At 44.2% G+C, this 57,671-nt stretch carries 47 protein-coding genes and 5 pseudogenes (1 of these 52 running past the window's edge); 33 read left to right on the plus strand and 19 right to left on the minus strand.

What is annotated here, in order from left to right; all coding sequences use genetic code 11:
- Nucleotides 1-839 precede the first annotated feature (839 nt).
- Nucleotides 840-1,106, plus strand: a complete 267-nt coding sequence (locus tag ACTRWI_RS04325) for a hypothetical protein (protein ID WP_499129619.1) — start codon at nt 840-842, stop codon at nt 1,104-1,106.
- A 47-nt stretch (nt 1,107-1,153) separates the two neighbouring features.
- Nucleotides 1,154-1,588, plus strand: coding sequence for a hypothetical protein (locus ACTRWI_RS04330; RefSeq protein WP_499129620.1), 435 nt, complete (start codon nt 1,154-1,156; stop codon nt 1,586-1,588).
- A gap of 83 nt (nt 1,589-1,671) precedes the next feature.
- On the opposite strand, the gene ACTRWI_RS04335 is transcribed toward ACTRWI_RS04330, so the two are convergent.
- Complete coding sequence (locus tag ACTRWI_RS04335) at nt 1,672-2,187, minus strand: cytochrome b (RefSeq protein WP_499129621.1); 516 nt, start codon at nt 2,185-2,187, stop codon at nt 1,672-1,674.
- Nucleotides 2,188-2,463: 276 nt separating this feature from the next.
- Here ACTRWI_RS04335 and ACTRWI_RS04340 point away from each other — a divergent pair, with 276 nt between their 5' ends.
- Together ACTRWI_RS04340 and ACTRWI_RS04345 are read left to right on the plus strand one after the other, a co-directional pair.
- Nucleotides 2,464-3,303: a tetratricopeptide repeat protein gene (locus ACTRWI_RS04340; protein WP_499129622.1), complete on the plus strand. Its 840-nt coding sequence runs from the start codon at nt 2,464-2,466 to the stop codon at nt 3,301-3,303.
- A 141-nt stretch (nt 3,304-3,444) separates the two neighbouring features.
- Nucleotides 3,445-4,695, plus strand: coding sequence for a peptidoglycan DD-metalloendopeptidase family protein (locus tag ACTRWI_RS04345; protein ID WP_499129623.1), 1,251 nt, complete (start codon nt 3,445-3,447; stop codon nt 4,693-4,695).
- A gap of 147 nt (nt 4,696-4,842) precedes the next feature.
- Here the strand turns inward: ACTRWI_RS04345 and ACTRWI_RS04350 are convergent, their stop codons facing one another.
- The gene (locus ACTRWI_RS04350) at nt 4,843-5,163 is read right to left on the minus strand and encodes a heavy metal-binding domain-containing protein (RefSeq protein WP_499129624.1); all 321 of its coding nucleotides are present in this window, start codon (nt 5,161-5,163) and stop codon (nt 4,843-4,845) included.
- A gap of 24 nt (nt 5,164-5,187) precedes the next feature.
- Entirely contained in the window at nt 5,188-6,135 is a 948-nt protein-coding gene (locus tag ACTRWI_RS04355) for a LysR substrate-binding domain-containing protein (RefSeq protein ID WP_499129625.1), read from the minus strand.
- Between the two features lie 91 nt (nt 6,136-6,226).
- On the opposite strand from ACTRWI_RS04355, the gene ACTRWI_RS04360 reads away from it, so the two are divergent.
- Nucleotides 6,227-7,237, plus strand: a complete 1,011-nt coding sequence (locus ACTRWI_RS04360; RefSeq protein WP_499129626.1) for a DMT family transporter — start codon at nt 6,227-6,229, stop codon at nt 7,235-7,237.
- A gap of 4 nt (nt 7,238-7,241) precedes the next feature.
- Here ACTRWI_RS04360 and ACTRWI_RS04365 read toward each other — a convergent pair whose 3' ends face one another.
- A complete protein-coding gene (locus tag ACTRWI_RS04365; RefSeq protein WP_499129627.1) occupies nt 7,242-10,256 on the minus strand; it encodes an HD domain-containing phosphohydrolase in 3,015 nt (1,004 codons plus the stop codon).
- A 312-nt stretch (nt 10,257-10,568) separates the two neighbouring features.
- On the opposite strand from ACTRWI_RS04365, the gene ACTRWI_RS04370 reads away from it, so the two are divergent.
- From ACTRWI_RS04370 to ACTRWI_RS04385, 4 genes are all read left to right on the plus strand, one after another.
- Nucleotides 10,569-11,315, plus strand: coding sequence for a phosphatase (locus ACTRWI_RS04370; RefSeq protein WP_499129628.1), 747 nt, complete (start codon nt 10,569-10,571; stop codon nt 11,313-11,315).
- 144 nt (nt 11,316-11,459) lie between these two features.
- The gene (locus tag ACTRWI_RS04375; protein WP_499129629.1) at nt 11,460-11,855 is read left to right on the plus strand and encodes a cytochrome b562; all 396 of its coding nucleotides are present in this window, start codon (nt 11,460-11,462) and stop codon (nt 11,853-11,855) included.
- 303 nt (nt 11,856-12,158) lie between these two features.
- Nucleotides 12,159-12,509, plus strand: a complete 351-nt coding sequence (locus tag ACTRWI_RS04380; RefSeq protein WP_499129630.1) for a hypothetical protein — start codon at nt 12,159-12,161, stop codon at nt 12,507-12,509.
- Nucleotides 12,510-12,620: 111 nt separating this feature from the next.
- Nucleotides 12,621-14,156, plus strand: a complete 1,536-nt coding sequence (locus tag ACTRWI_RS04385; protein WP_499129631.1) for a PepSY-associated TM helix domain-containing protein — start codon at nt 12,621-12,623, stop codon at nt 14,154-14,156.
- Nucleotides 14,157-14,266: 110 nt separating this feature from the next.
- Here ACTRWI_RS04385 and gloA2 read toward each other — a convergent pair whose 3' ends face one another.
- Together gloA2 and ACTRWI_RS04395 are read right to left on the minus strand one after the other, a co-directional pair.
- On the minus strand, nt 14,267-14,650 hold the full coding sequence (gene gloA2 / locus ACTRWI_RS04390; protein ID WP_499129632.1) for an SMU1112c/YaeR family gloxylase I-like metalloprotein: 384 nt from the start codon (nt 14,648-14,650) through the stop codon (nt 14,267-14,269).
- Nucleotides 14,650-15,582, minus strand: coding sequence for a LysR family transcriptional regulator (locus ACTRWI_RS04395; RefSeq protein ID WP_499129633.1), 933 nt, complete (start codon nt 15,580-15,582; stop codon nt 14,650-14,652). Before ACTRWI_RS04395 ends, gloA2 begins: the two co-directional genes overlap by 1 nt.
- A gap of 356 nt (nt 15,583-15,938) precedes the next feature.
- On the opposite strand from ACTRWI_RS04395, the gene ACTRWI_RS04400 reads away from it, so the two are divergent.
- The 8 genes from ACTRWI_RS04400 (at nt 15,939) to ACTRWI_RS04435 (ending at nt 22,890) form a co-directional block, all read left to right on the plus strand.
- On the plus strand, nt 15,939-17,075 hold the full coding sequence (locus tag ACTRWI_RS04400; RefSeq protein WP_499129634.1) for an efflux RND transporter periplasmic adaptor subunit: 1,137 nt from the start codon (nt 15,939-15,941) through the stop codon (nt 17,073-17,075).
- Nucleotides 17,068-18,339 (plus strand): TolC family protein, encoded by a 1,272-nt coding sequence (locus tag ACTRWI_RS04405; protein ID WP_499129635.1) that lies wholly within the window; start codon nt 17,068-17,070, stop codon nt 18,337-18,339. Before ACTRWI_RS04400 ends, ACTRWI_RS04405 begins: the two co-directional genes overlap by 8 nt.
- A gap of 129 nt (nt 18,340-18,468) precedes the next feature.
- The gene (locus tag ACTRWI_RS04410; RefSeq protein ID WP_499129687.1) at nt 18,469-19,581 is read left to right on the plus strand and encodes an ABC transporter permease; all 1,113 of its coding nucleotides are present in this window, start codon (nt 18,469-18,471) and stop codon (nt 19,579-19,581) included.
- 14 nt (nt 19,582-19,595) lie between these two features.
- Nucleotides 19,596-20,867 carry an ABC transporter permease gene (locus tag ACTRWI_RS04415; RefSeq protein WP_499129636.1) on the plus strand — a complete coding sequence of 424 codons (1,272 nt, stop codon included), beginning with the start codon at nt 19,596-19,598 and terminating at the stop codon, nt 20,865-20,867.
- Between the two features lie 19 nt (nt 20,868-20,886).
- On the plus strand, nt 20,887-21,591 hold the full coding sequence (locus ACTRWI_RS04420; RefSeq protein ID WP_499129637.1) for an ABC transporter ATP-binding protein: 705 nt from the start codon (nt 20,887-20,889) through the stop codon (nt 21,589-21,591).
- Nucleotides 21,592-21,812: 221 nt separating this feature from the next.
- The gene (locus ACTRWI_RS04425; RefSeq protein WP_499129638.1) at nt 21,813-22,289 is read left to right on the plus strand and encodes a hypothetical protein; all 477 of its coding nucleotides are present in this window, start codon (nt 21,813-21,815) and stop codon (nt 22,287-22,289) included.
- Between the two features lie 108 nt (nt 22,290-22,397).
- Nucleotides 22,398-22,706 (plus strand): hypothetical protein, encoded by a 309-nt coding sequence (locus ACTRWI_RS04430; RefSeq protein WP_499129639.1) that lies wholly within the window; start codon nt 22,398-22,400, stop codon nt 22,704-22,706.
- A complete protein-coding gene (locus ACTRWI_RS04435) occupies nt 22,693-22,890 on the plus strand; it encodes a hypothetical protein (RefSeq protein WP_499129640.1) in 198 nt (65 codons plus the stop codon). The genes ACTRWI_RS04430 and ACTRWI_RS04435 overlap by 14 nt, the downstream gene beginning before the upstream one ends.
- Before the next feature lie 206 nt (nt 22,891-23,096).
- Here the strand turns inward: ACTRWI_RS04435 and ACTRWI_RS04440 are convergent, their stop codons facing one another.
- Nucleotides 23,097-23,951 carry a hypothetical protein gene (locus ACTRWI_RS04440; RefSeq protein ID WP_499129641.1) on the minus strand — a complete coding sequence of 285 codons (855 nt, stop codon included), beginning with the start codon at nt 23,949-23,951 and terminating at the stop codon, nt 23,097-23,099.
- Between the two features lie 416 nt (nt 23,952-24,367).
- On the opposite strand from ACTRWI_RS04440, the gene ACTRWI_RS04445 reads away from it, so the two are divergent.
- Entirely contained in the window at nt 24,368-25,450 is a 1,083-nt protein-coding gene (locus tag ACTRWI_RS04445) for a hypothetical protein (protein WP_499129642.1), read from the plus strand.
- Between the two features lie 363 nt (nt 25,451-25,813).
- Nucleotides 25,814-25,978, plus strand: a pseudogene (locus ACTRWI_RS04450) (IMP dehydrogenase); the annotation flags it as partial.
- Between the two features lie 89 nt (nt 25,979-26,067).
- On the opposite strand, the gene ACTRWI_RS04455 reads toward ACTRWI_RS04450, so the two are convergent.
- Entirely contained in the window at nt 26,068-26,523 is a 456-nt protein-coding gene (locus tag ACTRWI_RS04455; protein WP_499129643.1) for a methylglyoxal synthase, read from the minus strand.
- 61 nt (nt 26,524-26,584) lie between these two features.
- A complete protein-coding gene (gene torT, locus ACTRWI_RS04460) occupies nt 26,585-27,613 on the minus strand; it encodes a TMAO reductase system periplasmic protein TorT (RefSeq protein WP_499129644.1) in 1,029 nt (342 codons plus the stop codon).
- Nucleotides 27,614-27,705: 92 nt separating this feature from the next.
- On the opposite strand from torT, the gene torS reads away from it, so the two are divergent.
- Nucleotides 27,706-30,720: a TMAO reductase system sensor histidine kinase/response regulator TorS gene (gene torS, locus ACTRWI_RS04465; RefSeq protein WP_499129645.1), complete on the plus strand. Its 3,015-nt coding sequence runs from the start codon at nt 27,706-27,708 to the stop codon at nt 30,718-30,720.
- 126 nt (nt 30,721-30,846) lie between these two features.
- On the opposite strand, the gene ACTRWI_RS04470 is transcribed toward torS, so the two are convergent.
- The 3 genes from ACTRWI_RS04470 to ACTRWI_RS04480 all read right to left on the minus strand — a co-directional run bounded on the left by ACTRWI_RS04470 (nt 30,847) and on the right by ACTRWI_RS04480 (nt 36,302).
- Nucleotides 30,847-33,195 carry a fatty acid cis/trans isomerase gene (locus tag ACTRWI_RS04470; RefSeq protein ID WP_499129646.1) on the minus strand — a complete coding sequence of 783 codons (2,349 nt, stop codon included), beginning with the start codon at nt 33,193-33,195 and terminating at the stop codon, nt 30,847-30,849.
- Nucleotides 33,196-33,345: 150 nt separating this feature from the next.
- On the minus strand, nt 33,346-34,989 hold the full coding sequence (locus ACTRWI_RS04475; RefSeq protein WP_499129647.1) for a VRR-NUC domain-containing protein: 1,644 nt from the start codon (nt 34,987-34,989) through the stop codon (nt 33,346-33,348).
- A 77-nt stretch (nt 34,990-35,066) separates the two neighbouring features.
- Entirely contained in the window at nt 35,067-36,302 is a 1,236-nt protein-coding gene (locus tag ACTRWI_RS04480) for an L-lactate MFS transporter (RefSeq protein WP_063522948.1), read from the minus strand.
- A 596-nt stretch (nt 36,303-36,898) separates the two neighbouring features.
- On the opposite strand from ACTRWI_RS04480, the gene ACTRWI_RS04485 reads away from it, so the two are divergent.
- A complete protein-coding gene (locus tag ACTRWI_RS04485; protein ID WP_499129648.1) occupies nt 36,899-37,279 on the plus strand; it encodes a hypothetical protein in 381 nt (126 codons plus the stop codon).
- A gap of 137 nt (nt 37,280-37,416) precedes the next feature.
- Here ACTRWI_RS04485 and ACTRWI_RS04490 read toward each other — a convergent pair whose 3' ends face one another.
- Nucleotides 37,417-37,761 (minus strand): YajD family HNH nuclease, encoded by a 345-nt coding sequence (locus tag ACTRWI_RS04490; RefSeq protein ID WP_004740276.1) that lies wholly within the window; start codon nt 37,759-37,761, stop codon nt 37,417-37,419.
- A gap of 273 nt (nt 37,762-38,034) precedes the next feature.
- Here ACTRWI_RS04490 and yghU point away from each other — a divergent pair, with 273 nt between their 5' ends.
- From yghU to ACTRWI_RS04540, 10 genes and pseudogenes are all read left to right on the plus strand, one after another.
- Nucleotides 38,035-38,892, plus strand: coding sequence for a glutathione-dependent disulfide-bond oxidoreductase (gene yghU, locus ACTRWI_RS04495; RefSeq protein ID WP_499129649.1), 858 nt, complete (start codon nt 38,035-38,037; stop codon nt 38,890-38,892).
- A gap of 203 nt (nt 38,893-39,095) precedes the next feature.
- Complete coding sequence (locus ACTRWI_RS04500) at nt 39,096-39,386, plus strand: FAD-dependent oxidoreductase (protein WP_499129650.1); 291 nt, start codon at nt 39,096-39,098, stop codon at nt 39,384-39,386.
- 37 nt (nt 39,387-39,423) lie between these two features.
- Nucleotides 39,424-39,966, plus strand: coding sequence for an FAD-dependent oxidoreductase (locus ACTRWI_RS04505; RefSeq protein ID WP_499129688.1), 543 nt, complete (start codon nt 39,424-39,426; stop codon nt 39,964-39,966).
- Nucleotides 39,890-40,213: a DOPA 4,5-dioxygenase family protein gene (locus ACTRWI_RS04510; RefSeq protein ID WP_499129651.1), complete on the plus strand. Its 324-nt coding sequence runs from the start codon at nt 39,890-39,892 to the stop codon at nt 40,211-40,213. The genes ACTRWI_RS04505 and ACTRWI_RS04510 overlap by 77 nt, the downstream gene beginning before the upstream one ends.
- A 277-nt stretch (nt 40,214-40,490) precedes the next feature.
- Nucleotides 40,491-41,378 carry an ABC transporter six-transmembrane domain-containing protein gene (locus tag ACTRWI_RS04515; protein WP_499129652.1) on the plus strand — a complete coding sequence of 296 codons (888 nt, stop codon included), beginning with the start codon at nt 40,491-40,493 and terminating at the stop codon, nt 41,376-41,378.
- Nucleotides 41,368-42,534, plus strand: a complete 1,167-nt coding sequence (locus ACTRWI_RS04520; RefSeq protein WP_499129653.1) for an efflux RND transporter periplasmic adaptor subunit — start codon at nt 41,368-41,370, stop codon at nt 42,532-42,534. Before ACTRWI_RS04515 ends, ACTRWI_RS04520 begins: the two co-directional genes overlap by 11 nt.
- Before the next feature lie 5 nt (nt 42,535-42,539).
- A complete protein-coding gene (locus ACTRWI_RS04525; RefSeq protein WP_499129654.1) occupies nt 42,540-45,689 on the plus strand; it encodes an efflux RND transporter permease subunit in 3,150 nt (1,049 codons plus the stop codon).
- Nucleotides 45,686-46,720, plus strand: coding sequence for a helix-turn-helix transcriptional regulator (locus ACTRWI_RS04530; RefSeq protein WP_499129655.1), 1,035 nt, complete (start codon nt 45,686-45,688; stop codon nt 46,718-46,720). Before ACTRWI_RS04525 ends, ACTRWI_RS04530 begins: the two co-directional genes overlap by 4 nt.
- Nucleotides 46,721-46,740: 20 nt before the next feature.
- Nucleotides 46,741-47,331: pseudogene (locus ACTRWI_RS04535) on the plus strand (IS6 family transposase); the annotation flags it as partial.
- Between the two features lie 609 nt (nt 47,332-47,940).
- Nucleotides 47,941-50,346: a leukocidin family pore-forming toxin gene (locus ACTRWI_RS04540; RefSeq protein ID WP_499129656.1), complete on the plus strand. Its 2,406-nt coding sequence runs from the start codon at nt 47,941-47,943 to the stop codon at nt 50,344-50,346.
- 160 nt (nt 50,347-50,506) lie between these two features.
- Here the strand turns inward: ACTRWI_RS04540 and ACTRWI_RS04545 are convergent.
- A pseudogene (locus ACTRWI_RS04545) lies at nt 50,507-51,224 on the minus strand (IS256 family transposase); the annotation flags it as partial.
- Between ACTRWI_RS04545 and ACTRWI_RS04550 the strand changes: the two are divergent.
- Nucleotides 51,185-51,775, plus strand: a pseudogene (locus ACTRWI_RS04550) (IS3 family transposase); the annotation flags it as partial. The pseudogenes ACTRWI_RS04545 and ACTRWI_RS04550 overlap by 40 nt on opposite strands.
- A gap of 9 nt (nt 51,776-51,784) precedes the next feature.
- Here ACTRWI_RS04550 and ACTRWI_RS04555 read toward each other — a convergent pair.
- The 4 genes and pseudogenes from ACTRWI_RS04555 to fruB form a co-directional block, all read right to left on the minus strand.
- Nucleotides 51,785-52,013, minus strand: a pseudogene (locus ACTRWI_RS04555) (IS4/Tn5 family transposase DNA-binding protein); the annotation flags it as partial.
- Between the two features lie 179 nt (nt 52,014-52,192).
- Nucleotides 52,193-53,956, minus strand: a complete 1,764-nt coding sequence (fruA, locus tag ACTRWI_RS04560) for a PTS fructose transporter subunit IIBC (protein ID WP_499129657.1) — start codon at nt 53,954-53,956, stop codon at nt 52,193-52,195.
- Nucleotides 53,957-53,971: 15 nt separating this feature from the next.
- A complete protein-coding gene (gene pfkB, locus ACTRWI_RS04565) occupies nt 53,972-54,949 on the minus strand; it encodes a 1-phosphofructokinase (RefSeq protein ID WP_499129658.1) in 978 nt (325 codons plus the stop codon).
- 9 nt (nt 54,950-54,958) lie between these two features.
- On the minus strand, nt 54,959-56,092 hold the full coding sequence (fruB, locus tag ACTRWI_RS04570) for a fused PTS fructose transporter subunit IIA/HPr protein (RefSeq protein WP_499129659.1): 1,134 nt from the start codon (nt 56,090-56,092) through the stop codon (nt 54,959-54,961).
- 305 nt (nt 56,093-56,397) lie between these two features.
- Here fruB and cra point away from each other — a divergent pair, with 305 nt between their 5' ends.
- Nucleotides 56,398-57,471, plus strand: coding sequence for a catabolite repressor/activator (gene cra, locus ACTRWI_RS04575; RefSeq protein ID WP_499129660.1), 1,074 nt, complete (start codon nt 56,398-56,400; stop codon nt 57,469-57,471).
- 57 nt (nt 57,472-57,528) lie between these two features.
- Here cra and ACTRWI_RS04580 read toward each other — a convergent pair whose 3' ends face one another.
- Nucleotides 57,529-57,671, minus strand: the final stretch of a protein-coding gene (locus tag ACTRWI_RS04580; protein ID WP_499129661.1) for a bifunctional protein-serine/threonine kinase/phosphatase. It continues 1,699 nt past the right edge of the window; the window shows 143 of its 1,842 coding nt (coding positions 1,700-1,842); its start codon lies beyond the right edge, outside the window; its stop codon occupies nt 57,529-57,531.

Here is a 57,671-nt window from a genome sequence, read left to right on the forward strand (position 1 = left end):
AAGCTATTGCTCACCGCCTGAGCACGGTACGTCACTCAGACACCATACTAGTGCTAGAAAAAGGTGAGATAGTTGAAAAGGGTAATCACCAGCAGTTAGTGGCGCACAACGGAATTTACGCCGGCTTATTGAAAGAGTCGATAGTGGAAACCAATGAGCCAAAGGCAACTGAAGCCTAGGCTCTACTAAAATCGATTTATTTGTTGTCAGAGGCCCAATAAACCCCAGTCATCGCACTGGGGTTTATTGTTTTTAGTCGGGCATAACTTTTGTTTATAAGCGATATAACTCACCTCACCCCAAAGATTGATGTGAGTGATATAGATTCTGTATAGGTAACGAACGATAATATTAGGATACGCTTTCATTCTCAGTAAAGGACTATCGAGATGTGAGTAATAACATAACTCTATAGTTTTAGTAGAGCATGAAAAATACCGAGTTTAGCTTGAGCCCCTATATTGTTGTGATGACAGAAGGGCTTTCTATCTCCTACACCGCCAAGCTCAAGATGCCCATTGCAAGCACGGATTTGGTAAAAGTAGTCAGGGTTCACTCCTCTGATCGTTCTAGATTGCGTTGCAGAAGAAAGTATCAAAACCGTATTAACCTGGAGGACTACAGGGTATGAATTCTAGTTAACTATCTGAGAAACGTGAGGAGTGTAGGGGCGTTACTTGTGATTTTCGGTAAATGAGTCGCTGAAAATATACATAATTTACGATCATTAATATGTTATTATCTCCCTACTACTTAAGGGGTGTCTTAGGGCATCGGGATGTATGCGAGCAAAATTATGTGCTTGTGTCAGTCACTTTCTGGCGAATATGGAATTGAAAATGTTGTTGGAAGAAGTTGTAGAAATCATTGAATTAACCGACTCAGACCATTTATCTCACGCAATGGACTTGTTTAACGAGCATGGCTTTGTTTCCGCAGAGCATTTACCTTTCATGCCGGTGGTTTTTGAAACCGCACCTGAGCACCTTGCGAAGAAACTATCGCAAATTGGCTTCAAAGGTTTAGTGCAAGTAGAGAAAAGTGAGGGCGCAGCTGGCTTTATCATCGTTGACGCTCAACGAGCTCAGCTTAGCAAAAGCGCGTGATCAGAAACGCTCAATAATATCCGTCATGACAATTTGAGGTTAACACAGTGACAACAGCTACCGTTTCAGCAACAGAGCAACAGATCTCCAATGAACATGCACTTTTGGGTGCGTCGTTAATAGCGTCCCAAAAAGTAGAGTTGGCGCTGTTTAATGTGATCTCTCAATTAGCAAAAACCTTGTCAAAAGATGCTCAGAAAGAGCTAGGTTTAGACTTAGAGACCTTTTTGAGAGAGAAGGCGTGTCACCAAGAAGCAACACTCAGCTTGTATGAACAGACGTTCGGTGAACAACTACCGCTGAAAAAAAACGAACTTAACGATTTTATTTATCATAGAAACGTAGTGACTCGCAGCTTTTGGCGAGTGACTGGTGCTGATGTTAAGGGTGGTGAGAAGCTAGCTAACCCAGAACTTTACCTAAAAGAGTTTCTTGCTAAATGTGAATACTGGCAAGTGATGCTTGATAACCAATCTAAGTAATCACGCCGAAAATGAAAGCCATAGCAGAAGTGCTATGGCTTTTTTGTTGGCCGCGATTTAAGTCCAAAGTCTCACAGTATTATTTAAATCATCATTTTTAATACATAGTTCTTGGAGACGAAGTGGTGTTTAAGTGCTGCACTAATATGTAAAACAATCAAACAAGCTAGGGCAATGCAACTGATACGATGTAAATAAAAGAAGAAGCTGTTGATTGCTGGGTTGGTAATTAGATTTTCGACTGTGGTTAACCAGAATAGAGAGTAAGGTTGTTCCAGCATTAAATAGCCTGTACTGAACACCATAAACATGGCGAGGTACATTAAAGAGTGAGCAAGCTTAGCCACACACTTTTGCCCCTCTGGTATTGATGTTGGCATGCTTGGGGAAGAGCGAAAGTGACTCCAGATATAACGAACCACGAGCAATGGTGTCGCAGTGGTCGCCAATGACATGTTAAGCACTGATAAGAATGAAAACAGTTCTGGATGACTGGTAACATAGTGCATCACATAACCTGCGATTGTGGCATAAATGATTACTGAAGCCATTACCCAGTGCAGCACACGGCTTACTAAATCGTATCTTGGATTATTCAAATTAACCTCGCTCTGATCGTTATTAATATAAGTTTCACCTCGATGCAATAAATCAAATGACTCTATATTCGCATCGCAAATTAATTATATAGAACAGTATTGCTTGGTATTTTTATAATTTAGAAATTAATGATGTTGCTTCAGGTGTTTTACAATTATCAATGATGTTTTAGAGTGTTAATTCCAATATGGATAAGGCAAACTTGCCCACTTCCTAGCTTGTATGCCTATAACGAGATACAGTTAGGTTAAAGATAAATATATAAGGAATGTATAATGCTTCGAATCTTATTGATTGCAGTTATCTCAGTGTTCAGCACAATGAGTTTTGCAAGCGATGAAGTTAAGTACTCTGAGAAAGAGTATTTGGATAGACCATTGATGGAACGCTACGTTTTAGATGAGTTGAAGAAGTTGCGAATGGATCAGCAAGATCTTGAAAGGCGCTTAACAATTCAGATGACGGATCGTGAGCTGGCTGTGGCTGATAAGTCCCTCAATTATGCCAATGTCACCGTTACCTATTTCTTCTACATTATTGCAGGTGTAGCGTCTTTAATCGCCTTAGTCGGTTGGCAATCGCTCAAAGAGCTAAAACACACCACCAAAGAGATGGCAGATCAACGACTCAACACTATCGCTCAAGAGTATGAGAAAAAGTTCAACGTGCTTGAGAGAGACTTGAAGCGTAAGACAAGAATCATTTCAGAAAACAACCGAGAAATCGAAATCATCAATGAGATCCACAATCTATGGTTGAGGGCGCAGAATGCTCAAACCGCGGAACAGAAAATTGAAATCTATGATGAGATTTTGAAGGTTCGTCCTGGGGACTTGGAAGCATTGACATACAAAGCAGACGCAGCGATGGAGATTCAGGAATACCATTGGGCGATGAGCTTATGTAATCGCGTGTTAGAGGTGGATGATCAGAACGCTCATGCTTTATATCAGCGGGCGTGTGCTTACGCTAGGTTGGGAGCGGAAGGGCAAGCGATTGATGACCTAGAACGCTCTGTTGAAGCCAGTGGCTCAATGCGAGAGTTGTTGGCTGAAGAACCGGACTTCGAAATGCTTCGAGGCTTAGAGCGTTTTGAGGCGCTTCGTGAAGAATAAAGCTTTGATGCTATAGTGGGTTTCTTAAGCCCACCATTTTTTGTACTTTCAAAAGAACGGTTTTTTACATTTCGTTTGTTTTTTTGATTTGATTGTTATGTTATAACAATTTTAAGTTCCTTGTTATAACTGCTAATTTTCATGAAGTACCTCCGCATTATCCTGATTGTTGTTGCGATCAGTGCATTTTCACTTGCCGCTTTGCTCTCTTTTCATCCTGAACAGGAAAAAGAAATATCAATAAAAATAACGCCTTATCAAGAACTACACAAGGACGGTGAGGAACAGGCACAAACTCAGACTAGTTCATTAGTTAAAATTCACTACCTTGTGAAAGTAGGGGATACCCTTAGCAACATCTTTTCCTCTTGGAATCTGCCTTATGAAACCGTTCATAAGATCATGGAAGCGGATCTTGAGTCTTTGAAACTCGATACAATCAAGCCCGGTGATCATTTAGAATTACTCTTGGATGGCTACTCTAAACAGCTTGTGGGGCTGATTTATCACGAGAGTCTGGTTGAGCAAGCGAGCTTTACTCGAAACGATGATGGTAGCTTCACCTATCGATTCAACGAGATCCCAGGTGAATGGAAAGAAAAACTCTATGCGGGCAGTGTTCACGGTAGTTTTTCAACGTCTGCATATAAAGCAGGGTTAACTACCGCTCAGATAGCTAATATTACTCGCACGTTGAAAGATAAAGTTAACTTCGCTCGTGAGCTAAGAGCAGGTGACAGCTTTAATGTATTGGTCAAAGAGCAATACACGGACAATCACCTAACGGGCAAAACAGAAATTCAAGGTATCTCCATTCAATTAAGAAATCGAAAAGTGGCGGCGTTTTTGGCGCCTGATGGTCTCTTCTACGATAGAGAGGGCAATAGCCTAGAGCAAGCCTTCGATAGATACCCTGTCGACAGAAAGTTCCGAAGAATCACCTCATCGTTCAACCCGAAAAGAAGGCACCCAGTGACAGGCCGAATCTCGCCGCACAATGGTACTGACTTTGCGACGCCAGTGGGCGCTCCGGTATATTCAACGGGTGACGGCCGGGTTGTAGCGCTCCGTGACCACCCGTATGCCGGCAAATACTTGGTGATTGAACATAACAGCGTATACACGACGCGTTATCTTCACTTGAGCCGATTCTTAGTTAAGAAAGGGCAACAAATTAAGCGAGGCCAAAAAATTGCGCTATCGGGTGCCACTGGCCGTATTACTGGCCCACACTTGCACTTTGAGGTGTTGGTTCGTGGTCGAGCTGTTGATGCGATGAAGGCTAACTTACCGATGGCGAGCTCGATTATGCCTAAAGATAGAAAAGAGTTTTTGGCTCGAATTGCTTCTTTTGATGCCATGCTCTCTGAGCCCGCAGAGCGCGCAAGTTAAAGATATTCAAACCTAACTTGGCGATGCATACAAAAATGCCCCTTAGTTAGCGATTTGGCTAAGGGGCTTTTTATAGAGAATCACATTATTGCTTTCCAGGCTACAAGGCTTGCTGGTTAGCTGAGCTCAGAATCAACCAGTAATCAATTAAGCAACAACCACCGCAGTACCACTGGCAGATACCATTAGCATGCCGTTACCTGTGCCAAGTACTTCATAATCGATGTCGACACCCACGACGGCGTTTGCTCCGGCTTCAATGGCTTTCTGCTCTAACTCTTTGAATGCATAGTTGCGTGCTTTCTCGAGTTCCTTTTCGTAGGTGCCAGAACGTCCACCAACGAAATCACGAATACCAGAAAACATATCCTTGAATACGTTCACCCCTAAGATAGCTTCTCCGGCAATAACCCCTTTGTAGTCGACAATGCATTTACCTTCGACAGATTGTGTGGTGGTAATGATCATAATGGCCTCTTGTAAGTAACGGTTCTATTGAATGTTATCGTTATTCTCTACTTGTGTTCTATCGTTAAGCGTCATGTCTGAATTGGCAAATTCATGTCTTAACCATGTTCTCAGTTGTAGCACACTTTCTTGTTTTAACTTGTTTTTTGGGCAAACAAAATAGAAATCTTGGTGTGGGTTAGCGACTGGCTCGCCAAGCTCAACCAGCATACCGTGACTAATATCATCTTTTACGAACAAGCGGTGAGTGACCAATACGCCAAGTGAACGAATGGCGGCTTGGACTGCTTGAATCGATACATCAAACGTTAGATTACTGTGGAAACCGGGCATTGGGACTTCATAATGGTCGCACCATACTTGCCAGTCGTGTTTGCGCCTAGGGTTAAAAACACCAATTGTATTGTTCTGTTCGACAAGCTCTATGACGCTTAACTCTTTATTGTTCGCAAGTAGCGTAGGGCTACACACCAGCACCATATCATCATCGCCTAGTTTTTCGCTGTGGTACCGTTCCCACTCATTGGGTTTGCCATGCACAAGAGCAATATCAACACCTTCTTGTTCAATATCGAAAGGGCCCGTTAGTGTTGAAATACGAATATCAAGTGACGGAGCGAAAGCTTGAAAGTCTGGGACGCGGGGGATCCACCAGTGCATTGCAAGCGAATTCACCATATTGAGGGTAATGCGATGGTCATTGGGCGTCCTTGCAAGTTCTTCAGTCGCCTCTATCACCTGCTCCAATGCAGGAGCGACTTTGCGGTAATACCGTTGACCTGCGGCATTAAGGACAACACGGCGACCTACTCGCTGAAACAGAGGTCTATTGACCTGTTGTTCTAAAGACTTAATGGCTTGGCTTACTGCAGAATGGCTGACATACAGCACACGAGCGGCATCGGTCATGCTACCAGTTTCTGCAACAGCAATGAAAGCGTAAACGGATTTAAGCGGGACGAGTTTTTTCATTAGTAAGTTTTCCTTACAGTTATTGTTAATATTACTCGCTATTTTTAATGACGTCACGCTTCTAAAATAGACTGCATAGGAGGTGATAATTATGTCTGATATTACCAAGGCGACGACTTTCATGTTGTTGTCTACGTTCAGTTTGTCTTTAAGCGGTTTAGTGGCGAAGTATTTATCGGAAGTGATGCCTATTTCAATACTGAGCTTTGTGCGTTTCTTCTTACCTAGCTTGCTCATATTCTTGTTTCTTATCTTTTCTAAAATCAGCAGGCCTATAGGAAGTATGTGGAAGCCACTGGTCATGCGGGCGATATTCATGGTGGCATGTCAGTGGTGTTTTCTTGCGTCGTTACAAACTTTAACGCTGGTGGAAGGTGTGGTGTTATTTAGTACTGGGCCGCTATTTATTCCTTTGTTAGAAAAGTTAATGTTTGGAACCAAAATTCATACAACAACCATATTTTGTTTAGCGATAACCTTTTTCGGTGTTGTGATGATGGCTGGGGATTGGTCGCAGTTGAAATTTTGCTCTGAGTTCTTGAGGCCTGAATTACTGCTTGGTTTGCTGGCTGGAGTATTCAACTCAGCGTCACAGGTGAGTTTGTATCGTGCTTCTAAAACCAGTCTCACGCCTGCAGAACTTAACGCTTGGACGTTTTTAGTTGCAGCAATATTGGTTATCCCGATGTTGGTATTCACCTCAGTACAAGGCGTTTCTGGAGTGCAAGCAGACTCAAGTATTCTTAATGCTTTAAAGATGGTTGACCAAATAGGCTGGATTGGAATAGGTGCATTTGGACTGGCGCTATGTACTGTTAATACACAGATCTTCCGCTCAAAAGCTTACAAGCTTGCGGAAAGTGGTTCTCAACTGGCTCCGTTAATTTTTACCAACATGTTGTTTAGTGTACTGTGGCAAGGTGTGTTCTTTGATGATGTATTTTCTACTCAGCAGTTGGTTGGTATTAATCTGATTGTCGCTGCGAGTATCACAAACACCTTGTTAGCGAAAAAGCACATTAAAGCTAGGCAAGCATCTAAGCCGACGAGCAGTTCTAAAGAAAGCTCGATGTTGGGGTTACAGCCAATAGCTAAGCGCTAACCGTTTAAAAGAGTGAGCGTATATACTCTTTTACTTTATCGATATGTTTCATTTCATCAACCTCGCATCGTTGGTTTGGTTCAAGGAATTGCTCGGCGTATTTGTCGTAGATCTTGTTTTCTAGAAATAGTAAATAGAGCTTAGGGTCGATATGACCGCTGGTGGCCATGTCGGTCATGATATTGAGCGATTCACTGAGTAGCTTTCCTTTTTTATACGGACGATCGCTCGAAGTCAGGGTTTCAAACACATCAGCAATTGCCATGGCTCTCGACGGTAGAGGTAACTGGTCTTCGCTTACCCCTCGAGGGTAGCCTTTACCATCGATGCGTTCATGATGCCCACTGGCGATTTCAGGAATATTTTGTAGGTAAGGTGGGTAAGGGAGCTTGTTTAACATGGTGAAGGTCTGAATGATATGGTCATTAATCATGAAGCGTTCCTCTTCGTTGAGAGTGCCACGATTGACCTTTAAATTATGCAGTTCGCCTTGGTTGTATTTGACTTCTCCCGGCTTAAGAACGAACTCTTCTTGCCACAATTCTGCTGGGTTAAAGCCGTTATCCCATGGGATTTTGTGCTCTGGTTTATCTGCAAGCAGTGGTTCCATTACTGGTAATGTCTGTTCACTGTTATCTGGTGCAGCATCAGCAGATTGCGATAATTTCTGCCACGACTCGTATCTCTCTTTTTCAGCCCAAGATATTCCAAGCTGATCGTCTAATGTTCGTTTCCATTGACGTTTGGCTATTTGGTCCAATCGCTCGAGTTGCGCTTCTGTCATTGATTCTCCGCCTAAATTGCACTGCGCAACGAAGGCAAACTCTTCATCGAGTGCTGATAGAGTTTGCTCGAGGATCTGTAGCTTCTCTTCCTGATGTTCACCGTTCGCCATCGCTTTCCAATAGTCGGTTTCAGCTTGCTGTTTGAGTAACTCAAACCGCATGCGAACTTCGTGGATTCGGTCGTATATGGTCTCGAGTTTGGTTGCTTTTTCTACCAAATACTCTGGTGTGGTGACTTTCCCGCAGTCATGCAACCACGCGGCTAACATCAACTCTTCCCACTGTTTGCTGTCCAGAGAGAACTGAGGGTAATAACGGTCGTCATCGATAGTCGCCTGGGTTAACCATTTGGTCAGCTCTGGGACTCGCTGGCAGTGACCGCCAGTGTATGGGGATTTGGTATCTATCGCAGAGGCTATCAGCTCAATGAAGGCGTTGAGCATGTCTTTCTGTTGCTGCATTTGGTCAATGTTGTCTTTGGCTATTTCCGCAAAGCTCAATAGCTCTCTTAAAAAGGCATGTTTATCCGCTTGAGCTTTGGTTATGGGTCTTTCATAGCCAATCGCCACAATACCGACTAACAGTTTTTCACGGCTCAACAACGGGAACAGGTATAGGTCTGAGTTGAAGATTGAATCTTGATAGTAGTTGAGTACATTGTCTTCTCGATTTAAGTGGATGGTCTCTCCCGACTTGAGTTTGCACAGTAACCAAGGTGTGTGTTTGATGAAGTCATTGATGTCGGCCTTAAAAGGAATAATCGCTAGGTTAGCGGCGGTATCAAACACATCTTTCTCTTCTGATTGAGTAAACAGCACAATGGTTTCGGCTTTGGTAATCAGATAGCTTTGATGAGCAATGTTCTTGGCAAGTATCGAAAATTCCTGATTTCCCGCCGTGTCTCGCAGAAAGTTGATCAGGTCATGAAGTGTGTGTTCCATCAATTCAATGGAGTGGGCGAGGTTCGCGACCTCTTTGATCATGCTCTTTGGGTCATGAGTACTACGGAAATCGAATCGTGCGATGTTGTCGGTAAGCTGCATCAAGGTATTGAGTGGCTGGGACAGGCGATTAGCCATAAGCCATACGATACCAAAGCAGATAAACAGCATCCCAATCGCGACGGCGACCTGTTTGTCACGCATCGAAATAAGATCGGAAAGGAGCTCATTGTGTGGTGTTGCTTCTGCCAAATAGAGAATCACGTTTTGGGTGAGCTCAACCGGAGTTAAGGTCAATGCCCATGTGTTTAGGTTGTACTCCACGTTTTTTAGATCGAGATTAAATTTCTGTTCATCTGAGATCAGTGGACCCAAAACAGATGCTTTTAACGCCTCCATTTGGTCTCGTTTAGGAATGTTGAAGAAGCTTTGCTCTTGCTCACTACCAGAGAGCTTACCTGTGGTTTGCCCATTACCAGTGTTGGCATTTCTCGCCTCGAGTGTGAGGTTCGAGGTCTTTAGATTAAGTTGATGTTGACCAAGAAGGTTAAAGTGTTTGTCGAATAGAGCGAGTTTAGTTTTCGGAGAGTAAGCCAGCTCACTGATCTGAGAAGAGAGTGAACTTAGCGTGAAGTCAGCGCCCACCATATGTTTGCCATCGGCTGAACGCCTAGAAAGCGTAATGCCATTGGTTTTTAGGAAATAAAAAAGATAGGGCTCGGATAGGTGTATTGATCCATCTGGCTTTGCATTGCGATACCAAGTACGAGTCGTTGGGTTGAATTTACTCTCGCTTTGAACTGTGCTGATGACCTGGTGTGCGCCATCGAGGTAGGTAATAAAGTTATCACCATCCAAATTAGTGCTACTGACCATCATGGTCGCCTTGGCAGGGGCGTTATTTTCGGCTCTTTGTTTATTGGTGCTCAAGGGGCGGTAAATTCTGAAGTCACCGTCCTCTGAGCCATAGAAGAGCGCGACCAAATTAGTATTCTGTTTGAAGATGATATCAACCGACGCTATCCAAGACTCCTTTTCGATAGAAGCACTTTGCTGATTAACAAACGGGCTCACTGCCATCACATTCAATGTGGTAATAACCGGTGCTATCGCTTGTTTGAACACAGACTCTAGCTTGTCGCGGTGCTCATTACTAACCTCGCGAACAGTTCCTAATAGCAACTCTTGAGAATGCCTATAGCTTATTGAGATCAAAACAGCACCGACAAATGTTGTCAAAATTAGGAAAAGGCTAGTGATGTGTATACTCAGCGGATAACGTCTTCGTCTCATCTAACACTCCAGCGTGTGAACTGGTTTAAGTATTGACGAACTTGGGTAGGTTGCAAAAAATTGGCTCAATTATCAGGCTAGCCTGTCGCAATGATAATGAAGCAAACCGATAGAATATTGGGTGAAGGTTGCGGTGACAGTCTGCCTTGTAGCAACTAGGCAATTAGTTATGAGAAAGCGTTAGGTTAAGGTGCTAATTGTCACTTTGTGCTGATAAACTGGCTCTATTGAAATCATAAGGCACTCAATTCCAAGCAGAGGCTTTAGGTTTATTTTCTGAAAAGTTTAGATATCAAGAGAGGGCATTGATTTATGGAATTAAAGATAGACACTCACACCCATACATATGCCAGTGGTCATGCTTATAGTACATTGATTGAAAATGCTAAATCGGCAAAACAAAACGGCCTTGCTATGTTCTGTACCACTGATCATTCAGAGTCAATGCCGGGCGCGCCACACTACTGGTTCTTTAGCAATCAGCGTGTACTTCCTCGTTTTATCGAAGGCGTTGCGATTATTCGCGGCGTTGAATCAAATATTATGAACACTCAGGGGGAGATCGATATACATCCAAGTGTTGATAAGAACTTAGATTGGGTGATTGCGAGCTTTCATGAGCCTGTATTTCGCCCGTCAGACTCCGCAGCTCATACTGAGGCTCTCTTAAATGTCATCAAAGGTGGTCGAGTCGATGCACTCGGTCATTTGGGTAATCCTAATTTTGATTTCGACTTTGAAGCCGTCATTCAATGTGCGGTAGAGCACAATGTCGCCATCGAGATAAATAACACGACACTGAAAGGCAATAGCCGCGTTGGTAGTGTCGACCGCTGCTACGAGATCGCGAGAATAGCAAAAGCAAAAGGGGCATTTATCACATCGGGTAGTGATGCTCATTTTTGCAATGATGTTGGTGGTTTGGTTCTTGTATCTGCGCTGCTTGATAAGGTTGGCATTGACTCGAACAAGGTTATTACTCATTCACCGCAGCAATTCTTATCGTTTCTTGCGTTACGTGGTCGCAACGAGATCCCTGAATATTCGGCGCTTGTTTAAGAGAATGTCGGCGGGTTTGCATTTCGACACAATCAATTTTTGTGCCTGACGGATTTTTGTATACACTAGCCGAAAATAATAAAGTCGAAGCGCTGCAATAATGAAGGCGCTATCTTCAAAGTCACAGTTTCACTTGGAGAAACAATGAAAACTCGCTCAATCCTTTTATCTGGCCTAATCACTGCAGCAGTAATGTCTGGCAATGCATTTGCTAACGTTGACCTTAAGAAAAACATGCAAGAAATGAAGCTTGCATTCAAACAAGCGGCAGAAGCTCAAAGCATTGAAGAGATGCAAAAACCTATCGTTCGTTTAGATACGCTAGTGGCAGAGCTAAAAACGGGTGTGTACCCAGTAGAGAAAGAAGAAAACTTCATGGAAGGCTTCAAGAAGATCAGTCTATCGATCGATAGCATTGAACAGAAGCTAGACCAAGGCGATTTCGAGGCAGCAAAACAAGAGCTGCGTACGATTGATGGCCTTCGTGAAGAGTACCACGACAAGCGTAACCCAAGTATCTGGAGCAAGATCTTCGGTTAATGGATTAATCTGGAGCGTTTGCTTGTTAGACAGTAAACAAAGCCCAAACCTCAAGATTCGATTTCTAAAATGCCGCCTATATTTTCCTTTATTGGAAAATGTAGGCGGCGTTTTTTATTGGTGGCTTTCTAACCGATAGCTTTGCACGTATATGAATAATATGGGCTATGTTCTATTCGCGTAACCAGTTTTTAACTAAAAAGAGTGTGCGTTGGCTTCAACTTTTTAACCTGGTGTTAATCTTTACGTTTACCTATATAACAAGTGCCTCATAATAAGGGAAATTTATAAAGATTTGGAATAATGCGCCGAACCTCGTTCAACCTCTCTATGTTACTTGCCACTGCGTTAAGCTGGGCTTTAGTGACTTTAATGCCTGTTATCAATGCTCATGGTAATAGTGCGGGAGTGTGGGCGTCGCTGTGTACGGTCAATGGCTTTGAATTGGTTCAAATCGAAGAAGGCGAGCCGAATACTCATAAAGGTAAGCCGTGTCCATTTAGCCATTTTTCCACATTTCACCAAGATGAACTTCCAACTACACTACTCACAACTCGACTGAGTTTTATTGTCTCAGACAGCTACGTTTTTTGGGCTCTAAGCGAACGCTATTCGAGACAAGCCCCACGTGGCCCTCCCTTTGTTACTGCTTAAACCTCACTTATTAAAATAATTAAAAAATATCGTATTAAGTAAAGTAAAACATGCCTTAGTGACTTTCCGATTTTTCAGAAGGTTCGTTTGCGCATGTCAAAGGAAATAATAATGTTGAGAAATGAATCTCAAACTAATGTGAAGGCACAAGCGACTTCGCAGTCTACAAGCAGTGCAACAAGCAGTTCGAAAACCGATATTCAAAGCAAAGAGCGCATTAAAACCCTCTATTTTCTCACGTGGCGCTGGCATTTCTATGCTGGGCTGTTCGTTATCCCGTTCATGCTGATGCTAAGTATTACTGGCTTAGTCATGTTGTTTGATGATGAGATCGAACTGGCTTTTCATCAAGAGGCGATTGAAATTGCAGTATCTGGTGAGCCGATCAAAGTTTCGCAGCAGTTAGCGGCAGTGCAGAATCAATATCCACAAGGCTCAGTGACACAGTTTGTACCAAGTAAAGCGCCTGATTTGGCGAACCGATTTTCAGTTTCTCTGGAAGATGGCGCATCGGTTTTCGCAACTGTGAATCAATATACAGGTGAAGTCATCGGTGAAGTACCACGCAGCGACAGCCTGTACCAGTTGGCAAACGACATCCACGGCACGTTATTGATTGGCGATTGGGGTGATTATCTGATTGAAGTTGCGATCAGCTTGTCGATTCTGTTGCTCGTCAGTGGCATTTACCTATGGTTGCCAAGAGACAATGCGAGCCGCGTAGGCTTTCTTAAGTTGAGATTGTCATCCGGGACAAGGGTACTGATGCGTGATTTGCATGCGAACATAGGTGGCACGTTATCTCTTATTCTGTTGTTGTTTATCCTTTCTGGTTTGGCGTGGACAGGCTTCTGGGGCGGTAAGTTAGTGCAAGCGTGGAGCACTTTCCCTGCTCAAATGTGGGATGATATTCCGCTGTCTGATAAGACACACGCATCCCTTAACCATGGCTCGGAAGAAGAGCTTCCTTGGAACTTGGTACAGACACCATTGCCGTTGTCTCAAGATAAACCTGCCGAACATGTCCATCATGTGGAAGAGGAGTCTGAACCTCATGATCACTCTAAGATGGGCGATGACCACTCTATGCACGTCATGTCTGCGCGTAGCTTTGCCATTGATGATGTCATTGCAAAAGCACGAGCTCTTGGCTTCACTCAGTACAAGGTGAACTTCCCACGTTCAGAAACCGGTGTGTACACGGTGACAGCGAACACGATGGGCGGTGATATCATCGATCCAACGCAAGATCGTACCACGCACCTAGACCAATATTCTGGTCGTATCCTTGGTGAAGTGACTTGGCAAGATTACAACTTTACCGCTAAGACATTAGCGGTCGGTATTTCTCTCCATCAAGGTGATATTAGTATTATCAACAAGCTTTTAAACGCCTTGTTCTGCTTGGCATTCATTGTGGTATCAGTAACTGGCGGTGTGATGTGGTGGATGCGAAGACCATCAGGTCAACGTAAGCTTGGCGCGCCACCTAAGTTTGGCGATGCTGGTCTATGGAAAACTGGCTTGGTGAGTGTTGTGGTTATTTCAGTGCTATTTCCTCTCGCGGGAGCAACGATTGTAACAGCTATGATTTTGGATTGGCTATTGTTCTCACGGGTTGAGAAGTTCAAAACGGCGTTGAGCTAATTGAACCAAACACGGACCTTTTCAGCTTGAGAAGGTCCGTTTTTTATTCTATCGGGAAGTTGATTGATCAAGAAACTTTAGATTTGATAAAACCTATTTTTGATAAAGCTCTATATTTCATAAAGCTCAAGCGGCAGGCCGTCTGGGTCTGCGAAAAACGTGAATGACTTCCCCGTAAATTCATCTACTCGAACCGGTTCGACGTCGATTCCATGCCCCTCTAAATAACTTTTTACTTGTTGAACGTCCTCAACACAAAAGGCTAAATGCCTCAGTCCTTGAGCTTCTGGAAAGCTCGGCCTTTCAGGTGCATCAGGGAAGCTAAACAACTCTATTTGAGCACCATTGGGTAATGCCAGATCAAGTTTGTAAGACTGGCGCGCATCTCGGTAATTCTCTGCAATCACTTCCAGTTGTAAAATTTCAGTATAAAAGCACTTAGATACCGCGTAATTGGAACATATGATTGCCGTGTGGTGGATTCCTTTTAGCATCAGTTTATTCCTCCTGCTAACTTGTCACCCAAGTGTTCCATCGCGTAGTCAATGAACACGCGAAGGCGGGCGGGCATGTATTTGGTTTGTGCGAACTGCATTGCTATAGCGCCGTGATAGTTACTCTTGATGGTCCAGTTATTCAATACTTGAACAACGCTGCCTTCTGCTAACGCATCTTGAATCACGAAGTCATGGAAGATGCCAATCCCCAGACCTTCTTTCACGCCTTTAAGTCGCATTTGAGAGTGGTTCACTGCGTATCGACCACTAACGGAGACGGTGTGAAACTCATCGTCTTTGAGAAAGTCCCAAATATGGTCTTTGTCTGTTTCTGCTAGGTACAGACAATCGTGCTGACTCAGATCGGTTGGGTGGGAAGGTGTCCCTTTGTGACCCAAATAATCAGGGCTCGCGCACAGCACTAAGTTGGTTTTACCTAGTTCTTTTAACACCAAGCTCTCATCGGGCTTATCAGTGAGTCGAAACGCAATATCGATGCCTTGGCGTAGTATGTCGATATCACCATCAGCAGCGCGTAACTTAAGTTGGATCTCTGGATACTGATTAAGAAATGGCACCACAAAAGGCTGAAGTACAGAGTTCAAAAACGCTTCTGGCGCAGCCACAGTGAGTGAGCCAGAAGGCTCGGTATGATCCGAGGTAGATAATTCAACCGCTTGCTGTGCTGCGTTAATCATGACAACGCTCTGATCGTAAACTAATTGACCGGCCTGAGTGATAATAAGCGTACGAGTGGTTCGCTCAAAAAGCTTTACTGACAGTGCCTTCTCTAAACGCGTAATGAGCTTGCTGAGTGCAGAAGGCGTTACCCCTAATTGCTTGGCTGCCGCAGTAAAACTGCCTTCGTTTACCACTAGGATAAATGAGGCGAGATCGGGAAGTAAGGCGATGAGTTTGGGATTGACCATAAGTATCCATGAGAGTCAGCGATGAGCGTGATAGTAATTGTGAGTGATCTAACTTGATTTGTGAATCAGTTTCATTAATTGGCAAAAGTAAAATGAGTCGTGATGATGTTTATATAACGATTGTATAATTAGCGATTTGCCTCTTTTTCAGCTCATGGCATTTGAGTCAATCACCCAACGGCGTCAATATTTAGGCTCATGTCACTAAGTGGATTATCCATCTAACTTACTGTCAATAGCTATCTGACATAGCCATACCAAATATTACAAACTCACGATATTAAAGCCGATATTATTCAAGAACTTTATGTTCATAAGATTGTCACAATACGACACAAAAATAATCGGTATCAATAATGGCAAAAATTTGGCTTGTCTCTTCTATAAGTGTTGCATTGCTTGGCGGCGGTGCATATTTTTATCTGCAACCTTCCACTCAACCAGAGACGTTTCAAACGCTGGTGGTGGAAAAGGGAACCATTGAAAAACAAGCGGTAGCGGTCGGTAATATTGTTCCTGCGCACTCAGTGTCTATCAAGTCGCAAATCGATGGCATTGTGGGTGAAATGTACGTGCAGGTCGGTGAGAAGGTCAAGCAAGGCCAAGCATTGATTAAGGTTCGCCCGAACCCGACGCCACAAGCACTGACCGATGCATCGACAGATCTCATGCGCAGCGAAGCGGACTTAGAATCTGCTAAACAAAAGCTGACTAACCTTGAAAGCTTGGTGAAACAAGACATCATCCCTGAAAACTACGACGAATACGTCAGCGCGCGCTCAGCAGTGAAATCGGCGCAAGCGAACGTACTGCAAAAGCGCCAGAACCTAGAACTGATCCGCAGTGGTGAAGCTTCTATTGGTGATGCCCGTTTAACTTCAACCATTCATGCACCAATTGATGGCACTGTATTGAACCGCAAAGTGGAAGTGGGTGAACCAATTATCTCAACCGAGTCCAGCCAAGCGGCGACAGAAATGATGTCTCTGGCTGATATGAACAGCCTGATCTTCAAAGGAAGTGTGAGCGAGCACGATGCCGCGCAGCTTACTCCGGGTATGCCTGTGCTGCTTACCGTTGCACCTTATCCTGATATGGAAATTTCGGGTGTGTTAACCAAAGTTGCAATCCAATCAGAAAACCTTAACTCGCCAGCAGGTAACGCGACGGCAAAAAGCTTTGATAACGGATTTGAAGTCGAAGTTGGTGAACTGAAGATCCCAAAAGAGATCTTACTGCGTTCGGGTTTCTCATCCACAGCACAAATCACACTGAAGAAATCTGAGAACGTCTTAACCTTGCCAGAGCGAGCACTCAAATTTGATGGCGATACACCAAACGTATTGATTCCAGATAGCTCAGAGCAAGGTTTCCACAAACAAAAAGTGAAGCTTGGTTTGTCGGATGGCATCAACGTAGAAGTATTGGATGGCGTTAAGCTAGACGAAGAAATCATCGATAACAGCATGATGATGGGAGCCGCACATGGCTAAGCGAAACCTATCTAAAATCGGATGCGCGATTCTGGTGGCCACAATCAGCTTACCAAGCTATGGCATCTCGATTGAACAAGCGTGGCAACAGGCGAAACAAAGTGACCCAAATTACGAGAAAGCCAAAATTGGTGTTCAACTTGGCGAAGTGGGTGTTGATGCGAGCCGCAGTTCACTCTTACCCGGCTTAAGTGCCACGGCATCGGCGAATTGGAATGAATCCACTGACAGCACCAACAGTTATGGCGCATCGCTTTCTCAAACTATTTGGGACAGCAGCTTGTGGTCAGATTTGGATCAAGCAAATGCCAACTACATCAAAGCTCAGCTAGAGCTGACTCAATCACACAATGAACTAGCTAAAAGATTGCTTTCATCGTATTTGGATGTGGCAAGCGCGCAGGGGGATCTTCAACTTGCGCAGTCCAAGTTTGCAGAAGGCAACAAATTGCTGAAGATCATCGAGAAGCGTTACCGAGCAGGTAAAGTGAAATCGGTGGATGTAGAAGAGATCCGTGCGACACAAGTTGCTGATAAAGCAGGCATTTTGAATGCGCGCTCAGATTTAGAAGTTAAACGAGCGGACCTGGCGGCTTTGATCAACCAAGTTCCCCAAGACGTTGACCAAATTCGCACTGACTCCCTTGTTCAACCGCCAATGATGGTGGAATCGCAAGAGCAATGGCTAAAGCTTGCTAAAGACAGTAGTCCAGAATTGCTGGTAGCAGCACAGAACGTGAAAGCCAGCGAGTTTGCCAAAGATGCAGCCCAAGGCGTTTACTACCCAACGGTGAAAGCTAATGTTGGGTATAACGATGATGACCGACATCAAGACGGTGAATTCAGCGCGGGCATTACACTCAGTGTGCCTATTGACTTGAATGGCGCAACGCGTGCCAGAGTGGACGAAGCGTCACTCAATACCTTCAGCGCAAAACAAGACTTACGTAAAGTCGAAATCGACATCCAAAAGCGCGTGATTCAGCAGTTTACTCAAGTCGACATTAACTGGAACCAAGTTTTGATGGCTGATGAATTGGTTACTTCTCGCGAGAAAGTGTTGCGCAGTAAAGAGAAACTTTACGATGCCGGTATGTTAGAAGTCTCGGAAGTGATTAGTGCGCACAACAGCTTGTTTGAGGCGAAAAATAGCCTGCAAAATAATCTGTACAACTACTGGCGTCAGCGTATCGGCTTGTTGCAAACCGCAGGTAAGTTAGATGACGACACCATGGTACTGATCTCCCGAGTATTTAACTCATGACCCGTCTATTGCAGCAAACTTTATTACAGCAGACTGTATTGCAGCAAACATGGCAAACATTGATGGCGCACCGCGTGAAGAGCATGTTGGCCATCGTGGCTATTGCTTGGGGGGGTAATTTCAGTTGTGGTGTTGATTGCATTGGGTGAAGGTTTTTATCGCCATCAAACTCAGCAATTATCATTTATGGTCAACAATGTGCAAGTCGCCTTTCCGTCGAGTACTAGCAAACCTTGGCATGGCTTACCTATGAGACGCGAGATCCAGATCCCGCAGGACAAGGTCGATATGATTGAACAATCGGGTTTTGTGAAACAAGCATCCAGTGTTTATGCCAAGTGGGATGCGAACGTCACCAATGAAAAAGGGCAGAACCTGACAAGCTTCGTCAGTGGCATTGATTCCCATTACTTCTCGTTGATTCAACGTAAGTTGGAGCAAGGTTCGCGTAACCTTTCACCCAGTGATATTGCCAACCACACTCGCGTTGCGATTCTGGGGGATCAAGTTGCCAAGATGGGGGGATTTCACGTCGGGCAAACAGCCAAAGTCAATGGCATTCCATTTTTGGTGATCGGCATTATGAAAGACGAAGATGCGGGCATTTCATTTGGTGATAGCCGTAAAGTCTTCATCCCTCATACCACATATCTTGATTTGTGGGATGCTAAACCTTGGATGCTGCTACTCAAGCCTGTCGACGATATGGATAGCAATGCATTCCGACAAGCCATCGTTAACTTTTATGCCAAACAATTGCACTTTGACCCGACTGACAAAGAAGCGATTAACTTGCCAGACTTTAGCGAGGCAGCGGCGGTAATTACGGGCATTTTCCGTGGCATTCAAATCTTTCTGGGGGCGAGCGGTGCGATGACCATGGCTGTTGGCGCTCTTGGTGTCGCAAATATTATGTTCCTCTCTGTGACAGAGCGAACGCGAGAAATCGGTGTACGCTTGGCGATTGGCGCAACGCAAAAATCCATACTCAGCCAGTTCATCCTTGAAGGATTGTTATTGGTGGCTTTTGGCACCGCACTTGGTTTAATGATGGCATACTTGGTGGTGGCACTGCTCGGGTCTATGCATTTACCAGATTGGTTAGGTTTTCCTGTGATTACGGGAGATTCCATTCTTTTGTCATTGTTGGTGACTCTCGTTCTAGCTTTGTTGGCGTCTTACTTTCCGGCAAGGCGAGCATCGCGTCTCACCCCCGTAATAGCATTAAGTGCGAGGGCATAAATATGTTGCTACCGATGAGACAAATCTTTCAGGAAATGGCAGCAGAAAAGCTGCGTTTGGGATTAACCATTCTTGCCGTTGCATGGGCAACCCTTTGTATCGCAGCCATGCTGGCGGTGGGCGAGGGCATTCGCCAAGGTGTATTAAGAACAGCGCAAGATGGTAACGGGAACCTGATTTACTTAACCGGAGGCATGGCGACCGTCGATTATGGCGTCTTCCACCAAGGTAAGTTTTTAACCTTAAAAGCCGACGATAACGATGTAATTAAAGCCCTGCCAGAGGTGAAAAGCGTTGCGCCAACCGCAGTTTGGGATGAGCGCATTACAGTCGGTGACCGAGGAATATGGCAAAAACCACTAGCCGTTACGACAGACTTCGCATCTATGACCAACTTAATCCCGATGGATGGCGGACGTTGGCTCAATCCACTTGATCAAAAAGAGATGCGTAAAGTCGTTGTGTTGGGCCATTCACTTGCTGCGGACTTGTTTAACCCTATTGAAGATTTCAGCTGGTTTACCCCTGTGATACTGCAAACCAATCCTGTCGGTGAAAAGGTAAAAATTGGTAGTGAAGAGTTCACCGTAATTGGTGTGTTGAAGAAGAACAGTGCTGAAATCGAACAGGGCGACCAAATCAACTACGCCAGCTTCGTGCCGTTAGCAACGTGGCAACGCTTTCATACAAACGGCGATATCGGAGGCATCAACGTCGAGCCGCAAGTTCATGCTGATCGTGAAAAACTGGCAAAAACCATTCGTCAGGTGATCGCTCGTAAACACGGCGCCAGTGTGAGTGATGAGCAGGTCGTCCAAGTGGAAGATATGTTCCTCAAACAGAAAAGCATGCAGCAGTTCTTGATTGGCTTACAAAGCTTTCTTGGGATCATCGGTTTTGTCACGCTGGCCGTGGCGGGCGTAGGAATTGCGAATGTCATGTACGCGACCGTAAAACGTTCCACCCGAGACATCGGTGTGCGCATGGCAGTCGGCGCCACGCCTACAGCCATTCGTCTTCACTATCTAGTGCAATCACTGATGACCATGATGCTCGGCGGTGTGCTTGGGCTAGGTTTGACTTACACGCTTGTGTCGGCCATCAGCGCCATAAACCTAGAAGGCAACACCTTCTATGAACACCTTGGGAAACCGGTCCCTGAGCTTTCTTGGATCGTTGTTGCGATTGTGATTTCCACCTTGGTGTTTATTGGTGTCGCCTCTGCATGGCTGCCTGCAAACCGCGCTGCTAAAGTTAGCCCATTGGAAGCGCTGCAAAGTGAATAACAAAAACTCTGGAGATAAGATGTCGAACACGACACTGGTTGAGTTGACCAACATTTGTAAATACTACTCAAGCGGAGAGGCGGAAGTACGTGCGCTAGACGGGGTCGATTTGACCATCAACCAAGGTGAATTTCTTTCCATTCTTGGTCCGTCTGGCTCAGGTAAATCGACCCTGATGAACATGCTGGGCTGCTTAGATAAACCGACCTATGGCCAATACCATTTGGGTGGTCAAAACGTCGCAAGTCTAAGTCCGAACGAGCTAGCCGGTATTCGTAACCAAAAGATAGGCTTTGTTTTCCAAAGCTTTAACTTGCTGGAATACGCGACAGCGTTGGATAATGTGGCATTGCCATTGGTTTACTCTGGGATCAAAGCCAAAGAACGTCGCCAGCGTGCCGCGAAGCTACTTGATCAAGTTGGGTTAGGGGATCGCCTCGACCACAAGCCAAATCAGCTTTCTGGTGGTCAAAAGCAGAGAGTGGCGATTGCGAGAGCCCTAGTTAACGATCCGCAAATCATCTTAGCTGATGAACCTACAGGGGCATTGGATTCAAAATCCGGCGCAGAGATAGAGTCTTTGTTTAATTGTCTTCATGCGGAGGGGCGAACATTGATTATCGTGACACATGATAATTCGCTTGCGGAACGAACTAAGCGAATCGTGACGATCAAAGACGGTAAGGTATTGTCTGACCGCAAAGGGCAACATTACTCAGCCTAGTGCGTTGAGCTTTGACTAGAGGCTGCTTTTTTGCTTTCATTCTCGACCGCTCTTCGTTGATGGTATTTTGGCTGTGAGCATCTGCTAATGTGAAATAGGTATGGAGGTGCCACAATTTACACAGCTTTATAAAATGCTCTGTATCTATTCTACTCATCTTTAGGCTGTTTCCTGAACTCACTGGGCGATGGCACTTACCACGTTGGGGAAAAGTCGTTGCAATGCCAGAGCTGCCACACGAGGGGGGCTTATCCGATCGTTTTTATCCTCACTACGCGGTGGATGTGCAGCTGCTCGATGAAAAAGGCATGGAGTATGAAGATAAATCACCACTGCAGGCGGTGCCGCTTCCGGTTCCTGGTCTCGGTGACCATGCGGGACGTCTAGAGCCGCCGGCTATCGGCAGCATCGTAGAGCTCGGGTTTATGTTTGGCCAACCCGACAAGCCTTTTATTCGTTGCGTGCTGCCCCTTGGGGTCAAACTGCCAGGCATTAAGGAAGGCGAAAGCCGATACCAACAGCGCAAAGACGTGTATCAATTAGTCGACCAGGAAGGCAACTTTGAACGTAAGAGCGACCAAGCCGACAAGCTTGAATGCCTTACTCAACAAATCAAAGTGCTTGAAGATAGAATCGCTGAAATTGATGGGAACCACACCGAAACCGTTAGAGTCGCCGGCTATCGGCAGTATTGTTGAACTCGGGTTTATGTTCGCCCAACCCGACAAGCCTTTTATTCGTTGCGTGCTGCCACTAGGTTTTAAACTGCCCGGCATTAAGGAAGGAGAAACCAACAGCGAAAAGGCGTGTATCAATTAGTCGACCAGGAAGGTAACTTTGAACGTAAGACAGACCAAGCCGACAAGCTTGAATGTCTCACTCAACAAATCAAAGTGCTTGAAGATAGAATCGCTGAAATTGATGGGAACCACACCGAAACCGTCAAAGGCAATAGAACCATCAAAGCTAAGAACATCACCGAAGACGCCGACACCATCAAATTCAATGGCGGAAAAGGCGTGTGTACCGGCGCGAGTATTTGCCCTTCATGTGGAAACCGCATGTCGACGTATCAACCACCGTTTATGCAGGGAAGTAGCAATGGCGATAAGTAAAACATCACTGAAACAAAAATTAGAAACCGAGCTTAAAGCCCAGGGCTTTGTGCTTGATGGTGAATTTGCTACGGCAGGAAAGATGGCAGAAGCCATTGCCAATGCAGTAGTCGATGAGATCACACAGAACACCCGTGTGGAAGTCACAGGCGGCAGCTCAGCCGTGAACTATCAAGTGCAATAAGGTATGAGTTAAACCACATGTTGATGTGTTTAGGCTTTAAACAGCCAGCCATCATATTTTTAGAGATGAGCATGGCTGCTTAAATGGGGAGTTGTCGCACTTAGGACTTGAACTCAGTACTTTACTAATTCAGTATTTATGTGCAAATGATCGTAGATGCATCAATATTAAAGGCTTTGGTTTAAAAAGTTCTAAATTGAGCTAATTTAATAAGCAGTTAATTCAATTGCTACTCCGCCTTTACGATGAATATCTTGAACATTAGGTGGGTTGAATAGTAATTTTACTTTAAATTGCTCTTCAGTTACGTAACTGTACATTGAAGCGAAAAAATCGCCATCGTTAACTTCATCGCTACAACCAGTATAAGCGATACTATCAATATAGTAAGAACGTATGCCACCATCCTGAACCGATTGTAAACTACCTTCAATCTCACAACCTAATTCTGCCTGATAGCCTTGAATTGATGCTGTGCCATCTTCATTGTCATCGACTAATAAATCATATTTCAAATCATCAGAATGGAACTTTAATTTGCCAAGTTTTGATAACCCTATGCTTTTACTGATTTTTTTGAAGTGTAAGGTTTGGCTCTCTTCAAAGCCAAAATCTTTAAATTCCTCATCAACCTGGTTAAATGTAATTTTTATCTGATTAGTTTCTGACAACGGCTCAATATTTATACTTGCATGGTATGTAAGTCCAGGTAAGTATGGATCTTGTTGTTGATATTCACCTAAGTTAATATCTTGATTTATCGCGAAATTAGGGAAGATTGCATAAAGTCTCCTTTCTTGACCGTTATTGTCTTTGACAATAAAAACCGCTTCTTCAATGGTATGATTTTTATTATTACTAACAATAGAGAGTTCAACATTACGACTGAAATTCTCCGATAGGATATAACCCCCTGGTTCTATCATCTTAGTTGGTGTTGGTGTTGGTGTTGGTGTTGGTGTTGGTGTTGGATCAGGTTCTTTTGCACTTTCACTACCACCGCCACAGCCGGTTAGAAATACAACGAGAGCAAGAGATATAAATTGAGCAATATGTTTCATATAAATAACCTTGTAAGTAAGGGGGGGAATATAAACCAATATCAGGTGAATGCAATCACGTCACTCGGCTCCCGTCCTTAATTGACAAACATTTTACAAACCCACAATTTCAGATAATGTGTGCGACACTTCATTAGTAGACTGAGGAAAATAGCATATGGGAATAAGAAACTAATATGCACTTAGCTGCAAATATGCATTCTGTTTTGAGTGGGGATAGATTTACGACAGTACAGGCAACTCGTGCTAGCACATTATAAGAAAGTATCTATTTAGTACGCTAACAATTGCCTGAGTATTTTATTTTAAAGTAAACAGGTGTATGTTTTGTGTCCTATTGACTATAGTGTCAATAGTTCAAATTTTAATAAGACTGGGAGTGCATCTAATTGCAAATCCTGTGGGGGGGGGTAATTATGAAACAATACATAAAGTTATTATTAGCCATGCCGTTTATCCTATTGGCTGGGTGTAACTCAAGTTCAAGTTCAAACGAAAATGAAGCCTCTAGACCTGTTGCTGATTATACGTTTTCATCAGAGAAATTGGCAGATTTAATAGATGATAGGGTGTTGTTTCTAGATGGGGTTAAGCTCACCTTTGATGGGAATGTCTATGATAAAACTGAGTTTGCAATTAGTGATGGTAGTGAAGGATTATTATTAGTAAAGCTTGTCGACCTTAACGAAAACAAAGTCGACGTGTGGATGGATTTCGAATCCGGAGAATGTGCAATTTTACCGGAAAATGGTGCGTTTGATGGTTTTGATTGCGCCAGTGATAAGCATGAAGTATCTGGTGACTTTACATTGATTCAATCAATTACAATAGATGGTAACCAATCGCTAGACTTGGAGTATTACACTGATGGCCTTGAGTATATTGCAAGTATTGGAAGCACGATCTTAACTGCGGTAGAACAAGGTACGAGAATTGATATTACGACAACTTTTGCCTTTGATGATTTCTTCCGAGCTATTGATGAGGATGATATTGGCAGCACTCTAGGCCTTACAACCAATACACAACTCAATGATATTGTAGAAGAGTTTCTTGGTAACAACAAAGAGAAATGGCTGCTATTTGATAATCAAATTGATGGCAGCATGGATGATGACATCAATATGTATACAGGCCTGATGATCCACGATCACGAAATAAACACAGTGGTGACACCTAACGGATCCGTTTTCTCTGGCGGTACTGATCTCTTCGCTGCAGGTAAAACGCGTACTCTCCAGCGCGCGAGAGAGGTTGATGACATTGCAAGCCTCGAGCAAATCGGTGTTCATAGTTGGGGAGAGGGAGACAAAACTGCAAAAGATTTCCCATACACAGATGAAAGCCACCGCAAACAGGCGACTTATTTCAATGAAGTAATGGGTGACAAAGGCATCGATTTCTATCTGTTTACCTTAGATTCTGCCCCATTCGATGGAAAGTACTGGATGACTAAAGCGGATTCAGATAAATATGACCTTATAACTCATATTGAGTAGAGGATCCGAGCTGTTTATTCGCAATTTGAATATCAGCATATGATTCCTATTTCGCCCACCTCACACGATCTGGAGTGGGCTTTTTACATCTTAAGATTAATATTTATTCATTGATCAATAATATTGCAGGCTTACTGACACGGAGCCATCCAGATCAGTTTCTAATAAGCTTCTCGTAGCTGATTTGTTAGTGATAGGATTATTATAACTTGCGCTGTTCATGAGTTGCAGGTCTAGGAGTAAGCGATGTTACAAAGTGATCCTTAATCTTCACGGTCTTACTATCCTATTTACGTGGCGGAAAAATGGCGGCATTCATTGTAAAACAGCGTTATTTATGGGAATAAATCTCTAGGAAATGCTGTACTTCCGTTCCACGGCAACGTTCATGACTCGATTTCAGATATCCTTGGTGTTGTACGTTCAAGTTGTACATACGTAGGCGCAGCAAAGCTTAAAGAGCTAACGAAGCGTACGACTTTCATCCGTGTACAAGAGCAAGAGAACAATGTATTCGGTAAAGAGTAATCTGAACGAATTCGAATAGTTTGAAATTAAGAGCCGCTTCATTAAGCTGGCTTTTTAGTCTTTGACGTATTGGTCTGTCTTAACGAGAGTTAGGTACGCTCAGCAAGATACGCTTCGTAATCTGGAATCTCGATAATCACTTCTTCTTCTAGCATTGAAGAGTTGAAAAGGAAGTTCGCAGTCGCGCGGTTGGTTGCAACTGGAATGTTCCAAACACTCGCAATACGCAGTAGTGCTTTTACATCAGGGTCGTGCGGTACGGAATTAAGTGGATCCCAGAAGAAAATCAGCATGTCGATTTTACCTTCTGAAATCAGAGCGCCCAGTTGTTGGTCACCACCCATTGGGCCACTGATCATGCTCTTGATTGCTAAACCTGTCTCTTTGCTTAGCAGAGAACCCGTTGTACCAGTCGCATAAAGGAAATGGCTTTGTAGCTTCTCTTTGTTCTCTTTTACCCATCTTAGTAGCTCAGGTTTGAAGTGGTCATGAGCGACTAGAGCGATATGCTTATGCGTTGGCATAGTACGCGTTGTTTTTTGCATGAATTTTCCCTAAATTATCGTTCGTATTTTTATTTTTATGAGTGCTTAACTCAATATAACACTATGGATTCACACTGAATACCGGCCGAAACTCAGAAGGTGACAATGAATCGGCAATAACTTGATCTTTGAGTGTTGCTGGGGTCAGAGCTTCAATTTTTGGTGCGCTGTGCATCTCGTAAGGCTGCCCTCGTAAATAACTCACCGCTTGTTTCACCGACAAGCGACCCTGTTCCACCATTTTGTCTGTTGGTGAAAAAAGTACCTTGTTTCGCAGTAAGCCACGGTAAGTACCATGACTCAAATAGCTGGAAATAAGACCAATTTCATCGATTTTACCCGCCGCTCTTAGTTCACTGATAGCAGCCTCGATGGCAACGGCACTACCAACGATGTATTGAACCTTTGCTTGTTCTATCACTTGTTGTACAAGATTGCGTTGCAGCTCTTTGTCGTTGTCAGCCCAATAGCTCACATCGATTTTTACATCACTATCTTTAATCGCGTCATAGAACCCTAACGCAACAGGCTTGGTGCCACCACTTGCTTGAGGGCCAAGCAATAATGCAATAGGGGTTTCGCCTGAGCCTGTTGGATGGAGCTTCGCTAAATACTTACCTACTTGAAAGCCCATCTGATACCAATCAACACCAACTGTACCTTTCAATACTTTTTGCTGCTCTTTGCTTAACGTCAATTCGTTCACTGTTACAAACACAGGTGTCGAGCCAACCCAGTCAGTAAGGTTATCGTGATAGGCGTCTGGTGATACTGTGCCTAAAATAATGGCTTCGGCACCCCATTTAGTACACAGGACGAGTTGTGAGGCTTGTTTGCCGATGTTTGGATAGCCACCAGCTTCGAGTACTCGTAGTTCTACCTGCAATTTTTCAGCTTCGGAAATCATGCCGTAATTTACAGATAACCAATAGGAATCCTTTAGGTGTGGGTAGATGGCGCAAATCTTCTCTTTTTGTGAAGTCGCAGTCGCCGGTTTGATAGGGCTTAATAGCTCATCAGCACTAGCTGAAGAGGCAAATAACGCAAGTAAAGATAAAAGAAGTTTTGACGCGAAGGATTTAGTGCGCATGAATTGCCGTTTTATTGGTTTTAGATAAGAAACACTGCAAAATATAGCGTATTCTGCAGGGGTAAAGAAGAACGTTTTAAGGTTTAGGTTTTATGTTGTTAGCTTCAGCAAGTATTGGACGCAAGCTGCTGGCCTCATTTTTAGTGATGGCGATGCTCGTTCTTTTGTCTGCATTGATCGGGGTATCTGGATTTAGCTTTGTTGCAAAAACAGAGAGAAACGTTGTTGATTCAGCGCTACCAGCGATGATTGAAGCTCGTCAGGTTTCTGAGTTGAGTAATCGCATTATTTCGTCTGTGCAAACCCTCTCTAATGCGAGAAATGAAGTTGAGCGTAAAGAGGCTGGGACACTGCTGTTCGACCAACTAGAAGCCCTGTTACAACACATCAAAGATTTGGGGGTGGATAGCTTTGATTCAGAGCTGCTGCATAAACTTGAAAATAACGTGCAGAGCGTAATCAATACGCTGGCGGAGCTGGGCGTTTCAGTAGAACGTAAACTCTGGCTAACCAAAGAGCTGACGTCTCGCGTTGAAGAGATGCGCTTATTGGCTGAAGAGCTAGAACAGCTGACTCGAACTCAAGTGCTGAATACCGCAACCATAGCCGTTGCCAACGTTACCCATATTTATGATCTGCTAGAAACCAAAGAAACCGATAAAGCCTACCAAGCCTTAGATGCGCTGGTGGAAGTCGACCTTGACCTCTCAGAGCGTCTACATGAATTGCACCTGCTGGCGTTCAAAATGCTCAACCAAATTGAGGAAACTCAAACGGTAACCAATGTTGAGCGTATCCATCAAATCCAAACTGAGTTTGAGTCCAACCTTAGGATCATGGTTCGCCGCGTCAAAGTGGTAGAAGATCCAACACGTTCAGAGCAGATGTCCCAGCTTCTCCATGAATTACAAAAGCGCCAAGTGGTGTTTGATATCTCTTTGGAGCAGTATGAGAACACAAAAAAATCTGAGCTGCTGATGCAGAATACGTTGAAGTTGTTCTCACAGCTGAACACGACGGTCAACCAACTGATCGATGACTCCAACCTGAGTACAAAAAAAGCAGTAGATGAGCTGACTTCTACGTTAAGCCTCGCGCAATGGTCGCTTTCTGTTATCTCAATTATTGGCTTGGTGATAGTGGCGTTTATTGTATGGCGCGTGGTGTATGTGTCGGTCGTAAAGCGCCTTGCTGAATATTCGGCAGCTCTGATGTCGATTGCACAAGGGCGCCTTAATATTGATATCTCAGTAAAAGGTAATGATGAGCTTGCACATATGGGTGAAGCAATCATCACAGCAAGAAACACGGCGCAGGCGCTACAAGTGGTGGCTGTGGGGGAGGCTAAAGCGAAACGAGAGCTAGAAGAACATAAAGAGCACCTTGAAGAGCTGATCACTGAGCGAACCTACCAACTACAAAAGACTAACGAGAAGTTGAATGTAGAGGTAACCAACCACGCGAAGGCGCGCAGTGCTGCTGAACAGGCGAGCCGTGCTAAATCTGCCTTCTTGGCGACCATGAGTCACGAAATCAGAACGCCTATGAATGGGGTATTGGGTACAGCTCGTTTGCTAAAAGATACCGGATTGAACCCTCTACAATCTGGCTATGCTGACATCATCAATCGCAGTGGTAAGAACTTATTAGCCATCCTCAACGATGTATTGGACTACTCTAAAATTGAAGCTGGGCATCTTGAGATAAGGATTGCGTCTTTCGACTTACATCAAATGGTTCAAGACACCTATCAATTGATGGAAGGGCGCGCAGCCGAGAAGAAGCTTGGTTTTAGCTACCATATTGAAAGCGATGTACAGCGCTACTGGCGCGGTGACGTCACTCGTATTAGCCAAATATTGAATAACCTGGTTGGTAATGCGATTAAGTTCACTGAAAAGGGCGATATCGATATCTTCATCAGCTTAGATCTTGAAGATGAAAACCGCGTTATGTTTGAAGTATCCGATACGGGTGTTGGGATACATGAAAGCGAACAAAAATGTTTGTTTGATGCGTTTAGCCAAACCAACAGTGGTCGAAACACAACGGGTGGCACAGGGTTAGGTCTGGCGATCAGTAAGCGCATTATGTTAGCAATGGACGGTGATATTGGCGTTCATTCAGAAGAAGGGGAAGGCAGTCAGTTTTGGTTCTCTTTACCGCTTCAGGCTGGGGAAAAAATTGAAACTAAAGTCGCAGTGGTTGAAACTTGCATTCGAGCTAAAGTACTGTTGATTGAAGACAACCCAGTTAACAGTATTGTTGCTGAAGGCTTCTTAAACAACCTGGGGCATGAGGTCGTGATTGCCACAACCGGACAAGAAGCTCGTGAGATATACAGTGAACAAGTCTTTGATATTGCATTGGTTGATATCAACCTTCCAGACTGCGATGGTGTTGATCTCATTCAACAACTTAAGGAGATTGAGGTTCAAGCGTCCGCTTTATACTGTATACCAGATAGCTCTGTGCAGTATTCGCCTCTTATGGTGGCGGTGTCGGCTCATGTGTTTAATGAAGAAGTAGAAAGTTATTTGGCGAATGGGTTTGATGGCTTCTTGCCAAAACCTTTGGAGAAAGAGGCGCTTGCAAGGCTGATAGTGACTCAGCTAGATGGGAAGACTTTATTATTGCCACAACCAGATCCTAACGACTCGACCTGTAAGAGGAACGAGCATGGGTTCTGTGAAAAACGTATTGAGAGCGACCTTATAGTCGCAAGCGAAGTTGAACAGCCAGACCTAGAGGAAAGTCCTGTGACCATTTCTGACAGCAAATTGATAATTGATAGCAAAGTAATCGAAGGCGACTTGTCTATTCTTGGTTTGGACAAGATGAAGCAGATTGTCGGGCTATTTGAACAAAGCAGCCATGAAACGTTAAAAGAAATGGCTGACGCTAGTGAATCGGAGAATGCCCGTGAGGTGAAATCACTCGCTCATAAGCTCAAAGGGTCAGCGGGCAGCTTAGGACTATTAGCCCTTTTTGATGTATGTAAGAACATTGAGATTAGCAGTGAGCCTTTAACGCAATATAGAGAGAGCTCTGAAGAGTTAACGGTGCTCGTTAAAGACTCTCTAGCGGCACTGCAACAACATGTCTGATATTCAATGTTCTCTGCCATATAATGAGCTTCTCAGGCTAAGCTGATCTCTGACTAACTGAGCATCTAGAAACAAAAAAATCCTCTGCCAAGACAGAGGATTTTTGTTTTAAAGCAATGCTTCGGCCTAACGGTTTTCGAAGCGGTTGTAGTCCAACAGGCCAAACTCTATCGGTTGTTCTTGTTGGTACCAACGATGCACTCGGTCACTGAATGGCCAAAACTCACTAGAGCTGCGTCGGATAGCAAACTTATCGAGTAGCGCTACGTAATCTTCTTCAGTCTGTAAGTTTTGTAGAGACTGCACTAGAGTTGGAACTTCCTTCTCTGTCAGTGATAGGTAAGCGGCTGGATAGCTACCTACAATGCCTCGGACGAGCGTTAAGTCGTCATTAGCGTAATCTCTGTTACCTTCTTCGTTAAACAGGCTAGAAATGTTGCTGTGAGCGTTGTTGTGAATCATGGTGAACAGTTGATCTTCACCGTTTTCGCCTTCGATCATGATCATCACGAGTTGAGGCACATGGCGTAGGCCTTCACCTTTCACCAAGCTTACCTGTTTAAGCAGTGCTTCATTTTTACGGCTAAAGCCAGTATCAACAATCTCATAACGGTCATTGAGTATCGGGCTTAGCTTATCTTTCAGCTTATCGAGTAGCTCGCGTTTTGGATCGTCCGTTTTGTACACCACGCTAGTTGGCTGATCAAAAGGTGCGATATTACGTTGCAAGAAGTCGCTCAACTGAACGCTTTGGTTTTGGTACCAGCTTGAGTGCTCGAGGTGTCGTACATCTTTTGGTAACAGAGTTAAGAAGTTACTTTCACCTTCAAGACGTAAGAAGTCCATAAACATACGAGTGATGAGCTGGTGGCCGAAGTTTCCGTAAACATCGAAGCCAGCTACAAGTAAGTAATGAATTCTCTCTAAAAGTGCATAATCCAGAATCCAAGCCGTTTTAGGTTGAGGACCCACTAAGCCTTGCACGACCGATGCACTGTCAAAGTGACGGAAAACAGTAAGGGCAGCGTTCGGGTTAGTACCATTGCCATCCCAGATAACGTCTGTCGTTAAGTTCTCACCGTCCTTAAACCACTTGTTAGTAAAGTCTGATTTACCTTCTAGGTAGCGTGCTTGCTGTTTTGAATATCTAACCCAGTTAGTTGCAGGAACCGTGTTACTTTCAAGTTCACTTGGAAGCTTAAGGTTGTCACGTTGACTTGCATAGAAGGCGTTGATCTCTGGAAGGTTGGCCTTGTCTGGGTCTATAAAGAATACCCAGAACCGGTCGTTAATCACGTTCAATGCCAACTGACCACGACATACCGGGCCTTTGATGTAAGCCATGATGGTGTTCTGAGCGTTGTCGAGCATAAACTTAAAGCGAGAGTTTACAGGCAAGGCTTCAAATGAGGTCATTGGGTTCGCGGCAACATCAATATCGTAACTTGGCAGCTTATCTACGGTGTAATCTGCATCAACAAACCAAGTGTTCCAGTTTTGCAGGCGCTCTTCATTGAATGCGAAAGGCATGTGTGTCTTGTCGACAATTGTGCCTTGCTCAGGGATAAGGCGGTAGTAAACGCGTGGGACTTTTGGATCGTCATAAGGACGACGAGTGGTGATGCGCTTGACCGGTTCGCCAGGAGGCGTAGCAGAACGAACGATCGAGAAGAAGCGTGTCGGTTGTCCTAACTCAGAAAAATAAACGTGTGATAAAAACAGGTGCTCATAGATGTAACGTGCTGAAAGTTGGCTCTTTCGTGAGCTCTTGTTGAGGAATTTTTCGTAAGTATTAACCAGCTCTTGCTCAGCTTCACTTAGTGGAATGTGTTCGTTCATCAAAGCGCCATTTTCTAGCCAGCTCATCAGAGTCGCGTATTCTGTCTTGTCTAAGTTAGGCATACCATAAGGCATCCCCCACGTAGGGTAATCTCTCTCATATTGAGCGTACTCTTCGATAGTCGGACACTGCTGGTCACGATCAATTGAAAAGTCGAAGCCTTCTAACTGTGTTTGCTCTGGAAGTGGGTGATTTTCTTTCTGTATCAACATACGAGAGACAAGCCCGGCATCTAAGTTAGCCGTCGAGTTCTGCATACGTTCGTTGAGTACAGGGTGGAAGTCAGCATCGCGCCACTCTTGTGTAGTTAACGCATCTTCAAACAAGCGCGTGGGAGCCGATGCTGTTAAACGCGTACCTTGATAAACCAGTGCTTTACTTGCACCTCGGTCGATACCTTCCACAGAAGACATTTTAAGTTGGCAAGGGGCATCGTAGCAGGCGTGACAAACCACACATCGGTTATCAATGATCGGTTTAACTTCGTTGAGAAAGTGTTGCGATTGAGCTGAAAGGATAGGAGTCTGGCGATCACGAACTTGTGGTTCGCCAAACAGTTCATCGAAGTTTAGACCCGCGTACACGGCACAACCTGAGAACACGCTGACAAGAGACAAAATGAAGAGTTTTTTCAAATTCATACGTACTTAGATATTTGGCATTTTTTCTAATTATATCGAAAATGATTGAAAATGCTCATGTTCTGACAATTTTGTAGACAAGATCTCTACAGGGTTGAGTGATTCGCTAGGCTTGGCTGCGGGCTTAGAGCTCAGTATTTAGATCTACTGGTTAACGTAACAAACAGAAAAGGGGACTGAGAGTCGCTCAAATTCTTTTATCCAACGCCATTGATTATCTTGTAATTTGTCTCCAGGGCCTTTGACTTCTATCCAGTGAAATTGGTCACCTTTAAAGGCAATCAGGTCTGGCATTCCGGTTCTAAACAGTTTTAGATCACTTAATATGACTTTGAAGAGATCGATCAGCAAGGCTCGTGGTACTGAGTGGATACTACATTCGACGAGTGCTTTAGGGAAGTGATTCCAATGCACAAATGGATTAGCAATGCCAAACTTTTCATCGTAGACATCGAGCAAGTGATCAATGCCTTGGTTCGAGATGGTTTGGAATATGGCATTGATTTGCAATTCACGCTTTTGTTGAAAGTCTGAATGATAGAGATCCAATGGTCGATGTTGGTAGCGGTTGATAAACGCCCCCTCCACATCTGAGAAAATCACATCCCAAAACACCAAGCCGAATAACCCACACAGAAAGCTGTTCTCGGAATAGTAGACTTCCCAACCTTGAGCTTCAAAATGTTGCTTAACGGCAAGTTCAACTCTGGTTTGGCTTAGATCTAATTCTAATCTAATTTGTTCGCAAATTGGCTTTGAAGCGCGTGGAACCTTTTGTCCCTGCTTGCGTAGCAACCTCTGCTCAAGTTTAACGGCGACTTCCAGTTCTGATACGTCAGATGGATTTGTTTGCATTTTAGTGACGGTGTCACTCATAAGGTCTAGTTCATCTTGCTTGTCGTAGATGCGAGCAAGCCGCTCTCTGCTCGGTGGAATTGATGATTGTTTAAACCAATGAACCGCTTTTTCGTTCTGATTGAGTCTCTCTAGATCTCGAGCAATGTCATTGATCAGGCGTGAGCGCTTTCTCGCGATGGATCGATGTTCTGATTCGCACGGCAAGGATTGCAAAAGGTGCTCAAGAACGTCGCAGTCCTTACGGTCGCCTTCATAATATTGGCGCTGAACGTCGCGTATTGAGAGCAGTTGATTGAGCTGCTCTCTGGAGTTGAAGAAGTGACGCTGCTTACTCAATGGGTAGTTTTCAAAAGTGTTGAGGCCAAGATCGCTTAACACGAACTGACTGAGGTCTTGGTATGTATTCGCGAAGAAGAGTAGCAGCAATACATCGATAACTTCGGCTTCAACAACATGGATACAGTTAAATGTTAACGCTTCATAGTTATCAAAAGGTTGTTGAGTCAGCAGTCCTAATAGCACGTCTTTTTTTGCCGACTTACTGCTTTTGAGGGAGGGGAATACGTTGACTAGCTCAGGCTTGGTGAGCAAGTGTAAGCCTAGCTCATGTTCTGTGATAATAAGGTTGTGCGAAGCTTTAGGATCACTCAGCGCAATAAAACATGATGCACTTAGCTCTTGTAGCGCGCCGGGGAGGTTGGGTATTTCATCATAGTCGAGTTTATCACTGCGAAACCAGCACCCCTTACGAGACAGCAAACGAACCATTAAACACTGGCTAGGTGTAGAAAGGCGTTTGTAATTTTGCAGCCAACGAGTTTCATCGGTGCTTAGAAGGTCCGGGTAGTACGTTTGAGCGTGTTCAATCAGTCGATTGAAGTTGTCGAGATAGTAAGTTGGGTGTAGCTGAAGAGTGGATGCTAATGTCACTTGATACGTCGCTTGATACAAAAAGAGCCTAACCCTAAGGTTAAGCTCTTTCTATTCAAATTCAATCTTTTATCAGATTAAGCTTGAGATGCTTTTAGCTCAGCAACTTTCGCTTCAGACATTGGTTTAGTGATGATTGCTAGAACAATACATACTGCCATCATTGCTGCAGAGATAGTGTAAGCAAGACCGTAGCTGTCGCCGTTAGTCATCGAGTAACCAACAACCGCTGTACCGATTGCACCACCGATACCCCATGCCGTGTAAAGCACGCCGTAGTTAGTACCGTAGTTTTTAAGGCCGTAGAACTCAGCTGTAAGCGTTGGGAATACTGCTAGTAGAGTACCGTAACCAACCGCTGCAACCGCTGTACCGATGATTAGCGTGAACTCAGTGTTAAACGTAGCGAATAGAGCCATATTTGCGCCTTGCAGGATGAATGCAAGTAGAAGAGTACGAACGCCACCGATCTTGTCAGCAAGCATACCAGCAGCAACACGACCGCCTGAGTTAAATACAGCAAGGATAGAAGCAAGGTAAACCGCGTTTGGTAGGTTTGCTTGAGCGCTTGCGATACTTGTGATGTTACCGATGATCATGAGGCCAACAGAAGCTGCGAGTGCGTACATGATCCATAGAGAGTAGAACTGAGGAGTCTTCAGCATTACTTTCCAAGATAGGTCTTCGCTCTTCTTAACAGCTTTTGGACCTTGGCCAGCTTTTACTTTTGGTTCAGCTGGAGCGTAACCCGCTGGTGGGTTGTTGATTGTTGCTGCTAGAGGTACAGCGACGGCTAGTACACCAACACCAAGAATCTTAAAGCTTGTTTGAATGCCCATGCTCTCAATAAGAGCAGCAGTTACTGGAGCAAGGTAAATTGCCGCTAGACCGAAGCCTGCTGCGATAAGACCGTTAACCATACCTTTCTTAGAAGGGTGGAACCACTTCATTGCAGAAGGGGAAAGACATGCGTAACCGAAGCCGATACCAGCACCTGCCATCACACCGAATGTGATGTTTAGCATTAGCGGAGAAGTCGCAAAACCTGATGCGATCATGCCAAGGCCAGTAAGAGCTGTACCAAGAATTAGGATCTTACGTGGCCCCATGCGGTCCTGTAGGATACCAGCAACAAGAAGACAGATAGAGAATGTGATTGTTGCAGTCGCGTATGGTGCTGATGCTTCAGCTGCAGACCAGCCTTCACCTTGTAGGGCTTTGTTAAATACACTCCAAGCATACAGGATGCCAAGACAAAGGTTGATACAGAAGCCTGCTAGCAGGATACGTGTAGCTTTATCAATCTTGCTCATTTTTATTCTCAGTTTTGTCTTTGGTCTAGTGAGATCCACAGGACTAAAGACGGGTTATTGTGATTATTTCTTCAAAATTAGTTTGCGTTTATCAACAGATAGCGCAAAAGAGCGCGGATTATAACCAATAAAAATGTGATTGGAATCTCTTTTTCCATTTTTATCAAAATTAAACTTGAGTTGTTAAAGAACTGTTTTTTATGCGTGTTGCAGTTGTTGTTAACACCTTTCTTTTTTGTACACTCTGCTGGTTTAGGCTCCAGTATTCATGCTTTTACCCAATCTTTTCCTGCTAGTACCCCTACAAACAGTGCTGTCATCACATCATTGCAATTAATTTTAAGTTATTTCTTTGGTTAATTTTGTGTAACAAAATAAATCAAATTAGACATTTATCGCCACAACCCTAGAGGGGGCTTAGTTTGTTGAATTTATGAATGTTAACCGATTGTTAATGTGGGGCTTTGTGTTTCTTGTTGGTTACAATTTGTGCGCTTTTTGGGCTTGTTTTGTCTGTAAAAAGTGGGAAAATAGTACGCAAACTGAGATTTCAAATTTGAAAGGATGCGTTTCTAGTCTACTAAGAGGCAAGTGTTATGAAACTATTTTTAATTCTACTGATGTCGATTACTGGTGGTGTAGCAGCCGCTGATCATATTCACTCTTTCTTATTCGGTTTCTACATTGCAACGCTTGCAGTGGGAAGTTGCTACTGGCTTGCATTCCGCAGCACACGTTTCCCTCAGTTGGCTTTGGTACTTCTACTATGCGGCTTCTTTGCTAAAATCGCGGTAACAGTGGTAGGCGTGTCTTGGGGTATCTCTAACGATATTATCCAGTCACCTTTCATCTTCTCATTGTCTTATTTATTCTTCTTAGTAGTTGTGTCTTATGTGTGGTTCTCTTACCGAGAGAAGCTGACACTAAAGAAGCGTGAGAAACAGATTGAAGAATCTCGTAAGCAAGCTGCAGCATAATTAAAAACAGATTTTCAAAAGCCTTCTTCAGAAGGCTTTTTTGATCCTGCGAGATTTTATTTGGCCGCAGATAGAAGAAACCCCAGTATGGCGACATGCTGGGGTTTCTTGTTATCGAGCCTGAAATGAAGAGCGTTTTACTTTTTCATCATCTTCGCTAGGTCAGCAAACGGGTTATGTGTTGCCGTTTGGTGGTCATCTAAACGTGCTGTGGCATCGACGCCATAGCGTTCGTGGTCTGTGTATTTAGAATGTTCATGATCGTGACAGTAAAGGCACAATAGTTCCCAGTTACTGCCGTCTTCAGGGTTATTTGTGTGGTCATGGTCGACGTGGTGAACCGTCAGCTCTCTTAGGTTTGAGTAAACAAATTCACGAGCGCACTTACCACAAACCCAAGGGTAAAGTTTGAGTGCTTTCTCACGGTAACCTTGCTCTTGGCGAGCGTATGCCGCGCTTGAGCCATTGTAATCTGAAGACATTGCCAAATTCCTATTTGTTGTAATGAGTCGAAATTATCACAGCTTTATTGAAGCTCTAGTGGTGTTGCCACTAAATGATACTTTGCTTTAACCAACATCAATTTGCGCTTGACTGGTTTGTGAACGCTTATACAAAGGGGGTTGTATGTGGGAGATGTCGTTCTGGAATAAGGCATGCTTAACAGTTTGAAAAGAAAATGCATCGAGGGGTTTTAACCAAGAAGTTGTGACCTAATATCTGTTGGTAAGACCCTATTCTAATAAGGAAATATCATGTCAGAACAATACACGCCGCCAAAAGTGTGGGTTAACGATACTGCAGGTGGTAACAAGTGGGCAAATATTAATAGCCCTGAATCTGGCGCTCGATTCGACAAAGATCTGGCTGTTGGTGAACATGCTTTGCAACTCTACTCTCTTGGCACACCTAATGGCCAAAAAGTGACGATCATGCTTGAAGAGTTACTATCCGCAGGCGTGAAAGAAGCTGAATATGATGCGTACTTGATCAACATTGGAGAATCGGATCAATTCTCTTCTGGTTTTGTTGGTGTAAATCCTAACTCGAAAATTCCTGCTTTGGTCGATAAATCTGGCAATGAAGACGTGAACGTTTTTGAATCGGCTTCCATTCTGGTTCATTTAGCTGAAAAGTTTGGCCACTTCTTACCGAAAGAGGGTGCCGCTCGCACTCAAACGTTTAACTGGCTATTCTGGGCACAAGGCTCAGCCCCACTCCTAGGTGGCGGCTTTGGTCACTTCTACGCTTACGCAGATGAAAAGCAAGAGTACCCAATTAACCGCTTCGCGATGGAAGCTAAGCGTCAACTAGACGTATTGGATAGGCAGCTAGCAAACAGTACCTTTGTCGCTGGAGAAGAGCTGACTATCGCCGATATGGCGATTTGGCCTTGGTATGGCAACCTGGTACTAGGTAACCTTTATGATGCTGCTGAGTTTTTACAAGTGGAGTCTTACACCAATGTCGTTCGCTGGGCGAAGTTACTAGAAGCGCGTGAAGGCTTCCAACGCGGTCGTATCATTAACCGCTCATGGGGTGATGAGTGGGAACAAGTACCAGAGCGCCACTCTTCTGAAGACATTGATAACGTGTTGAAACTAAGGCCTTAGTTTTTATCTTAGGTAGACAAAAGCGCCACATATTCTTATGGAATGTGGCGCTTTTTTGAGCCTGCTATGAATCAATCTGAACTCTATTATTACAAATTAGTAAAGGCGGTTTAATTTGGGTTGGTATTATTGTTGACTTTGTTATAAATATAATTAGTTCCATCAGAAAGATTTTGCCTTTAGGCATGGTGGGTAAGCGATTGTTGAAACAGAAAGAAAAGATTGTTGTGGTTGGTGGCGGCGCTGCTGGCCTCGAATTGGTTACGCGTTTAGGTCGTGATAAACGTTATGATGTGACACTTGTTGAGCCATCGCCACACCACTACTGGAAACCGCGCTTACACGAAATCGCAGCGAGAACATTCGACGAAGAACTCGGCGCTATCAGCAATGATTTTAAAACAGAAGGCGTGAGTGAACACTGTCTATTCCTTGATTCAGCAGGGCAAGCCCAAAAAGCTTGGCAGAAATCAACCCTCAAGCAGTCAGCGTAAAATTTCAATTGTTGGCGCAGGTTCAACGGGTGTTTAACTGGCGGCAGAGCTTGCAAAAGTGAGTGCCAAGTTACAGCGCTATCGTCAGGAAGGCAGCCTTGAAATCACTTTGATTGAAGCGGCTGATCGCGTGTTGCCTACTGGGCCTGAATGCATGTCGAAACGAGTTCATGAAGCTTTGGTAAAGCAAGGCATTAACGTTAGAACTGGGACTCGAATTCAAAAAGCTGAAGAGGCGAAATTAGTCACTTCAGAAGACGAAGTTATTTCAGCAGATCTGCAAGTATGGGCTGCTGGTATTAAATGTGCGGATTGGCTAAGTCAATTAGATGGTCTAGAGACAAATCGAATCAATCAACTAGTTGTAGATCAGACACTAAGAACAACCAATGGCAACGATATTTTTGTGATTGACGACAGTGCTGACTTATCATATTTAGCTTTAGCTATTGAATGCGGTTTAGGTATAAACTTGCGACATCATAATTTTAAAGGATGGTGCCATGTACCACGGTCATGTTTATTTCCCTCTGCGATTTGCAGAGCAAGCAGAAACACTGCGTCAAAAGATTCTATCTGAGCGCAAAGATGTAATAGAGGTTTTTCCTTTGGTACAACGTTTAGTTGGCCCACATAAAATGCCGATGTTTGAGATTCATTTTGCCAACAAAGAGTCGGGCATTGTGGAATGGCTTGAACAAGAGCGTGGTGATATGTCGGTGCTGATTCACCCTGTAACCGGTGGTGAAGAAACATTAGACCATACAGTGCGAGCGATCTGGCTGGGTCGTAAGCTAGGTGTATTTGAAGACACACTAAGCAGCTAATTTAATCTACGCCCGGCAGTACGTACCTAATAAACAATACGTTTGTACTAAACATAAGCGAATCAATGTTTTCTGCTGTCGGGTGAGTTATCCCAGTTCTCACTTCGATAAACTCCACCTTTCTGTCCTAACCTCCCTCTAATTCATGAATTAAGCTCGTTGCCTATAGAGTTTGCTCCCCTTGAATTGCATGTGATTTCCCAATACAGCAATCTGGGACACTTTTTCCCATGCCGAATTGGTAATACTGACGTCATATTCATTTATGGGCTCAATAATGCTATTCAAACATCCTATCTCTCTGCTAACGATTATTCGGCTAAACCCATTAAAGGTCGCTGCGACTTGGTTAATGGTTTTGGCTGAAAACGTGATGCTTATTCTGCTCCCGCTGTTTATTGGTTACGCCATCGACGGTGTGTTAAACCAAAGTTTCCAGCCTTTGATGATACTGGCACTGATCCTTATTGTACTGGTGATCATCAGTGTCGTTCGTCGTTTTTACGATACCCGTGTATATGGCGCGATTCGTGTAAAACTGGCGAATATCGTGGAGCGCAATTTGCGCGGTTTATCTGTTTCAACCAAAGATGCTCGACTCACCATGTCGCGTGAGTTAGTTGATTTTTTAGAAGACGATTTACCCGCTTTGATGACGGCAGTGGTACAGCTTGTTGCGACTGTGGTGATTCTCTCTACATTCCACTTCTCATTGGCGCTTTGCATGTTGTTTGCTGGGTTGTCGATGCTTGCGATTTATGGCGTGTTCCACCGAACCTTTACCCAACTTAATGGCCAATTCAACGATCAAGTCGAACAGCAGGTTCAACTGTTGAACGGTGTTCGTTTGTCTGCTCTTCGTTGGCACTTTGAGCGACTAAAACAGTGTGAAATCAAGCTTTCAGACACTGAGGCGATTGTCTACGGGTTGATCTTTACTGTGCTGTTTGGCGCTGTCGTAGGCAATTTGTGGATGGTAAGCCAGCTTATACAGCCGACCGCAGGGCAAGTGTTCTCTATCGTTACCTACTCATTGGAGTTTGTTGAAACTGCAGTGATGTTGCCAATTACGCTACAAACCCTCTCTCGTCTTACTGAAATTAGTCAGCGACTCAATCCTACCTTTGTCCAACAGGCTACCAAGGAGATGCCTTATGAAGTTTAAAAAGCCACTGTCTGTATTAGTCGGTTGTGCGGCTATCTTTGTTGCCTTGATTGTTGTCGATGAATTGGAACCCGAAGCAACGGAACCTGTGAAGAAGCAAGCAGTATTAGCTCCGGTTTCTATATTGGAGGTGAGACCTACACAGCACGAATCGACGTTAACGATACTTGGCTTAACCACTGCTCGCTGGTCAATTCAACTTAAAGCGTCGAGTAGTGCGCAACTAAAATGGCTTAATGGAACTATCGAGCCGGGACAGTTAGTTAACAAGGGCGATGTGTTGGCGAAGCTAGATACCAGCGCCGTTGATGCGAACTTGGCGCAAGCGTTGAGTGCGTTAAAGCAAGCGGAGCTGGAATTTAAACAGGCTAAGCATGAACAAACCGTCGCGCTCAAGATGCTCAACCCAAAAACAAGTTCGTCCTTTGCGCGCAGAGAACCCCAAGTATATGCTGCAAAGGCCAACTTGCAACAAGCCAAACAAGCTTACGTAAGTGCGAAGAAGCTAGTGGAAGAGTCAGTGATCACGGCGCCTTTTGATGCGGTCGTCATGAAACGCCACATTAGCCCAAGAGAGTGGGTAGAGGCGGGGCAAGTGACCTTTGAGTTAGCCGCCAGTGATTCGATTGATATTGAGCTTCCAATCTCTGAAATGCATTGGCAACAAGTACAAGCTGCCTTGGTTAAGCCGAGCATTCGTGTCGTGAGTCGTTCTGGGAACCAATGGCCGGCTGAGGTGCGCTATGTGTCGCCAGAAGTCGATTCGTTGACTCGCCAAAGACAAGTAGTGTTGTCGGTTGTAAATCCTTACCAAAACAAGCCTAGGCTTTTCCCTAATCAGCAGGTTCAAGCTGTGGTTAACCTTGGTCTTCAAGATGACGTAGTCAGCGTACCTCTGAGCGCGATGACACGAGACGGGTATGTGTGGACGTTAGACACAGAAGATCGTTTACGAAAAGAGTCGGTAACGCTTATTGGTCAAGGCAACCAAGAGCTTGATATTCGCTTCAATGATCGAAGTGATAAGCCTCGCCGAGTGGTGCAGTATCCACTTTCTTCCATGCTTATCGGTAAACAAGTCGCGCCTAGGTTCAATGGTAGCCATTCTGAAGCCATGCTCGCGGGTAAATCTGATGTCAAACAGATTAAGGAATAAAACCAATGAGTTGGATGACAAAATGGTTCATTAATAACCCAGTCGCTGCCAATTTGTTGATGATGGCGATTGTTATCAGTGGCGTACTGGCGTTTGGTCAGTTGCGTGTCGAGTCGTTCCCGCAAATTGCACCATCATCAATCAGCATTACTGTGGCTTATCCTGGCGGTACTGCACAACAGATTGATCAGAGCGTGACGCAACGAATCGAAGAGTCGATCACTGGCATTGCAGGCATCAAGCAGATTACCAGCCAATCGAGTGCTGGAATGTCACGAGTCGTGGTACGTAAAACAAGCAGCACAGACTTAGACAAGCTGCTGGATGACATTCGTAATCAAGTAAGCGCCATCAACGGATTTCCCGTGCAAGCAGAAAGACCGCAAGTGGTGCGTAACGAGTTTACCAACTTAGCTGCGTTTGTTGTGGTGTCAGGTCCAAGAACTGATGATGAGCTGCAACCTATCGCTATGCAGCTTGAACAAGCGCTGAAGAAGAGCCCTCAAATTTCAAAGGTCTCAAACTGGGGAACTCGAACACCTCAGTTGGTTATCGAGCCAGATCCTGATCAACTCAAGGCGCTAGGGCTGAGCTTGGAAGATCTTGCAGGTTTAGTTGAGCAGCGCTCGCTAGAGTCTCGCAGTGGTGAACTAATTAGTGACAAAGGCCGAATGGTTATTCGTGGTGACGGTTACGCCGATGATTTACGGAAGCTCAATCAGCTAGTCGTGATTTCGGGAAGTAACGGAAAAATACACTTGGGAGACATTGCCAAGCTAAGCCGTGGTTACCAATACAGCGGCTCTATCGTGCGTAACAACGGTTCCAATGCGATCGCTTTGTTGGTCAGTACTAGCCAAACCGATAATCTGCTTAAAGTCAGCGAAGCGATCAGTGAAACTCTGGATGCGCAACGTGCGATTCTGCCTTCGGATATTGAGCTGAATACCATGGCTGATATGGCGCCTTACATTGAAGGGCAGCTGTTTCGTTTGAGCGAAAACGCATGGCAAGGCTTACTAATTGTATTGATTTTACTTGGGATATTTCTTGAAATCAGGCTCGCGTTTTGTGTCGCAATGGGAATCCCGGTTGCGCTTACAGGAACACTAGCTGCAATGCAGCTTTTTAACTTCAGCATCAACGACATCACCTTGTTTGGCTTTATCCTAGTACTCGGTGTGCTGGTGGATGACGCTGTGGTTGTGGGTGAAGCGATACATGAAAAACGGACGCGTAACGCCGGCTATTCTTCTAATATAAACGGCAAAACAGCCGCTTGGCAGGGGGTGCATTCCGTATCCGTGGCAACCGTGTTTGGTGTGCTAACGACAATTGCTGCATTCTCTCCAATGCTCTGGATTAACAATGAGTTAGCCAAGGTGCTAGCTGGGTTTTCGGCCGTGGTGATCTTCGCTTTGATCTTTTCACTGATTGAAAGCAAATTTATTTTACCGTCACACTTGGCTCAGCTTTCAGTGAAAAAGCCATCTACCAGTATCTTTGCCAAGGTTCAGAATACGGCTCAAGGCGGCTTGCAGTGGTTCAATCTTAACGTCTACAAACCAGTATTGGAGTTCACACTTGGCTACAAGGTGGCGTCTTTGCTTGGGTTTGTGGCGGTTATCTCACTGGCATATGGTATGTGGTCGAATGGGGCGATTCGAAGTGCACTGTTCCCTGAAATTCCAGGGCGATACATTACAGCGGTGATTGAGTTAGAAGACGGTGCACCATTACCACTGCAGCGCCAAACTTTGCTGCAAGTAGAACAAGCGATGACACAGGTAGAAAAAGGCTTAATGGAAGATTACCCATTACAAGAGAAGCCCGTGGTGAACCTACTTACTTGGTCTGATGGCTATGGCGAAATTGAAGTCACTGCCGAGCTCACCAGTGAATCTTTAAGCTCATTACCGGGTAACTTACTGATGAAGCGATGGCGAGAAAGTACTGGGCAAATCGAAGGGGCTTACTCGGTGAAATTTAGCGCGGCAGAGGAGCCTGCTGGCGGCACGTTCTTAACGATCTCTTCCAATGATCGTGAGTTGGCGTCTCGTGTCAGTGAGCAGCTAGCAGATACTCTAGCGTCATTAAAAGGTGTTTCTGATGTCTACGATGATGGTCAGGATGGTTTACCACAAGTTCGTTTGGTGCTGAATCAATATGGTCAGCAGCTTGGATTAACTCAAGCCACATTAGCTAAACTTGCAGGCGAAGCATTTGGTGAAAGGGAGGTTCATCGTCTTTTAGAAAACGGACAAGAAACCAAGGTGCTGCTGCAATATCCCAGAGATGGGCGAAGAACCTTAGCTCAGCTAAAACAAGCCATCATTATGTTGCCGAACGGTGGTAGCGTGATGATTGGCGATATTGCTGAGTTCCGTCACGAGCAAGAGCCGCAGGTGGTTTACCGTCGCGATCTAGAGCAAGTGATCAACCTTTATTGGAAGCAAAACCGCGACCTGCAATCACCAGAGAAAACAGGTGAGCAACTTGAAGATATGATTGAGTCTCTGCATCTTCAATATCCAAGCGTTACCATTAAAGCGGGTGGTGAATTTGAAGAGATAGGGGAAGTATCTGATGGTTTTAAATCGGCGATGATCCTGACGCTTCTGATGATCTACATCTTGTTGGCGGTGCCTTTGAAGTCATACTGGCAACCGATGATCATCATGGCAGTAATACCGTTTGGTTTTGCAGGTGCGATTTTTGGTCATTACTTGATGGATCTGCCGATCAGCATTCTCTCAATGTTCGGCATGATGGCCATGACGGGGATCGTGATTAATGACTCGTTGGTGCTGATCACGCGTTTTAATGCTGAATATCGCCAAGGGGTCCCATTACAGCAAGCGTTAGTAATTGCTGGCACCAGCCGTTTGAGAGCGATCTTCTTAACTACGATAACTACTGTGTGTGGCTTGTTGCCATTGCTAAGTGAAACTGCGGAACAAGCACAGTACTTAAAGCCTGCGGCGGTGTCCTTGGTGTTTGGTGAACTGTTCGCCACTTTAGTAACGTTGATTTTGATACCCGTGTTGCTTGGTTTGTTTTACCGAAAAGCGCCTCAATTTGAAGATCTAATTGAAAAAGAACCGGCCGGACAAGAACCGCATGTACAGACAAAGCTCACTTTGGAACGCTCATGATTGATTTTATAAAAGACAAAGACGATAGTGAAGCCAAACGATCGATTTCGATCAAGCCGACAGAGACAAGATCTTCTATGCCTGACAACAAAGACCGTAAGACGCAACAGAGTAAAGCTGACTATCAATCAGTGCCTGGTTTTAAGCTAGTGCCTGAGATTGCTTTGGTTGAATCTTTACCTGAGCACCTTCAAAAACGCTTTAGTAATGCACTTAATTTAATGCATGAAGAGTGGGGGGAGCGTCCTACTTGGGGAGAGATAGCAACCGAGAGCGCGATCTCGCCATACCATTTTCATCGCAAGTTTACTGAGCTGTTTAATGAAACGCCAGGTCAGTACCTGAGCCGAGTACGCCTACAGATTGCGGTTAGTTTGTTGATCAAAGACGAGCCATGGAGTCTTATTGAGATTGCTCAGTATTGTGGGTTCTCGTCGTCACAATCGTTAGGCAAGGCGCTCAAGCGTGAGCTGGGCGTGACTGCGAAGCACATTAGGGAAATGGGTTACAACGCGACACCAAAAGAGACGGCCGACTTTATCCAGAGGTTGGCACATCCCGGTGTGCAGTTTTCCATCGAAAAAGAGTTGGTTAAGTCGATGCCGACAGAGGTGGTTTGGTATCCAGAACGCGGTATGCAGAAGCTTAAACTAGACGATCCAGACTGGGATACTGCGTTTGAAATGTATGGTCTGAAATCAACACAGCTCATGGGTACAACACCAATTAAGCAGATGAGAAACAAGTGGGACGACATAGACGCTAAAATCGGTAACTGGCAAGTGGCTAAAGAGCGTTACGATGTGACCATTCCAGAAGGATACTACTTGTGCAGCGATGTTTATCTGGTTTCTCATGTTGCCTATAGCACGGCTTTAGAAGCGCTGTTTAACGCGGCTAAGCAACAAGGCTTACAGTTAGACGTGAACGGCTATTTGGTGGAAATGATTCGCCATATAGATAATGACGATGTGGAAGGGGTGACTTTCTCTTTCCAGCTGCCGGTTTTAACCACACAAGATAGCGAATAATAAAAAGGCTCCTCATATGAGGCTGCCACTTTCCCTCCGAGGCTATTCTCGAAACCATACGTTATTATCTTGCCTATAAACTCAGTTATCGTGAAATTGAAGAGATTCAGAATGAGCGCGGTGTCGTTGTAGATCACGCTACTATTAATCGTTGGGTTATCAAATTGGCACCTATTCTAGAGCACCACCTCCGCCGCAAAAAGAAGGCAGTATCTGGGTCGTGGCGTATGGATGAAACCTACATTAAAGTCAAAGGGAAGTGGCTCTACTACTATCGTGCTGTCGATAAATTTGGCTATGTCGTGAACTATTACCTCAGTCCAAACCGTGATGAAGCAGCGGAAAAGGCCTTTCTGAATAAGGCATTGGCTCAAAATGGCTTGCAAGAGAAAGTGGTCATTGACGGAAGTAAAAGTAACTACGCAGCAGTGGATGCCCTAAATGTATAACTTTGGTTGTCGGGTTACTTCATGCTGTCGTTTGTTGAAACTCTAGACATAAAATATCTGAACAACACCGTAGAGCAGAGACACCGCTGGGTGAAACAAAAAATGCGGCAAGTTTTGGGATGGAATTCAGTTGAAGGAGCAACGGCAAGTCTTCATGGATGAGAAATGTGGACGATGCTCAAACGTGATCAGATAGATGTTGCTGGAGAGACTGCCTGTGAGCGCTTTTATGCGCTCGTAGAATAATTCTATCTGAAGGATTGGTCTGTCACACCTCTAGCTAAATTTGCGACAGAACCAGTTGATGCTGTTCGAAAAGAGTCATAATCAGTACAAGTGAAAGAAGGGTTAATTTGTACTGATCATTGATTCTTAGTTCAGTTCTCTGAACTAAACCGACTGCTTGAAATGCGACCAACTTCTGTAGATACCTATGCTGATTGCACCTTTATGGAACGAGAGAATTACCATTAATCAACAGGTTGGAGTAATGACAGATTACCAAATACATCAAATATGCATCATTAACAATATAATCTGTTTTATAGATCAAAAAGGGAGAGAAACTGAGGTTTAATAATTTTAGTTTATCCATGATTCTTAATCTTTTAATAGTGCTGTTCTTGTTGTGTCTAAGTCTGGTATCAATCTAAGAATGACGCTTAAAAGTCAAATAATCTAATTTCGATTTTCGAGCTGTACTTGTTGGTAATTTGCTATTTGTACAACTTGCTAAGTCATACAATTGCCCTGTCAGATAAGGATATTTATATGTTGAAAAAATCATTGCTAGCAATATCAATCTCGATATCACTATTTTCTAGCACAATACAAGCCAAACCAATGACCGCTATAGGTGAGTTGTCAGATAACGCAGTTAATATTTTAAGCTCACTGCAAAGCGACGAAAATATTTCATATGTTAATGTTAATTCTTTAATAGAAAATGATGAGAAGTTAAGTTATTACTTTATAAAACATCAAGTTAATAGTAATGGGAAAAGGTACTTATTTGATTTGTCTGATGTTGATACTGATAAATTAGATCTTGTGAAGAAAAAAATGACATCAATACTTGGGGTGTCATTTGATAGTAAATACCTTGCTGTCAGTAGCTATAAAGGGTCTCTACTTTATTCCCCTTTTGATACGCCAGAAGATAGTAATGTTCAAAATTTGAATGTGGCGGAGAGTGGCTTGTCTCTAGAAAATACTGATATACAGGGATCAGATGCAGACACAACTCTTCCTCAGATTGGTTTTTATATCAGTGTTGCTCGACCAATCAGAGCTGAAGAATGTAGCTTTAGGAGTTCTGTGCTCTCTACAAAAGGTGAAACTGGTTGGCCGCAAGGAAATCGACAGTTTTGTGACAATAAGGCGAACATTTCACTCGTTTATAAGGTTACTTTAGCGCGTTCGTTAGCTTATGGGGTTATAGGCAACGGCACACCGGACGCTAAAATTGTGCGGATCAGTTTAGATGAATCATCATCGAGTGGTGCAGGGATCCATTTAAACGACAAATTGAGTTACTCTATGAATCGGGCTACTTGGACAGTACTTGACGGCTGGATTACTGACTTCTCAACAGATGCATGGGCTCAAGATTACAAGTTTGATATTAGTGCATCGAATAGCAAAGCAGAAATATTAAGAAAGTCTCCTACAAATGTGAATGCCAATATTCAAAATAGAGAGACATATGGTTTTAACTACGGAGTATCAGGAGGAGCTGAGCTGTCAAAGGATGGAGCAAAAGCTCAGATTAATGCTTCAGCTGAATATACCGAGAATAGAACATTAGTATATGATACAGCTGATTACAGCGTAAGGGGGACAAACTCAAATCAACGAAATGTATCTTTTGTATGGGAAAGAGAGAATTACGCTACAGCTGCCTCTATCCAAAATAGAAATACATCGGACGTTTTTCAGAAAGAGTTATATCCAGTTGATATATCAAGAGTTCACCCTATCGGTTACGCAAACTTTGTACCTAATTTGGATGTTATCTACAAAGCAAGGAGCAATGAAACTGGTGTAACTGAATTTAAGGTTTCATCATCAGTAAATATTCGCCCTATTTATCATGCGACTTACCAACATTATATTGTCATTGGTTCATATTTAAAATTTCATGCTTATGAAGATACTCCGCGTAATCGCGTTACAGAAGAGGTTAATTTTAACGTTGATTGGTCGCATCCTGTATTTACCGGGGGTCGCCCTGTAAATCTGCAGTTAGGTGGCTTTAATTCTAAGTGTATTGATATTGATGATAACAATAAGATCAACACTGAAGCTTGTGACAAAAAGAGTATTGAGCAGTCCTTTATTTATAATAGCGTCGGAAATTATGTCAGTGCTAGAGATACTAGTTTTTGCTTAGATGGAGATAATTTAACATACTTGCAAAAGTGTTCCGGCAACCTGTCTCAGAGATGGAATTGGGTAGATAACAGTGATGAACTGAAAAATGACTATACTGGCGATATACTCTTCCACGATACCGAAACCGGAGAGCTTACTTTGAGCGGTGCATCGGAGGAAAATATGAGTAATCGTACTTTAACCATGTTTACAGATGTCTTTCATATATCAGGTGCAATAGGATCTATCGCTGTTACTGCAAATGAATTGGATAATGGACAGCTGCCAAGTGGTTATTCAACTATTTATTTCAGTACTAAGAATGCTGATTGGAGCAAAAATATATATATGCCAGAATACCCTCAGGAAGGTATGACTGTAGATATTCGTTCAACTGCAGAGTTACCATTTTATCTGCATGGTAAAGAACTAGGTCACCTTGATGGTAGGCAAGTGAACTTTAACGACTCGCTTGGTTTTATATTTACTAATGGCCAATGGGAGGTCAATGGAGAACTCGGTGATGAGATAGATGTTACTCCAAATAAGCTTTATAAAGGGCGCCTTCCAAGTAGTTACGAAACCATCAACTTCTTTACTCAGAATGCTGATTGGAATGAGCACATAACTATGCCTTCATACCCACAAGATGGGATGACTGTTTATATTTATTCAAAGGCTGAATTACCATTCTACCTGCATAGTAAAGAACTAGGCGAGTTTGATAATATGAAGGTGAAGAATGGCGAAACACATTTATTTCAATATTCATCAAGAGATCAAAAGTGGATAAAACGTAGATAAGTTGGATTATTCTAATCGAGTAGGGTGAGGCGTTATCTTTGAGCGATTCTACGCACTCGCAGGATAATTGTACCTGGAGGATTGGTCTGTCGTACCTCTAGCTAGATTTGCGGCAGAACCTTTATTTGACCCTGTAAATAATTCTGTGTAACTGTCGGGGTTACATATATTCAGTGAGTCGGTCTTCGAATTTAATCATAAAGCGGTTCAGGGCTTGTCGCCAGTTTCTGATTGGCATTGTCCATATCTTGGACGCATCTTCTATCGCTAAGAAGATCACTTCCTGCCGACTCATTAGCCTGGAACAGTTTTCGCTTCTTAATCGCCTTTCTAATAACGCTATTAAGTGATTCTATAGCGTTGGTTATGTAGATTGCTCACCTAATGTCTTCAGGGTAGTTGAAGACATTAGGTTATTCCAATGCGCTGTCTAGGTTGAGGGTATTTGTCATTCCATTTATCTGAGAACTACTTAAGGCGAGTAGTGCTTCGTCTTCAGTTTTCGATTGATAAACTTTCTTAAGATCGGCAGTGACAGCCTTATAGTCCTTCCAAGTTACGTACTTGACTGAGTTTCTCACCATATGGACGATGTAGAGTTGTATCTGGGTATTTTTAATGGCATCAGGGAAGCCCTTCAGACCATCGACACATGCAATAAGAATGTTTTTTACTCCGCGGTTTTTTAGCCCTGTTACTACAGCAAGCCAGAACTTCGCGCCTTCCGTTTCTGACAGCCACATACCAAGTAGTTCTTTTTGCCCCTCCATATTTACGCCTAGAGCATGATAAACGGCTTTGTTGATGACTTGTTTATCTTGTCTGATTTTAACGACAAAAGCATCGATACAGAAAGGCTTCTCAAGAACATCTTGAGGTCCCAAATCAATTGGGCCGACAGTTTGCTGTTAACGCCCCGAATGAAGTTTGGGTTGGAGATGTTACGTATATTTGGACAGGAAATCGCTGGATGTATTTAGCGGTTGTTATTGAACTTTTTGCCCGTAAAGTGATAGGTTGGTCGATGTCTTTATCACCTGATTCCAGTCTGACAGGCAAAGCTCTTTCAATGGCTTATGAGTCGCGTGGTAAGCCGAAAGGCGTCATGTTCCACAGCGATCAAGGTAGCCATTATACAAGTCGAAAATACCATCAACTTCTATGGCGTTTTCAAATGAAACAGAGCCTATCTCGCCGAGGAAACTGTTGGGATAATGCACCGATGGAGCGTTTCTTTAGAAGCTTGAAGACAGAATGGGTGCCAACAGTAGGTTATCGTAGCTTTGCCAAAGCTCATCAAGAAATCACCCGCTATATTAACGGGTATTACTGTCAACTCAGGCCTCATCAGTATAACGGTGGCCTAACTCCCAACGAATCAGACAGATTATATTGGGAAAACTCTAAAACCGTGGCCAATTTTAGTTGACCACTACACCTGGACTGTGACATTAAATCCAGCTTCTGCAATGTCTTCAGCCTTGATTGTTCATTACGGATAAAGCGATAAGCCCCTTCCATGTCCGCGGGAGAAATGATGAGCTTCGAGACTGGAAAACCTGGCTGCTCGGCAAGTGAAGCCGGTAGAGCGACGAGTCTTTGAGTTCGTCTAGGGTCATTGAGGTCGGCTTGGCCGAATTTTTTTGTGCCCAGAGGGTTGGCTCTATATAAGTCATAATCATCATCCTTGTCGTATCTGGATGATCAGATCACGAAACATAAAATTAGTTCAAAAAAAATCCCTAAGCTGTAGCTAAGGGATTTCTGTATAAGAGACAGCCTCATATGAGGAGCCTTTGTTTAATGATAAGCCGCTTTATAGAAGGAGCTTAACAGAGTAGGGGGATTAAGCCTCTGCCGTTACTTTAGAGCTACTCATCTTTTTAAGTGCTGCGTAGCCAAAGCCTGTTACTAGCGTACCTGCTGCAATCGCTACTAGGTACATAAGTACTGGAGAGATAGCGCCAGGAATCAGTAGTACGAATAGACCGCCGTGTGGAGCCATCAGTTGTGCACCAAACATCATTGATAGAGCGCCCGTTAGTGCACCACCTGCCATACATGCTGGGATAACACGCATCGGGTCTTTCGCTGCGAATGGAATCGCGCCTTCAGAGATGAAGCATAGGCCAAGAACGAATGATGCTTTACCCGCTTCACGCTCGCCTGCTTCAAACTTGTCTTTCACTAGGAAAGTCGCAAGGCCCATACCTAGAGCAGGAACCATACCTGCTGCCATAATAGCTGCCATTGGAGCGTAAGTTTGTGAAGCCAGTAGACCAACACCGAATGTGTAAGCGGCTTTGTTTACCGGACCACCAAGGTCGAAACACATCATTGCGCCTAGAATCACACCCAGAAGAATCGCGTTAGACGTACCCATGTTGTTTAGGAAGTCTGTCATTGCGCTCATTACGCCAGAAACAGGACCACCTACGATGTAAACCATCACAAGGCCAGTGAACAAACTCGCGATAAACGGAATGATCAGGATTGGTTTAAGCGCTTCCATCGATTGTGGAAGTTGAACTTTGTCGGCAATGAACTTCGCAGAGTAACCCGCAATGAAACCAGCCGCGATACCACCTAGGAAGCCTGCGCCTGTTGAGCTAGCTAGCATACCGCCGATTAGACCAGGAGCTAGGCCCGGACGGTCAGCAATCGAGAATGCAATGAAACCAGCAAGAACAGGAATCATCAGTGCGAATGCAGAACCACCACCGATAGTCATCAGTGCTGCCGCTAGTGTGCCTTCTTCTTTAAACGCTTCGATACCGAATACGAAAGAAAGAGCGATGATCAAACCACCCGCAACAACCACAGGAAGCATGTGAGAAACACCTGTCATAAGGTGCTTGTACACACCCTTCTTCTCATCAGCAGGTGCTGCTTGTGAAGAAGAGGCTGTGTGTTGGTATGGCTTAGCTTCAGCAAACGCTTTCTCAACTTCTTGCTGAGTCTTCTTAAGAGCTGGGCCAGTTGTTGTTTTGTAAAGAGGCTTACCGTTGAAACGATCCAGTGGAACGTCGATGTCGGCAGCGATGATAACAAGATCAGCGTCTGCGATTTCTTGGTCTGTCAGTTGGTTCTTCGCACCTACAGAGCCGCGAGTTTCCACTTTGATTTGGTGACCTAGGCGCTTACCTTCTGCTTCGAGCGCTTCTGCTGCCATAAAGGTATGTGCAACACCTGTTGGACAAGCTGTAATCGCAACGATCTTTTTGCTGCCTGTTCTTGCTGTTGTAGAAGAGTTTACTGATGTACCGGTTACTTCAATAGTGCTTTCAACCTGAGAGGCGTCTAATACCGTTGCTTCTGCTGCCGCTTTCTCTAGAAATGCTTTTGCATCTGCAGAGCACTCAGAGATAGCTGCTTGGTAGACTTTTTTGCCTACGAAACGTGTTTTATCAACGTTTGTGTTAGCTGCAATAACCACAACGTCGCTGCTGTCTATAGCGTCTGGTGATACTGGAGATTCTGGTAGCACGCTTGATTGGCATTCAATAGCGGCGTTCCAACCCAGTGCTTTTGTTGCTTGCTCTAGCAAGCCTGCTGCGATGATACTGTTTGCTACGCCACTTGGGCAAGCTGTGATAATGGTAATATTCATAATAAACCTTTTGTCCTATTTACCTGTGTCTAACTGGTTAGTTGGAACATCAAGCACCTGTAATTGGATATTTTGTAGTACTGAATCCAGCTCTTGTTGGCTAGTTACTCCCACACCTACTTGCGAAACGGCTAGTGCAGATAGGGCGGTTGCGAATTTGATAAGTTCTGGTTTTGGCATTTGCTGCATGTGACCCCAACATAGACCAGCGACTAAGGTGTCGCCTGCGCCTACAGTGCTCACTACTTGCATACGCGGTGGTTGAGCATGTAACCATTCACCTTGGTTAAGCCACATCACGCCTTCAGCGCCAAGTGATACCACGATGTTGTCGATGCCTTTTTCGCTTAGGGCTTGGCCTGCGTGTTGGCATTGGTCACGTGTTATAAGTTCAGCATTGAATAGCTGAGATAGCTCTTCATCGTTTGGCTTAATCAACCAAGGCTGTGCACTGATACCGGCTTTAAGTGCATCACGGCTGCTGTCGAAAAGAACTTTTTTGCCTAGGTCACGTAAGCGTTGAACCCAAGAAGCGCAAAGCTCTGGTGATACGCCTTGTGGCAAGCTGCCTGCAATCACGAAATAATCGTGCGTTTCAGCCAGTTCTAGTAAGGTTGCTTCAAACGCTCTAATTGCGTCAGCATTAACAGGAACACCAGGGAAGTTGATGTCGCTTACTTGGCCTGAGTTCTCGACTAGTTTTACGTTGATGCGAGTCGCACCGTCAACACGGATGAAGCGGTCAGTTGCGCCCATCTGTTCGAAAAGTTGGCAGAAGGCTTCTTCGTTATTGCGACCAAGGAAACCTGTTAAGGTCACTTTAGCACCAAGCTCTGAAAGTACTTTTGCTACGTTTACGCCTTTTCCTGCTGCGTGCAGAGAACCTTGATTCACTAGGCTAACCGAGCCAACATTCAGTGCGTCGATAGCACCTGTTAGGTCTAGTGCTGGGTTTAGCGTAACGGTAACGGCTTTGATTTGTTTATCAGACATATCGAATCCTTAACCTTCGCCAAGGCCTGAAGCGATAGCTTTACCGATCGATTCAAGTGCTTGTGCTGCATCATCACCTTCAGCAACAAACTGAAGCTGGTGGCCGTGTTTAACGCCAAGAGCGATGACTTTCATTAAGCTCTTCGCGTTCACTTCTTTTCCGTCACCATCTAGGTTTGAAACGCGGATAGAAGATTCGAATTTCTTCGCTTCAGCAACCAACATTGCGCCTGGGCGAGCGTGTAGGCCATGTGCGTTCTTAATTTTGAATACTGCGCAGTTGTCATCGACTTCAGACGCTGTAGAAACCGCTTCACCTTTAAGAAGGCCAATCACTTGTGCAACGTCAGCAGTTAACAGTTGTTGCTGTTTACCTTCGAAAACCATTTTGCTTAGGTTCACTAGAATAGACTGGTGTGCGCTGTTACAAGCCGCGAATGCCACAAGAGCTTTCACTGGTGTGCCTTCGAATTCGCAATCGTTCGCTGTAGAAACGAAAGAGACGCTAGTACGAGTTACGCCTTTGTCGCTACCAAGTAACCACAGGCCTTGGCCCAGGTGAGTTGGAGTTTTTGTTACTAGGTCAGCAACGAATTCGTTGTCTGTGCAACCTGTGTTCTTCAGTAGACCGCCCGCAACAGCAGACATTTGAATCATGTCGCTTGCTGGGAACAATAGTTGAACTAGAGATGCGTCTAGGTCAGCTTCTAACTGAACTTCACCGTTCAGTAGGGCAATGATTTCGTCTTCTGATTTCGCTTGTTTCAGTTTCTCTTCAACGCCGTCCGCCGCTAACACTTTGGTTAGCTGTTTAAGGATGCCTAAGTGCTCGTCAGATTTCGCTGCAATACCAATCGCAACGTAAACGCGGTTACCATCTGCCCAATCAATACCTTCAGGGAAGTGGTGTACTGCAACGCCTGTTTCTTTTACAAGGCCGCGAGTGTCTGTGGTGCCGTGAGGAATCGCGATGCCGTTACCAAGAAACGTAGAGTTCTGGTTTTCACGGTTCAGCATTCCTTCAACATAGCCTGAGTCCACTAGGCCTTTCGCAGTTAGGTCGCCAGCAATGTTCTGGATAGCTTTGAATTTGTCATCGGCCGTTTGACCAAGAGTGATGTCAGATTTTGATAATTTAAGCATGGTGCCTCTTTAGCGTATCGCTTGAGAATTTGTGTATCGCTACGATTCAGTCTAGAGCAATATCTTCTCGTTGCTTGCTCTTAGTTTTATCTAAGCTGAATCGGTTCAGCATTCAATGTAAAAAAATTCAGCAAAGCCGATTTTGGTTTTCAAAATAGTTTTGCTGCGTGTCGTAATTTCAGTTTCATTCATAACGTAAAGTTGAATCACGACAAATAACGTTCAATCCATACAAAAGGATGATTGAAGTCACTTTTCAGATTTTGCTGAATCCTTTCAGCTTTCATACTGAATCGATTCAGCATATGATTCAACTAATCCAAGGATCAGAAGATTGGTTATATGATCCTACGCACAAAATACAGGTCACCCATATGACACTAGATGAGATTGCCAAACTAGCCGGTGTGTCGAAAACGACAGCCAGCTATGTGATTAACGGCAAGGCGCAGAAATACAGAATCAGTGAGAAGACTCAGCAGAAAGTAAAGGCGGTGGTAGACGAGTATAACTACCGTCCAGACCATGCTGCTTCGTCGCTGCGTGCTGGTAATAGCCGCTCATTTGGTTTGATTATTCCTGATCTGGAGAACAGCAGTTACGCGCGTTTAGCAAAACTGATAGAGCAGAACTCACGTAAAGTGGGCTATCAAATCCTGATTGGCTGCTCTGATGATGACGCCGAAACCGAACGTAAAGTAGCGGAAGCGTTGGTGAGCCGCCGTATTGATGCTTTGCTGGTGGCGAGCTCTATGCCAGACGCTAATGAGTTTTACTTGAAGCTACAAAAATCGGGGACGCCAGTCATTGCGATTGACCGTCCGTTAGACGATGAACATTTTGCCTGCGTGATCAGTGAAGACTTCGAAGCCGCCTTTGAGCTGACACATTCAATTCTAGATGACAACATTCACAGCGTTGGCTTAATCGGTGCACTGCCTGACCTGAACATTTCGCGCGAGCGTCACTTAGGCTTTGAAGCAGCGAATAAAGCCCACACGCAGCAAACAGGGCTAGATGAAAATAAACCAACGGTTGTAGGTTACGGTGAGCACTTTGATCGTGAATCCGGTCGAGAAGTGTTTGAATCGTGGATTGCTAAAGGCACAGTTCCTGATGCGATTGTCACTATGTCCTTCACCTTACTAGAAGGTGTACTTGATGTGATGGTCGAAAATCCAGAGCTGATCAATCAAGTGAAGTTGGCGACTTTTGGTGATAATCGATTATTGGATTTCTTACCCTTTAAGGTTCACTCACTGCCGCAGCAATTTGAGGTCATCGCAGACAGCGCTTTTGCTTTAGCATTGAACGCTTCAGCAAAACGTTACCAGTCGGGAATTGAATTGGTGCCAAGAAGTTTAGTGAAGCGCAGTTAACATAAAGATGAGTTAATTTTAAGAATGCCTCAGCTCCAACTGGTCGCTGAGGCTTTTTTATTGAATCAACAAACCAAACTCAACCAGCGCTACTAAGCCTAAAAGTAGGGCAAGTACCTTCCAAAACTGGAGTGGATGACGGTCGAGCAGCGGTTGCTTGGTTTTACGTTTTACTAATTTTGAATTCGGTGTGTACAGAT

It is taken from the genome of Pseudoalteromonas sp. G5_S1_14_S5 (genome assembly GCF_054968605.1).

Coding starts and splice junctions, on each gene's coding strand:
- ACTRWI_RS04420 (WP_499129637.1), top strand. CDS start 20,887: ATGTCGAACACGACACTGGTTGAGTTGACCAACATTTGTAAATACTAC.
- pfkB (WP_499129658.1), bottom strand. CDS start 54,949: ATGTCTGATAAACAAATCAAAGCCGTTACCGTTACGCTAAACCCAGCA.
- ACTRWI_RS04445 (WP_499129642.1), top strand. CDS start 24,368: ATGAAACAATACATAAAGTTATTATTAGCCATGCCGTTTATCCTATTG.
- ACTRWI_RS04510 (WP_499129651.1), top strand. CDS start 39,890: ATGTACCACGGTCATGTTTATTTCCCTCTGCGATTTGCAGAGCAAGCA.
- ACTRWI_RS04415 (WP_499129636.1), top strand. CDS start 19,596: ATGAGACAAATCTTTCAGGAAATGGCAGCAGAAAAGCTGCGTTTGGGA.
- ACTRWI_RS04350 (WP_499129624.1), bottom strand. CDS start 5,163: ATGATCATTACCACCACACAATCTGTCGAAGGTAAATGCATTGTCGAC.
- ACTRWI_RS04455 (WP_499129643.1), bottom strand. CDS start 26,523: ATGCAAAAAACAACGCGTACTATGCCAACGCATAAGCATATCGCTCTA.
- ACTRWI_RS04485 (WP_499129648.1), top strand. CDS start 36,899: ATGAAACTATTTTTAATTCTACTGATGTCGATTACTGGTGGTGTAGCA.
- ACTRWI_RS04400 (WP_499129634.1), top strand. CDS start 15,939: ATGGCAAAAATTTGGCTTGTCTCTTCTATAAGTGTTGCATTGCTTGGC.
- ACTRWI_RS04515 (WP_499129652.1), top strand. CDS start 40,491: ATGCTATTCAAACATCCTATCTCTCTGCTAACGATTATTCGGCTAAAC.
- ACTRWI_RS04540 (WP_499129656.1), top strand. CDS start 47,941: ATGTTGAAAAAATCATTGCTAGCAATATCAATCTCGATATCACTATTT.
- ACTRWI_RS04395 (WP_499129633.1), bottom strand. CDS start 15,582: ATGGTCAATCCCAAACTCATCGCCTTACTTCCCGATCTCGCCTCATTT.
- ACTRWI_RS04520 (WP_499129653.1), top strand. CDS start 41,368: ATGAAGTTTAAAAAGCCACTGTCTGTATTAGTCGGTTGTGCGGCTATC.
- ACTRWI_RS04380 (WP_499129630.1), top strand. CDS start 12,159: ATGCGCCGAACCTCGTTCAACCTCTCTATGTTACTTGCCACTGCGTTA.
- torT (WP_499129644.1), bottom strand. CDS start 27,613: ATGCGCACTAAATCCTTCGCGTCAAAACTTCTTTTATCTTTACTTGCG.
- ACTRWI_RS04365 (WP_499129627.1), bottom strand. CDS start 10,256: ATGAGACGAAGACGTTATCCGCTGAGTATACACATCACTAGCCTTTTC.
- ACTRWI_RS04325 (WP_499129619.1), top strand. CDS start 840: ATGTTGTTGGAAGAAGTTGTAGAAATCATTGAATTAACCGACTCAGAC.
- ACTRWI_RS04435 (WP_499129640.1), top strand. CDS start 22,693: ATGGCGATAAGTAAAACATCACTGAAACAAAAATTAGAAACCGAGCTT.
- ACTRWI_RS04490 (WP_004740276.1), bottom strand. CDS start 37,761: ATGTCTTCAGATTACAATGGCTCAAGCGCGGCATACGCTCGCCAAGAG.
- ACTRWI_RS04345 (WP_499129623.1), top strand. CDS start 3,445: ATGAAGTACCTCCGCATTATCCTGATTGTTGTTGCGATCAGTGCATTT.
- ACTRWI_RS04480 (WP_063522948.1), bottom strand. CDS start 36,302: ATGAGCAAGATTGATAAAGCTACACGTATCCTGCTAGCAGGCTTCTGT.
- ACTRWI_RS04370 (WP_499129628.1), top strand. CDS start 10,569: ATGGAATTAAAGATAGACACTCACACCCATACATATGCCAGTGGTCAT.
- ACTRWI_RS04375 (WP_499129629.1), top strand. CDS start 11,460: ATGAAAACTCGCTCAATCCTTTTATCTGGCCTAATCACTGCAGCAGTA.
- ACTRWI_RS04360 (WP_499129626.1), top strand. CDS start 6,227: ATGTCTGATATTACCAAGGCGACGACTTTCATGTTGTTGTCTACGTTC.
- torS (WP_499129645.1), top strand. CDS start 27,706: ATGTTGTTAGCTTCAGCAAGTATTGGACGCAAGCTGCTGGCCTCATTT.
- ACTRWI_RS04425 (WP_499129638.1), top strand. CDS start 21,813: ATGCCAGAGCTGCCACACGAGGGGGGCTTATCCGATCGTTTTTATCCT.
- ACTRWI_RS04530 (WP_499129655.1), top strand. CDS start 45,686: ATGATTGATTTTATAAAAGACAAAGACGATAGTGAAGCCAAACGATCG.
- gloA2 (WP_499129632.1), bottom strand. CDS start 14,650: ATGCTAAAAGGAATCCACCACACGGCAATCATATGTTCCAATTACGCG.
- ACTRWI_RS04355 (WP_499129625.1), bottom strand. CDS start 6,135: ATGAAAAAACTCGTCCCGCTTAAATCCGTTTACGCTTTCATTGCTGTT.
- cra (WP_499129660.1), top strand. CDS start 56,398: ATGATTCAACTAATCCAAGGATCAGAAGATTGGTTATATGATCCTACG.
- yghU (WP_499129649.1), top strand. CDS start 38,035: ATGTCAGAACAATACACGCCGCCAAAAGTGTGGGTTAACGATACTGCA.
- fruA (WP_499129657.1), bottom strand. CDS start 53,956: ATGAATATTACCATTATCACAGCTTGCCCAAGTGGCGTAGCAAACAGT.
- fruB (WP_499129659.1), bottom strand. CDS start 56,092: ATGCTTAAATTATCAAAATCTGACATCACTCTTGGTCAAACGGCCGAT.
- ACTRWI_RS04385 (WP_499129631.1), top strand. CDS start 12,621: ATGTTGAGAAATGAATCTCAAACTAATGTGAAGGCACAAGCGACTTCG.
- ACTRWI_RS04405 (WP_499129635.1), top strand. CDS start 17,068: ATGGCTAAGCGAAACCTATCTAAAATCGGATGCGCGATTCTGGTGGCC.
- ACTRWI_RS04525 (WP_499129654.1), top strand. CDS start 42,540: ATGAGTTGGATGACAAAATGGTTCATTAATAACCCAGTCGCTGCCAAT.
- ACTRWI_RS04440 (WP_499129641.1), bottom strand. CDS start 23,951: ATGAAACATATTGCTCAATTTATATCTCTTGCTCTCGTTGTATTTCTA.
- ACTRWI_RS04340 (WP_499129622.1), top strand. CDS start 2,464: ATGCTTCGAATCTTATTGATTGCAGTTATCTCAGTGTTCAGCACAATG.